The 57671-nt window shown below is 53.4% G+C and carries 59 protein-coding genes and 1 riboswitch (1 of these 60 running past the window's edge); of the genes, 11 read left to right on the forward strand and 48 right to left on the reverse strand.

What is annotated here, in order from left to right; all coding sequences use genetic code 11:
* Positions 1 to 494: 494 nt before the first annotated feature.
* From AC0YNW_RS18360 to AC0YNW_RS18370, 3 genes are all read right to left on the reverse strand, one after another.
* The gene (locus AC0YNW_RS18360) at positions 495 to 1148 is read right to left on the reverse strand and encodes a hypothetical protein (protein ID WP_475833180.1); all 654 of its coding nucleotides are present in this window, start codon (positions 1146 to 1148) and stop codon (positions 495 to 497) included.
* Between the two features lie 645 nt (positions 1149 to 1793).
* Positions 1794 to 1991: a cold-shock protein gene (locus tag AC0YNW_RS18365; RefSeq protein WP_119799235.1), complete on the reverse strand. Its 198-nt coding sequence runs from the start codon at positions 1989 to 1991 to the stop codon at positions 1794 to 1796.
* 97 nt (positions 1992 to 2088) lie between these two features.
* On the reverse strand, positions 2089 to 2796 hold the full coding sequence (locus AC0YNW_RS18370) for a class I SAM-dependent methyltransferase (RefSeq protein ID WP_475833181.1): 708 nt from the start codon (positions 2794 to 2796) through the stop codon (positions 2089 to 2091).
* A gap of 159 nt (positions 2797 to 2955) precedes the next feature.
* On the opposite strand from AC0YNW_RS18370, the gene AC0YNW_RS18375 reads away from it, so the two are divergent.
* The 3 genes from AC0YNW_RS18375 to pepF all read left to right on the forward strand — a co-directional run bounded on the left by AC0YNW_RS18375 (position 2956) and on the right by pepF (position 5506).
* Complete coding sequence (locus AC0YNW_RS18375; RefSeq protein WP_475833182.1) at positions 2956 to 3189, forward strand: hypothetical protein; 234 nt, start codon at positions 2956 to 2958, stop codon at positions 3187 to 3189.
* 121 nt (positions 3190 to 3310) lie between these two features.
* A complete protein-coding gene (locus AC0YNW_RS18380) occupies positions 3311 to 3502 on the forward strand; it encodes a hypothetical protein (protein ID WP_387476195.1) in 192 nt (63 codons plus the stop codon).
* A 198-nt stretch (positions 3503 to 3700) separates the two neighbouring features.
* Positions 3701 to 5506, forward strand: a complete 1806-nt coding sequence (pepF, locus tag AC0YNW_RS18385) for an oligoendopeptidase F (RefSeq protein WP_475833545.1) — start codon at positions 3701 to 3703, stop codon at positions 5504 to 5506.
* Between the two features lie 854 nt (positions 5507 to 6360).
* On the opposite strand, the gene AC0YNW_RS18390 is transcribed toward pepF, so the two are convergent.
* The 6 genes from AC0YNW_RS18390 to hemE form a co-directional block, all read right to left on the reverse strand.
* Positions 6361 to 7194: a DUF92 domain-containing protein gene (locus AC0YNW_RS18390; RefSeq protein ID WP_475833183.1), complete on the reverse strand. Its 834-nt coding sequence runs from the start codon at positions 7192 to 7194 to the stop codon at positions 6361 to 6363.
* Positions 7195 to 7209: 15 nt separating this feature from the next.
* Positions 7210 to 8010, reverse strand: a complete 801-nt coding sequence (locus AC0YNW_RS18395; protein ID WP_475833184.1) for a glycerophosphodiester phosphodiesterase — start codon at positions 8008 to 8010, stop codon at positions 7210 to 7212.
* 31 nt (positions 8011 to 8041) lie between these two features.
* Entirely contained in the window at positions 8042 to 9343 is a 1302-nt protein-coding gene (locus AC0YNW_RS18400) for a CapA family protein (protein WP_475833185.1), read from the reverse strand.
* A 115-nt stretch (positions 9344 to 9458) separates the two neighbouring features.
* The gene (hemY, locus tag AC0YNW_RS18405) at positions 9459 to 10880 is read right to left on the reverse strand and encodes a protoporphyrinogen oxidase (RefSeq protein WP_475833186.1); all 1422 of its coding nucleotides are present in this window, start codon (positions 10878 to 10880) and stop codon (positions 9459 to 9461) included.
* A 5-nt stretch (positions 10881 to 10885) separates the two neighbouring features.
* Positions 10886 to 11836, reverse strand: coding sequence for a ferrochelatase (hemH, locus tag AC0YNW_RS18410; protein WP_475833187.1), 951 nt, complete (start codon positions 11834 to 11836; stop codon positions 10886 to 10888).
* A complete protein-coding gene (gene hemE, locus AC0YNW_RS18415; RefSeq protein WP_387476183.1) occupies positions 11829 to 12899 on the reverse strand; it encodes a uroporphyrinogen decarboxylase in 1071 nt (356 codons plus the stop codon). The genes hemH and hemE overlap by 8 nt, the downstream gene beginning before the upstream one ends.
* 435 nt (positions 12900 to 13334) lie before the next feature.
* Between hemE and AC0YNW_RS18420 the strand changes: the two genes are divergently transcribed.
* A complete protein-coding gene (locus AC0YNW_RS18420) occupies positions 13335 to 14561 on the forward strand; it encodes an MFS transporter (RefSeq protein ID WP_387476181.1) in 1227 nt (408 codons plus the stop codon).
* A gap of 283 nt (positions 14562 to 14844) precedes the next feature.
* Here the strand turns inward: AC0YNW_RS18420 and AC0YNW_RS18425 are convergent, their stop codons facing one another.
* Positions 14845 to 15477: an O-methyltransferase gene (locus AC0YNW_RS18425; RefSeq protein WP_475833188.1), complete on the reverse strand. Its 633-nt coding sequence runs from the start codon at positions 15475 to 15477 to the stop codon at positions 14845 to 14847.
* 128 nt (positions 15478 to 15605) lie between these two features.
* On the opposite strand from AC0YNW_RS18425, the gene AC0YNW_RS18430 reads away from it, so the two are divergent.
* A complete protein-coding gene (locus tag AC0YNW_RS18430) occupies positions 15606 to 16751 on the forward strand; it encodes a THUMP domain-containing class I SAM-dependent RNA methyltransferase (protein WP_387476177.1) in 1146 nt (381 codons plus the stop codon).
* Positions 16748 to 18799, forward strand: a complete 2052-nt coding sequence (locus AC0YNW_RS18435) for an LTA synthase family protein (RefSeq protein WP_475833189.1) — start codon at positions 16748 to 16750, stop codon at positions 18797 to 18799. The genes AC0YNW_RS18430 and AC0YNW_RS18435 overlap by 4 nt, the downstream gene beginning before the upstream one ends.
* A gap of 166 nt (positions 18800 to 18965) precedes the next feature.
* Here AC0YNW_RS18435 and AC0YNW_RS18440 read toward each other — a convergent pair whose 3' ends face one another.
* From AC0YNW_RS18440 to AC0YNW_RS18570, 27 genes are all read right to left on the reverse strand, one after another.
* Positions 18966 to 20114 carry a GNAT family N-acetyltransferase gene (locus AC0YNW_RS18440; RefSeq protein ID WP_475833190.1) on the reverse strand — a complete coding sequence of 383 codons (1149 nt, stop codon included), beginning with the start codon at positions 20112 to 20114 and terminating at the stop codon, positions 18966 to 18968.
* A 186-nt stretch (positions 20115 to 20300) separates the two neighbouring features.
* Positions 20301 to 22052: an IlvD/Edd family dehydratase gene (locus AC0YNW_RS18445; RefSeq protein WP_475833191.1), complete on the reverse strand. Its 1752-nt coding sequence runs from the start codon at positions 22050 to 22052 to the stop codon at positions 20301 to 20303.
* A 29-nt stretch (positions 22053 to 22081) separates the two neighbouring features.
* Complete coding sequence (locus AC0YNW_RS18450) at positions 22082 to 22918, reverse strand: amidohydrolase family protein (RefSeq protein WP_475833192.1); 837 nt, start codon at positions 22916 to 22918, stop codon at positions 22082 to 22084.
* An 11-nt stretch (positions 22919 to 22929) separates the two neighbouring features.
* Positions 22930 to 23835, reverse strand: a complete 906-nt coding sequence (locus tag AC0YNW_RS18455) for a fumarylacetoacetate hydrolase family protein (RefSeq protein WP_475833193.1) — start codon at positions 23833 to 23835, stop codon at positions 22930 to 22932.
* 181 nt (positions 23836 to 24016) lie between these two features.
* Positions 24017 to 24787, reverse strand: a complete 771-nt coding sequence (locus AC0YNW_RS18460; protein ID WP_475833194.1) for an SDR family NAD(P)-dependent oxidoreductase — start codon at positions 24785 to 24787, stop codon at positions 24017 to 24019.
* A gap of 19 nt (positions 24788 to 24806) precedes the next feature.
* Positions 24807 to 25685, reverse strand: a complete 879-nt coding sequence (locus AC0YNW_RS18465) for an SMP-30/gluconolactonase/LRE family protein (RefSeq protein WP_475833195.1) — start codon at positions 25683 to 25685, stop codon at positions 24807 to 24809.
* A 75-nt stretch (positions 25686 to 25760) separates the two neighbouring features.
* Entirely contained in the window at positions 25761 to 26522 is a 762-nt protein-coding gene (locus tag AC0YNW_RS18470) for an SDR family NAD(P)-dependent oxidoreductase (RefSeq protein WP_475833196.1), read from the reverse strand.
* 27 nt (positions 26523 to 26549) lie between these two features.
* Positions 26550 to 27206 carry an RraA family protein gene (locus AC0YNW_RS18475; protein ID WP_475833197.1) on the reverse strand — a complete coding sequence of 219 codons (657 nt, stop codon included), beginning with the start codon at positions 27204 to 27206 and terminating at the stop codon, positions 26550 to 26552.
* 2 nt (positions 27207 to 27208) lie between these two features.
* The gene (locus tag AC0YNW_RS18480) at positions 27209 to 29284 is read right to left on the reverse strand and encodes a hypothetical protein (protein WP_475833198.1); all 2076 of its coding nucleotides are present in this window, start codon (positions 29282 to 29284) and stop codon (positions 27209 to 27211) included.
* Between the two features lie 78 nt (positions 29285 to 29362).
* On the reverse strand, positions 29363 to 30979 hold the full coding sequence (locus AC0YNW_RS18485) for an extracellular solute-binding protein (RefSeq protein ID WP_475833199.1): 1617 nt from the start codon (positions 30977 to 30979) through the stop codon (positions 29363 to 29365).
* Between the two features lie 138 nt (positions 30980 to 31117).
* Positions 31118 to 32005 carry a carbohydrate ABC transporter permease gene (locus tag AC0YNW_RS18490; protein ID WP_387476152.1) on the reverse strand — a complete coding sequence of 296 codons (888 nt, stop codon included), beginning with the start codon at positions 32003 to 32005 and terminating at the stop codon, positions 31118 to 31120.
* 24 nt (positions 32006 to 32029) lie between these two features.
* Positions 32030 to 32986 carry an ABC transporter permease gene (locus AC0YNW_RS18495; RefSeq protein WP_475833200.1) on the reverse strand — a complete coding sequence of 319 codons (957 nt, stop codon included), beginning with the start codon at positions 32984 to 32986 and terminating at the stop codon, positions 32030 to 32032.
* A gap of 20 nt (positions 32987 to 33006) precedes the next feature.
* Positions 33007 to 34002: a zinc-dependent alcohol dehydrogenase gene (locus AC0YNW_RS18500; protein ID WP_475833201.1), complete on the reverse strand. Its 996-nt coding sequence runs from the start codon at positions 34000 to 34002 to the stop codon at positions 33007 to 33009.
* Positions 34003 to 34225: 223 nt separating this feature from the next.
* On the reverse strand, positions 34226 to 35632 hold the full coding sequence (locus AC0YNW_RS18505) for an ABC transporter substrate-binding protein (RefSeq protein WP_475833202.1): 1407 nt from the start codon (positions 35630 to 35632) through the stop codon (positions 34226 to 34228).
* A 196-nt stretch (positions 35633 to 35828) separates the two neighbouring features.
* Complete coding sequence (locus AC0YNW_RS18510) at positions 35829 to 37208, reverse strand: PDZ domain-containing protein (protein WP_475833203.1); 1380 nt, start codon at positions 37206 to 37208, stop codon at positions 35829 to 35831.
* Positions 37209 to 37347: 139 nt separating this feature from the next.
* A complete protein-coding gene (locus AC0YNW_RS18515) occupies positions 37348 to 37653 on the reverse strand; it encodes a hypothetical protein (protein WP_475833204.1) in 306 nt (101 codons plus the stop codon).
* Positions 37613 to 38227, reverse strand: coding sequence for a DUF3990 domain-containing protein (locus AC0YNW_RS18520; RefSeq protein ID WP_387476140.1), 615 nt, complete (start codon positions 38225 to 38227; stop codon positions 37613 to 37615). The genes AC0YNW_RS18515 and AC0YNW_RS18520 overlap by 41 nt, the downstream gene beginning before the upstream one ends.
* A 94-nt stretch (positions 38228 to 38321) precedes the next feature.
* Positions 38322 to 38552: a YuzB family protein gene (locus AC0YNW_RS18525; RefSeq protein ID WP_475833205.1), complete on the reverse strand. Its 231-nt coding sequence runs from the start codon at positions 38550 to 38552 to the stop codon at positions 38322 to 38324.
* 52 nt (positions 38553 to 38604) lie between these two features.
* Positions 38605 to 38907: an iron-sulfur cluster assembly accessory protein gene (locus tag AC0YNW_RS18530; protein WP_475833206.1), complete on the reverse strand. Its 303-nt coding sequence runs from the start codon at positions 38905 to 38907 to the stop codon at positions 38605 to 38607.
* Positions 38908 to 38957: 50 nt separating this feature from the next.
* Positions 38958 to 39191, reverse strand: coding sequence for a hypothetical protein (locus AC0YNW_RS18535; RefSeq protein WP_387476134.1), 234 nt, complete (start codon positions 39189 to 39191; stop codon positions 38958 to 38960).
* A gap of 129 nt (positions 39192 to 39320) precedes the next feature.
* Positions 39321 to 40199 (reverse strand): M14 family metallopeptidase, encoded by an 879-nt coding sequence (locus AC0YNW_RS18540; RefSeq protein ID WP_475833207.1) that lies wholly within the window; start codon positions 40197 to 40199, stop codon positions 39321 to 39323.
* Positions 40200 to 40348: 149 nt separating this feature from the next.
* A complete protein-coding gene (gene racE / locus AC0YNW_RS18545) occupies positions 40349 to 41158 on the reverse strand; it encodes a glutamate racemase (protein ID WP_387476128.1) in 810 nt (269 codons plus the stop codon).
* 187 nt (positions 41159 to 41345) lie between these two features.
* Positions 41346 to 41735: a YtxH domain-containing protein gene (locus AC0YNW_RS18550; protein ID WP_475833208.1), complete on the reverse strand. Its 390-nt coding sequence runs from the start codon at positions 41733 to 41735 to the stop codon at positions 41346 to 41348.
* Between the two features lie 51 nt (positions 41736 to 41786).
* Positions 41787 to 42242 (reverse strand): DUF948 domain-containing protein, encoded by a 456-nt coding sequence (locus tag AC0YNW_RS18555; protein WP_475833209.1) that lies wholly within the window; start codon positions 42240 to 42242, stop codon positions 41787 to 41789.
* 265 nt (positions 42243 to 42507) lie between these two features.
* On the reverse strand, positions 42508 to 43173 hold the full coding sequence (locus AC0YNW_RS18560; protein WP_387476244.1) for a helix-turn-helix transcriptional regulator: 666 nt from the start codon (positions 43171 to 43173) through the stop codon (positions 42508 to 42510).
* 89 nt (positions 43174 to 43262) lie between these two features.
* On the reverse strand, positions 43263 to 43688 hold the full coding sequence (locus AC0YNW_RS18565; RefSeq protein WP_387476122.1) for a DUF86 domain-containing protein: 426 nt from the start codon (positions 43686 to 43688) through the stop codon (positions 43263 to 43265).
* Positions 43689 to 43838: 150 nt separating this feature from the next.
* Complete coding sequence (locus tag AC0YNW_RS18570; protein WP_475833210.1) at positions 43839 to 44126, reverse strand: Dabb family protein; 288 nt, start codon at positions 44124 to 44126, stop codon at positions 43839 to 43841.
* A 129-nt stretch (positions 44127 to 44255) separates the two neighbouring features.
* Between AC0YNW_RS18570 and AC0YNW_RS18575 the strand changes: the two genes are divergently transcribed.
* Positions 44256 to 44513, forward strand: coding sequence for a hypothetical protein (locus AC0YNW_RS18575; protein WP_475833211.1), 258 nt, complete (start codon positions 44256 to 44258; stop codon positions 44511 to 44513).
* Positions 44514 to 44576: 63 nt separating this feature from the next.
* On the opposite strand, the gene AC0YNW_RS18580 is transcribed toward AC0YNW_RS18575, so the two are convergent.
* From AC0YNW_RS18580 to AC0YNW_RS18625, 10 genes are all read right to left on the reverse strand, one after another.
* Entirely contained in the window at positions 44577 to 44960 is a 384-nt protein-coding gene (locus AC0YNW_RS18580; RefSeq protein WP_387476116.1) for a cupredoxin domain-containing protein, read from the reverse strand.
* A 145-nt stretch (positions 44961 to 45105) separates the two neighbouring features.
* A complete protein-coding gene (locus tag AC0YNW_RS18585; protein ID WP_475833212.1) occupies positions 45106 to 45507 on the reverse strand; it encodes a YhjD family protein in 402 nt (133 codons plus the stop codon).
* 144 nt (positions 45508 to 45651) lie between these two features.
* A complete protein-coding gene (locus AC0YNW_RS18590; protein ID WP_475833213.1) occupies positions 45652 to 46041 on the reverse strand; it encodes a phage holin family protein in 390 nt (129 codons plus the stop codon).
* A gap of 321 nt (positions 46042 to 46362) precedes the next feature.
* Positions 46363 to 47718, reverse strand: a complete 1356-nt coding sequence (locus AC0YNW_RS18595) for a hypothetical protein (RefSeq protein WP_387476110.1) — start codon at positions 47716 to 47718, stop codon at positions 46363 to 46365.
* A 95-nt stretch (positions 47719 to 47813) separates the two neighbouring features.
* Positions 47814 to 48395, reverse strand: coding sequence for an SLOG family protein (locus AC0YNW_RS18600; protein ID WP_475833214.1), 582 nt, complete (start codon positions 48393 to 48395; stop codon positions 47814 to 47816).
* Between the two features lie 251 nt (positions 48396 to 48646).
* Positions 48647 to 49150: a preQ(1) synthase gene (gene queF, locus AC0YNW_RS18605; protein WP_475833215.1), complete on the reverse strand. Its 504-nt coding sequence runs from the start codon at positions 49148 to 49150 to the stop codon at positions 48647 to 48649.
* A 72-nt stretch (positions 49151 to 49222) separates the two neighbouring features.
* A complete protein-coding gene (gene queE, locus AC0YNW_RS18610) occupies positions 49223 to 49954 on the reverse strand; it encodes a 7-carboxy-7-deazaguanine synthase QueE (RefSeq protein ID WP_475833216.1) in 732 nt (243 codons plus the stop codon).
* Complete coding sequence (queD, locus tag AC0YNW_RS18615; protein WP_475833546.1) at positions 49947 to 50393, reverse strand: 6-carboxytetrahydropterin synthase QueD; 447 nt, start codon at positions 50391 to 50393, stop codon at positions 49947 to 49949. Before queD ends, queE begins: the two co-directional genes overlap by 8 nt.
* Positions 50393 to 51061, reverse strand: coding sequence for a 7-cyano-7-deazaguanine synthase QueC (gene queC, locus AC0YNW_RS18620; protein ID WP_475833547.1), 669 nt, complete (start codon positions 51059 to 51061; stop codon positions 50393 to 50395). The genes queD and queC overlap by 1 nt, the downstream gene beginning before the upstream one ends.
* A 157-nt stretch (positions 51062 to 51218) precedes the next feature.
* Positions 51219 to 51262: riboswitch (PreQ1 riboswitch) on the reverse strand.
* 101 nt (positions 51263 to 51363) lie between these two features.
* Positions 51364 to 51882: a hypothetical protein gene (locus AC0YNW_RS18625; RefSeq protein ID WP_475833217.1), complete on the reverse strand. Its 519-nt coding sequence runs from the start codon at positions 51880 to 51882 to the stop codon at positions 51364 to 51366.
* 183 nt (positions 51883 to 52065) lie between these two features.
* Between AC0YNW_RS18625 and AC0YNW_RS18630 the strand changes: the two genes are divergently transcribed.
* Entirely contained in the window at positions 52066 to 52956 is an 891-nt protein-coding gene (locus AC0YNW_RS18630; protein WP_475833218.1) for a J domain-containing protein, read from the forward strand.
* A 91-nt stretch (positions 52957 to 53047) separates the two neighbouring features.
* On the opposite strand, the gene AC0YNW_RS18635 is transcribed toward AC0YNW_RS18630, so the two are convergent.
* Complete coding sequence (locus tag AC0YNW_RS18635) at positions 53048 to 53953, reverse strand: ArsR/SmtB family transcription factor (RefSeq protein ID WP_475833219.1); 906 nt, start codon at positions 53951 to 53953, stop codon at positions 53048 to 53050.
* 182 nt (positions 53954 to 54135) lie between these two features.
* Here AC0YNW_RS18635 and AC0YNW_RS18640 point away from each other — a divergent pair, with 182 nt between their 5' ends.
* The 3 genes from AC0YNW_RS18640 to AC0YNW_RS18650 all read left to right on the forward strand — a co-directional run.
* Positions 54136 to 55302 carry an iron-containing alcohol dehydrogenase gene (locus AC0YNW_RS18640; RefSeq protein ID WP_475833220.1) on the forward strand — a complete coding sequence of 389 codons (1167 nt, stop codon included), beginning with the start codon at positions 54136 to 54138 and terminating at the stop codon, positions 55300 to 55302.
* A gap of 32 nt (positions 55303 to 55334) precedes the next feature.
* A complete protein-coding gene (locus AC0YNW_RS18645; protein ID WP_475833221.1) occupies positions 55335 to 56159 on the forward strand; it encodes an aldo/keto reductase in 825 nt (274 codons plus the stop codon).
* 411 nt (positions 56160 to 56570) lie between these two features.
* A protein-coding gene (locus AC0YNW_RS18650; RefSeq protein ID WP_475833222.1) for a hypothetical protein crosses the window boundary here: on the forward strand, positions 56571 to 57671 show its 5' portion. Its footprint extends 1035 nt past the window's final position; 1101 of the gene's 2136 nt are visible here — the first part of the coding sequence; the start codon lies at positions 56571 to 56573; its stop codon lies off the right edge, out of view.

Consider the following 57671-nt stretch of genomic DNA (forward strand, 5'->3'; position numbering starts at 1 on the left):
TATGAACGACCTAATCCCTCGGAAACCCGCTTTGCCTTGCTTTTAGTCGGTTTGACCGACTTATTCTTGCCTTTTCGAGCGATGTCACCCTTTTAAGCCGATATGAACGACTTAATCACTCGGAAACCGCTTTGCCTTGCTTTTAGTCGGTTTGACCGACTTATTCCTGCCTTTTCGAGCGCTGTCTCCCTTTTAAGTCGATATGAACGACCTAATCCCTCGGAAATCCGCTTTGCCTTGCTTTTAGTCGGTTTGACCGACTTATTCCTGCTCACTCAGGCGCTAGCCCCTTTTAAGTTGGTCTTGCCGACTTAGCTCTCTATCCAAATTATATTTTCGCATCACATCAACTTGATCGCTGTTAAATTCCTCTCAATTTGGAGCCCGTTTTAGTCGAGTTTTAAACGCACACCCACGCCTACACTTAAAACAACCCTGCACATATTAACTATGCACACTACTTCTAACACGATAAAAGCAACCACAACTTGGCCCTAACGTATTTGCTGCAATGACCCCTCACTAAGCACATACTCATGATTTCTTTGACTTAATGGGCGCACTGGTTGTATGAGGCGTTTTTGCATCAGAGAAGCTACTGTTTTCATACTAAAATCACGTTTCTTCCCCAAACAGTCGCAAATATCGTTCAAGCGAAATGGTCGGTTCAATTGCGCGGCATACCGGATTATCTCACGCTCATAGAGTGTAAGTACTGCACTGCTGCTATATCTCCCAAGTAACTCATATACAAAACTTCTGCAAAAAACCGACTTTTTATCGAGCTCATCCCAACTAAACGGAACGTAGGCATACCCCTTCAACAACATGGATCGTACCCTGCTTTTTTCAAAATTAAACCGTTCTCTAGTTATCAACTCAACATGAGCACTATAACCATCGCACTCAAAAGCGATGCAATACGGTTGATAAAACACATCTATAAACATGGTTACTCCGTTTGGACTTCTCATCTCGTATTCAAGCTCGAAACCATCAAAGCTCCGAAAAATCGGCCAAATCACCTCTCTAAGCAGCTTGATCGTTCCCGTCAAATCCCGCTCCAGCATCTCCAGCCGTCTAGCACTCGCCTTGGTCCTTTGACTCTCCAGGAATACTTCAAACTGCTTTTCAAATAACGTACTCATCCACTATTTCCTCCCATTCTTAATCGATAACGCAAAAAATGCGCTGTCAGCCTCATACGAGACGAACAGCGCATTCTTTACGCGAGATGATTCACTTACTCGATTGTACCCCAGTCATGTTAAGTGTTCAATGCTGGATTATTGCATGAGACGCCCATCCTGCTAAGCATCCTGATTTCTACTCGCTGCCAATAAAAAGGATTGCGTCCGCTCACAGACGAATTACTCCATAAATACTTACGTAATCTGTTCGTCAGCAGCCATTAACTCAGCTCAATATCGAACATATGAACATCTTTTCAGCCACTGCAGCCTCACTAGCTCCTACACCAATTCAACTTTCAACTTCCTCTTAACAACTATGAAACTACCTGATCAACCAAGCGACCCTTCGCCCGACCGGGAAGACGGGGTCGGTTACTTATACCTCGTGTATATTCTAGAGCGGGGAGAAGAAAAGCTGGCCTTCTTCACGACTTCCATTGGCGATCATTACTACACCGACTCAAAGGAGCTTCGATCCCGCATGGAGGAATTATTTGTGCAACCAGCCGCCACCAGAGGAATATGACCTTCCTTCGTAAATAACAAAGGCTCCCTGAGCAGGGAGCCTTCTTCTACGTTTTAAGCTGTCGACCGATAAACCTATAGTTTATGGACGTTGGCCGCCTGAGCGCCGCGGTTTCCTTCAGTAATATCGAACTCGACCGCTTGGCCTTCCTCCAGTGATTTAAAGCCTTCGCTTTGAATCGCGGAGAAATGTACAAACACGTCTTCTCCGTCCTCCACTTGGATGAAACCGTAGCCTTTTTCTGCATTAAACCATTTAACTGTACCTTTCAACGTTCATGACCTCCTAAATGTTCAGCTGATTGCATCAGCGTGAGATCATTATACCGAGTCGAAATTCAAATTGCAATTTCAGTAAAAAATAGCGGATTTATGCGTTCATCACAATATTAAGCATACGATCGGAGCCCGGAATAAATGGCAATCCCGATGCGCGGATGTCTGGCGTTCCTCCAGCTTTCCGCACGGCTTCCATCAGTTCGTCCAACTTCTCGTACGGCTCCCATTTCAGCGACGTCAAAGGATATACCCGAATCGTACCGCCTGGCCTGCATACGCGCATTAGCTCGCGAATGGATGCTTCATGGAATGCATAGCCGAACTGCTCTGCGTACAAAAAGAGAAAATGGCTGCACAGCACCAGCGAAAAACAATTATCATCAAAAGGCAGCTCAGGCAACGATCCGCCGATATAGCGATGTCCCCCTTCAGCCGATGCCACATGTTCCTCGAATAGCTTTAACGACTTTACTCTGCCGCAGCGATGGTTGTCCAGCGAACCGTAATAGCTCCAGTCAAATCGATCCTTCAGTCCCTCCAGCTTGGCCGTAGACATCTCGATCTCATTGCGCGCCTCTTCTACCCATGCGCTCATATCTCCTGAATAACGGGGATCTACTGCCATCGCGTCGTACCCTTTCCTTCTGGCCTCAGCCGTAAAAGAAGAACCGCCGCTAGCAACATCAAGGATAGGTCCTGCCGCAAGCTCATGATCCGTCAACTGAAACATTGCCCGATATTCCTCGAATCCTCTGCACGTCATGGCGACGCCTACTTGCTCATAAAACGTTTTTGACATGTCCATCTCTCCTCGTCTCATCTCAACTCAACTCTTCTCATCTCTGCGCAAAACAGTGCTGGATTCATGCCAACTGGTCCGCTTTTATTGCTTAGCGGCTTCATAATGGCTATCATGGTAACTATACCATAATTAACACAAGTGAAGGTGGAAAATTTTATGTTTAAAAAACATCAAATCTACAAACAGGATAATTACAATATGCTGACCGTAGAGGTTCAAGGCAAGACACTAATCGTACGCGAAATTTCCGATCAATGGGGCGAGGAATGTCATACATTCGTCAGCCGTCCAGAGATGATGCATTGGGCTGGAAATCGATTCCGTGCGGAAAAGTTCGAAGGCAGGGAAGAAGAACTGAAAGCGATCATGGACGCTTTCCGCGAAGTATAAGCCGTCTCCGATTGTTAGCTTGCCTGCTTCCCCTGCAAAGAAAAGGAATATGAAGCAGCGGCAGCGAACATAACGGTACACCCGTACGCATAGAAACGTTTAGGAGGCAGTAAGAAATAACATGGATCCAATGACATCTTCTATCATCTTTATTATTGCGGCGTTTTCCCTTGGGGCCGTCATTGTCATGAAGCGGGATACGTTGCCGCCCAAGATGCGCCGCGGGTTGGCGCTTGTCTCCATTGCCATGATTGCGTTCGCTTTTTTCCTCATTGTGTACAGCTTGTTCACCATGGGTTCGGACGCCACTTAGTTTTCTCGCCAATTAGCATAACTTTCATCCCAGCAGGGCATAGTATGGGCAAACTGTGTCTTGCGAGGTGATCCTAACATGAAATGGCTGCCCCTGCTGCTTGCGCTATCCCTAACTCAAGGCGCAGCAGCCCAACCGGCAATTCCGCAGGAAGCCGGCGATAAGCAATCCATCCCATCTATCTCAAGGAGGAATACGATGAATCACGTACCGAAACGTTCTGAAACTGCGGTCGAATCCCGCTGGAAGCTGGAAGATTTGTTCGCCAATCAATCATCCTGGGATCAAGAATACGCCAAGGCTAAGGATTTGATCAAAAAAGCCGACCAGTTCCAAGGCAAGCTAAGCGATCCTGCTCAGCTTAAGGCATGTTTCGAGCTGGAAGACGAGCTATCCCTCCATGTCGAGCGGCTTTATGTGTATGCCAATATGCGCCATCACGAAGATACTGCCGAACCTGTCAACCAAGCTCTTTCTGACAAATCGAAAAAATTGAGTGTAGAGACAGGAGAAGCGTTGTCATTCGTAACGCCTGAGGTGCTAAGCCTCTCCGACAGCGAGCTGGATGCGATGATCAACAATGAATCGCTTGCCAAGTACCGCCACACGCTCGAAGAGATGAGACGGCAGAAAGCCCATATTTTGTCCAAAAACGAAGAAGCGCTTATGGCTCAGGTTGGCAATATCAGCTCTGCTCCCGGCACGATCTTCGGCATGCTGAACAATGCAGATTTGAAGTTCCCTAAAGTGAAAAACGAAGCCGGCGAAGAAGTTGAGCTGTCGCATGGCCGCTACATTCAGTTTCTGGAGAGCAAAAACCGCGATGTGCGCCGCGAAGCGTTCAAAGCGATGTACGATACATACGGCAAGCTGAAAAACACGATGGCTTCCACGCTGAATGCCAACGTCAACAAAAACGCATTTTACGCCAAGGCGCGCAAATACGACTCTGTGCTCGGGATGTCACTGTACGGCGACAACATTCCGAAGGAAGTGTATACGAATCTGATCGATACGATCCACAAGCATCTTCCGCTCATGCACCGTTATATGGAGCTTCGCAAAAAGCTGCTTGGGCTGGATGAGCTGCATATGTACGATTTGTTCGCTCCGCTTGTCGAGGAATTCGATATGGAGATCAGCTTCGAGGAAGCGAAGAAAACGATTAGTGAAAGCTTGAAGCCACTGGGTCAAGACTACTTGAACGTGTTGCAGGAAGGCTTTGACCAAGGCTGGATCGACGTGTATGAAAATGAAGGCAAGCGCAGCGGCGCTTACAGCTGGGGCGCATACGGCACGCATCCTTACGTGCTGCTGAACCATAAAGACAACCTGAACAGCATGTTCACGCTGACGCATGAGATGGGCCATGCCCTTCACTCGTACTACTCCGATACGAATCAGAACTATCGCGACGCGCAATATACGATCTTCTTGGCAGAGGTTGCTTCTACGCTGAATGAAGCGCTGCTGATGGATTATTTGCTCGGGAAATCAACGGATGCCAAGGAAAAAATGTACCTGCTTACCTACTACGCGGATCAATTCCGTACAACGGTGTTCCGCCAGACGATGTTTGCCGAGTTTGAGAAGATCGTCCATGAGCGCACAGAAGCGGGTGAATCGCTGACGCCTCAGGAATTGAGCAAGATCTACTATGATCTGAACAAGCTGTATTACGGCCCTGGCATGGTTGTGGATCAAGACATCGAGATGGAGTGGGCGCGTATCCCTCACTTCTACACCAGCTTCTATGTGTACAAATACGCGACCGGTTTCTCTGCGGCTACGAGCTTCTCGAAGCAGATTTTGGACGAAGGAGCGCCTGCTGTTGAACGTTACCTCGGCTTCCTGAAGAGCGGCGGCAGCGACTTCTCGATCAACATCTTGAAGAAAGCCGGCGTCGATATGTCCTCTCCTGAGCCGATCGAGCAAGCCATGAGCGTGTTCGAGCAGCTGATTGCACAGATGGAGCAGCTGACGAGCGATAGAGCGAAAAAATAACTAAGAACGTGGCTCAGGCTGCCTAATTAAAGGCGGCTGAGGCTTCGTACGATAAAGTAGGCCTTCACATTCGCATGCATGCGGATGTGAAGGTATTTTTTTTATAGAGGTTATGCGGGAAGGTTATGTGAAGGAGGTTATTTGGAGGTTGCAGACAACTTTAGGAGGTCAGGTGCTCGGTCAAGAAAAGAAAATCGGAGAGTATGAGTTGGTTAGAGTGGTTGTGGTGATTTCAGCGTTTGAATTAGGTGCCCGTCACATCGCGCACGTTCATTCATTCAACTTGTGAAAATGGAAATTAGCAGTGTCACACATCGTTGTTTTGCACTTTACTCGGCTTTGGTCAGTTTATGGTGCTGCATAACACTAATACCTCCAATTCGACGAATATGCGAATTTAGTTGTGTCACACATCGTTGTTTTGCACTTTACTCGGCTTTGGTCAGTTTATGGTGCTGCATAACGCTAATTCATCCAATTCGACGGAAATGTGAATTTAGTGGTGTCACGCAGCACTATTTCGCACCAGACTGCTGAATCAGTAAATTAGTGGTGCTGCACAATGCTAATTCATCCTATCCGACAAAAATGTGAATTTAGTGTTGTCATGCAATACTATTTCGCTCAAAACTCAGGAAGCGATCAGTTAGTGGTGCTATACAACGGTAATTCGTTACCGTTGGCGAGTATGCTGAAGCCAGCATCTTCATGACGCTATAGTATCGATTTGGCTCCATCATCACAATCCACATCAGTTTCCCCAGTTGGCTCTTCTCAACACCTTCGCCTATCAAAAAAAACGGCTTCTCCATGTCCGGCACATAAGCCTGTGCCAGCGGGAGAAGCCGCTTGTGTTAGAGGAGCTGGCCGATGGCGAAAGCCAGCAGGCCGGCGAGAAGTGACGACAGGAGGTTCACCCTGTCGTTGTCTAGCGCGGCGAAGCCGCGTATGTGCCGGGTCGGGCTGCCGCAATGGCTGACCCGCTCTGTCTCGCTGCCGCATACCTGGCAGCGGTACATAGCCTGGCCCGTCGCGCCTAGCAGCGAATCGGCGAAGGCGCCGGCCAGGCCAGCCGCGGCTGCTGCGGCGATCAATCCCGCCGCAGCGACGCCGGGCTGCGGGATAGCCAGCAGCAGCGCTGCCACGGCGCCGATGAATGCGGCGCCCCCAAGCGCTGCTGCGCTGCCGAGCGGCGTAATTCCGCCGCTCGTGCCGGTCGGAACCTGCTTGCCGCTCACGATCGATCGCGGCACAGAGCGGCTGAGCGCGCCGATCTCGGTCGCCCATGTATCGGCGTTGACCGAAGCCATGACGCCAATATAGGCGAGCAGCCAGCCGTCATGAGGGAATAAGGCATGCAGGACGCACAGCACGAGACCTGCACCGCCATTGGCCCAGACTTGTCCCGCATCGCGGCGCCCGCCTTTGGCATATTTCGCTTCTGCATCCCGCTTGGACCTCGTATGGCGCTTCCACTTGGACCAAAACGTAGACGAAATAAAAAATGCGATAAGTACACCGAACCAAACCGGTTCGCCGAAAGTGACAAAGCCTGTCCCCATCGCCATAGCCGACCAAGCTCCCGATCCCGACAAAGCGCGGGCGCGGTAGGCTGCTGCAGCAGCGAGACCGCTGCCCAGCAGACCGATAAGCAGCCTCAGCCACCATTCATCGATAAATCCGACCATGTGCATCCCTTCATTCTACTTATTCGGCTTGAACCTGAACCAATTCTTCGAGCTTTCCAGCATGCGTCTGCTCATAGGCTTAGAGCCGGATTCCGACACTACCTCCCGGTAGCGGTCCGGATAATTCGTACAGATCAGAAGGGCGGGATCAAGCGCCGCCACCTTGCGCATATTGCGTTTGTCATTAACCGTCCATGCCATCGTCTGGATGCCGGCTTCATTCAACAGCGCCATTCTGGCCGGATTCAGCTTCGTATAGCCGATCGATAAAAAATCCGACTTCAGCTCGCGCAGCTCATGAAGAAGCGTATTGCGCCAGCCGTCCAGAATGAGCCCGATTCGAACGTGATCCGACAGCTTGCGAAGCCGCTGAAGCGTTCCAAGATGGAAGGAAGTAAGTACGACGTCATCCATTCTTCCATGATCGTAGACGCGCTCCAGCACCTTCTCCTCGATATGAGGATAGCGGATGCCGTCCGTCTTCAGCTCGATATTCAGCTTGGCCCGGCCCGCCGACTCACGAAGCACGTCGTCCAGTGTAGGAATCGACTCTCCCTTGAACTTGGAAGAAAACCAGCTGCCGGCATCCAATGAGGCCAGCTCCGCTGCCGTCCAATCACGCACCTCTCCTCTTCCATTGGTCGTACGTCTCAGATTGTAATCATGGATGACGACAGGTACGGCATCTTTGCTTAACTGAACATCTAGCTCGATCCAGGCCACATCCGGGGCTTCCAGCGCCATTCGGAACGCAGCCATCGTATTTTCCGGCGCACGGCCGGACCAGCCCCGATGCGCTACGCACGGGTTATTCATGCAGTTCCCATCCTCTCTCCGTTATCCCATCTCATGGTGCCTTCGCCGCAGTCTCTTGTTGGATGACGGAGCCTTCGGAATCCAGTGTGACTCCGAACGAAATCGATGACAATCGCTCAAGCAGCTGCTGCTTTGCCTCACCTTCGAGAGGGGTAGGCTGCGACCCGATAACGTTCATCGGATTGAATTTCAGCGTGCATTCGCCCGCTTTGTTGCAGACGGCATCCAATACGCCTGTGTCTCCCTGCGGGCTTTTGGGATTGGTAGCATAGACGAAATTGCCCAGGCTGTACGCAATCCATTTGCCTTTATAATTCTCAAAGCCTTGCAGCACATGCGGATGGCTGCCAATGACGATGTCAGCCCCTGCGTCTATATATTCCCTGGCATAATTCCGATGAAGGTTTTTCGGCTTATCTGCCGCATCTTCTCCCCAATGCACCATTACGATGACGAGATCCGCGTCTTCCTTCGCGCTTGCGATCGCCGCCACTGTTCTTTTGGTCTCATAGGTCTCTGCGATGCCGGGGGTATTGCGATCCGCCTTCAGATGTGTGTACGGGATAACTCCGCTAACGCCAATATACGCAACTTTGAAGCCTCTCGCTTCCATCACGTATGGAGCGAACGCTTCCGCATCGTTATTGCCGACACCCATATACCCTATGCCAGCTTCTTGCAAATGCTTCATCGTATCATGCATGCCCTCCAGCCCCTGATCCAGCGCATGGTTATTCGCCAGGCTCAGCACATCGAATCCCGCATCGCGAAGAGGCGGCAGCGCCTCAGGCGAACCTTTATGCACATAGGGCGTTCCTTCGATCGGCGTTCCTCTTGTTGTTATCGGAAGCTCCAGATTGCCCGCCATAATGTCCGGCTCGCTTAGATATAGCAATACCTTTTGATAAGGGAAATCATAACCCTTCTCCAGCAAAATACGATTAATGTATTCACCCGGCATCATATCGCCTACGAACGACAAGCTGATAAGCTCGCTCATCTCCCCGGTGCCTCCCTCCGCTGGAGGGCTGGCATCAGGCTCTTCATTTGCTTCCTCATCCGTGGACACAGGATCATCGGGCAGATCAGTAGGTTCCGGACTGGCAGCCCCGTCATCTGGTCCGTCTGGATCATTCACAAGCGCTTGCTCTTCGCCGCCGCCCGGCCAGGAGAACCAATCCGGCAACCCTGCTTTCGAGCCCCAAGTCAATCCCAGAGCAGCCACGACAAGAAGGGTTCCAATTAACACAATTGATAAACTAAGCGTCCGTCGCCGCCGCTTTTCGCGCTGCGCTTTTTCTTTTTGGCGCGATTCTGATCTGGATAATGTCATAAAATGCTCCTTATTTGATAGATCTCTCTGCTAGATACTAGACTTCCTCATTATACCTTTTACCCGTGAGGAAGCGAAGAGAATCTGTCAAAAAAAGAGCATTCTAATTGCGAGATTAATTCGTTGCCGGGTACAGCTCGGCTGCTGCCTCTTTACCTTGGCGGATGCAATCCGGCAAGCCTACACCGTCGAAAGCGGCCCCCGTCACCCACACGCCGGGCAATTCCGACTTCAAGCGGCTGCGCAGCGACTGCATCTTCTCGATATGGCCGACCGGATATTGCGGCATCGAATGATTGAGTCTCGTAATTTCCGTAAACATCGGTTCTGCCGTAATGCCCATCGTCTCCCTAATATCCTTGCGCACCGCGGCAACCAGTTGATCATCCGGCAGCTTGACGCTTTCCTGATCTTCAGAATGGCCGACATAACAACGCAGCAGTACCTTGTCTTCCGGGCTGGTATGCAGCCACTTGCTCGACGTCCAAGTACAGGCCGTAATATGAAGCCCTTCCGAACGCGGCACAACAAAGCCGGAGCCGTCGAAGTCGAGACCAAATGTTTTTTTGTCAAAAGCCATCACGACGTTGGCTACCGACACATATCGGATGTCCTTCAACTCGGTGCACGCCACCAGCGGCTCCAGCAGTTTGGCAGCTGCAAAGGCAGGAGCCGTCACAATAATACGGTCCGTCTCCAGCTTCTCTCCGTCAGCCAGCGTCACCGTATATCCGCTCCCGGACTTAGCAAGCTCCGCCACTTTCACGCCAAGCCTGCGTTCCACTCCGCCAAGCTCCTGATCTAGCGCCCGAACAAGCGTGGACAACCCTTGCTTGAACGTCAGGAACGTCGTTCCTTGCGCTTTTCCCTTCGCAGCTGCAGCTGTAGCTTTCCTGTTATGCATCATGCCTTTTATCAAGCTGCCGTGCTTCCGCTCCGAGTCGCCGAACTGCGGAAAGGTGGCCCTAAGGCTCAACTTCTTCAAGTCTCCCGCATAAATGCCGGCCAGCAGCGGTTCGGCAATTCTCCGCATTACTTGCGTGCCGACGCGTCTTTCCAGAAATCCGCCCAGCGACTCGTCTCCATCCGCAGGCTTTGCAGGCATGAACAAGTCCATCACCGCTCTCAGCTTGCCGCCAAGCGACAGCAGACTGGTCTTCATGAAGGGACCGATCTCTGTCGGAATGCCCAGCACGAGTCCCGGCGGCATCGCGTGCAGTTTCCGGTTATGCATGATATAGGTCTTTTTGGCGGCGGGATTGGTTGCTGTCAGTTCATCTTCCAGACCAAGCTCCTTCGCCAGATCGATGATGGCTTGCTTGCGCGCAAGGAAGGAATCCGGTCCCTTCTCGATGACAAAGCCGTCACGTTGCAGCGTATTGATTTTTCCGCCAAGGACAGGAGCTTCATCTACGATCGTAAGATGAAGCTTCCGTCCTTGCCGCTCCGCTTCCCGCTGCAAATAAAAAGCGGAGCTCAGTCCGCTGATCCCCCCGCCAATAATGACAATTCGATCAATCGCTTCTGCACTCCGCATTCTATTCATTCCTTTCCGTTCTTGACCGAAGCCTCTTGTACCGACTCCGCTAATGTCTCCATATAAAGCGGATCACGATTCAGCATCGCTATGCGCTCCAGCTTAATGCCGATCTTCTCCGCCTCCGCTTTCGCTTCGATATCCAGATCATACAGCACCTCTAGATGATCCGATACGAAGCCGACAGGTGCCACAAGCACTGCTTCCACGCCTTCACCTGCGATCGTCGCCAGCGTCTCCAGAATATCAGGTCCGAGCCACGGATCACGAGTCCGGCCAGCGCTTTGCCATGTGAACTGCCAATCCTGTACGCCCGCAGCTTCAGCAACAACAGCGGATGTCTCCAGTAATTGCTTCTCGTACGGGTCGCCCAGCTCTCTGATCTTCTCCGGCAAGCTGTGCGCGCTGAACAGCACCTTCGTCTTCGCTTCGACGCCTGCTGTCTTCGCCAGTACGGACAATCCGTTCTCCACACGCTCGGTTAGCGCTTTGATCAGCTTCGGATGAAGGTGATACTGCTCGACAAAGGACATTTCGATGCCAAGCTCGTCCGCTTTCTCCTTTGCTCTCTTGATGTAGCTGCCTACGCTCATCGTTGAAAAATGAGGAGCGAGCACGATGCCCACAGCACGGCGAATGCCGTCCTTAGCCATCGCTTCCACACCATCCTCAATATAGGGACGGGCATGCTTTAGCCCTTGGTAACAAACATATTGTCCAGGCGCGGTTGTATCCAGCTTGTCCTGCAACCCGGCGACCTGGCCGTTTGTGTTCTCGCGGAGCGGGAATACGCCTCCGACGATCGCTTCATAACGATCCGTCAGTTCCTTCAGCTGTTCCTCTGTCGGCGGATGTCCGCGACGAATATGCGTGTAGTACGCTTCAACATCGTCCATCGATTCCGGCGTGCCGTAGGACATGACGAGTACACCGATTTTGTGTTCGCTGCTAGACATGGCGGGCCTCCCCTTTGCTCTGTGCCGCAATCGCTTTTTCGGAATATGAGTGGATAAACGCCGTCAATTCAGCCAGCTTCTCCAGCGACGCTTCCGGGAATAGTCCGTGGCCCAGATTGAAAATAAAGCCAGGCTCCTGAATGCCTTGATCAATGATCTCAGCTGCATATGACTCAATGACACTCATAGGCGCAGTTAGAATGGTAGGGTCCAGGTTGCCCTGCACCGCATATTGATGATTCAGTCTGCGGCGTCCTTCTTCTATCGATACGCGCCAGTCCAGACCGATCACGTTCGCCTCCACATTGTGAAGCTCTGGCAGCAGCTCGCCTGAGCTTACGCCCGGGAAGTAGATTTTCGGCTGCGGCAAATCGCTCAGCTCGTTGAAAATACGCTCAATCGTAGGCAGGACAAACTTGCGGAAGTCCGCTGGAGAAAGCGCGCCAACCCAGCTGTCGAATAGCTGGAACGCCTTGCCGCCGTTAGCCACATGGGCACGCAAATAAGCGATAACCATATCGCCAAGCTTCTGCATAAGCGAATGCCATACTTGCGGCTCGCTGTACATAAGCTCTTTTGTGCGAAGATAGTTTTTGGACGGACGCCCCTCGATCAGATAGCTAGCAATCGTAAACGGCGCTCCTGCAAACGTAATAAGAGGAACCTCCAACTCACGATCCAAAATGCGGATCGTCTCCAACACATGGCCCAGATCGCCTTCCACGTCAATCGGCTTCAGACGTTCTACATCAGCCGCGGAACGGATCGGATTATGAATGACTGGACCAATGTTCGCCACAATATCGAAATCGATGCCGATAGACGCAACCGGATTCATAATATCCGAATACAGAATAGCCGCATCTACGCCAAGCTTGCGCACCGGCATAAGCGTTACTTCGGCAGCCAACTCTGGCTGCTTGCATATTTCAAGCAAGGAATACTTCTCTTTGATTTTGCGATAATCGGGATCGTATCTCCCTGCTTGCCTCATGTACCATACTGGTACGCGATCCACAAGTTCCTTCCGGCTTGCCCGAATGAAACGGTCGTTATAAGACATTCCCGTTCCCCATTTCTATGTAGTTTCTTCTGCTTCTCATTATGCCCTTTTTCCCGAACCCTAACAACCGCTGTAGCTTTGGTTCCTATGACAATAGTATGACAATCAAGGAATAGTTGCATGAAAATTGCTTGAAATATCCTTCCCACGACGCTTGTTTGTCCCTATATATCACCAGCTTATCATGGTTAAATGTGCTTTCAAGATACCCATACATCTTATATCCTTCCACGCCAATAAGCTCCTCTCTTCATGCCCTCGCAACTCTTACTTACCTTCCTCCTCTCTCATTATCGTTTGGCTAAACAACGCTATTACCCTCCAAACATCGAGATTCCATTGGTCAAAATGTAAACCCGATCCATCTCAATTCAGCAAGCTAAGCCTCGCAACTATGCAACGATTAGAATGGAACGATTATGATATACTAACGCTATGGAACAGTGGAAAAAGAATCTAATTGTGCTGTGGTTCGGACAGTTTCTCGTCATGGGCGGCATGACGATGATCATTCCGTTTCTCACCCTCTATTTGCAATTCGAGCTTGGCCTCTCCGATCCTCATGAAATCGGGGTATGGGCAGGCTTTATATTTGCAGGCAACTTTGTTACCGCGTTTATTTTTCAGCCGATTTGGGGCAAGCTAGCCGACCGTTACGGACGCAAAATGATGCTGCTCCGCTCAGGCTTCGGCATGGCGATCGTCATGGTCATGATGGGTTTCGCCACGAGCCCGTGGCATCTTCTGCTGCTGCGCATGCTGAACGGCACGATATCCGGTTTTAATCCGGCATCGATCGCGCTGATCTCGGCAACGACACCGAAGGAACGTACAGGCTTTGCCATGGGCACAATCCAGTCCGGCGCAATGGCGGGCACTATTTTGGGTCCGTTAATGGGCGGACTGCTGGTCGACGCTGTAGGCTACCGGCCTATCTTTTATATAACGGGAGCACTTCTGTTTGCCGCTTCCTTATTGGCTCTGTTTGTCGTAAAAGAATCGTTCGACCTGGCAAAAGCCGCTACCCGCGTTCAAGCATCCGTAATAGACGGGCTTAAGCGAATCAGCCGCATTCCGCAGCTCATGTCGCTGTATGGCGTAACGTTCCTCATCCAGTTTGCCATGATGAGCCCGATGACGCTCATTCCCCTGTTCGTGCAGGAGCTGCACGGTTCACTGGAAAACATCGCGTTTCTCGCCGGATTCGTCGGTTCGGTAACCGGTCTGTCGAACATGCTCGCCTCGCCGCTGCTCGGCAAGCTGAGCGACCGCATCGGCGCGGAGCGGGTGCTGGCTGTGTCTCTAGTTGGCGCGGCGCTGGCCTTTATCCCCCAAGCGATGGCCGATTCCGTATTCATGCTGCTGCTGGCCAGATTTGGACTTGGGTTGTTTTTGGGCGGACTCATTCCTGCTGTTAATTCGCTTATCCGCGTCCATACGCCTGACGGTATGGAAAGCCGTGCCTACAGCTTTAACAGCAGCACGATGAGCCTTGGCAACATGATCGGACCGATTACCGGCGGTGCGCTCTCCGGCTATATCGGCATCCAAGGGTTGTTCGTCATGTCGGCCATCCTGATGCTGCTCAACGGCGTATGGGTCTGGTTCTCGCTGCTGAGCAAACGCTCGCCGAGACACGGCAGCGGTACTTCTTCGTCATGACTTCTTAGAAATTGGAGGTTTGCTAGCAAGCGGCGTTTGCCGCTTTTTTTATTTGGAAGCCGAGCTGCTTAGCAACATTTGCCGAGTGGCTCGGCTTTTTTCTGTCTCGGCAGACACTGGCGGGACTGTCTAAGCCGAGTTTCTCGGCATGCAGGCATCTCCAGCAGCTCCGCGGACTCCCCAAGCCGAATTTCTCGGCTTGCACGCACCTGCTGCAACCACACCAACAAAAACAGTCCAGAGAGCATCTATCGTCTCTGGACTGTTTCACTCACTGGGCGTGTTACCCCTTCACCCGCGCGATCGCAAGACCGTCGTAGCCTGGGAGGATTGTGCTTTCGAGGCGCGGGTCGGTGGCGATTCTTTCATTAAAGCTGCGTACCGCGAGCACAGCCGGGCCTTGCTTATCCATGTTCGTCGTTCTGCCGCGCAGCAATATGTTGTCGGCTACAATAACGGCACCCGGTCTTGCCAGCTCAATCGCGAAATCAAGATAGAGCGGATAGCCTTCTTTGTCGGCGTCGATAAAAAAGAAATCGAATGTGCGACCCTCTTCCTTCAGCCGAGCCAGACTCTCTTTGGCGTCGCCAGTCCGGTAATCCACGCGGGCTCCGTAACCCGCTTCCTCCAGATGGGCGCGTGCGACATCCGCATAATGAGGCAGCAGCTCCAGCGATAGCAGCGTCCCCCCATCGCCCAGCCCTCTCGCCAGGCATATTCCGCTATATCCGCCCAAAGCGCCTATTTCCAAAATATCTTTTGCCCCGGACATGCCAACCAGCATAGTTAGCAATCTTCCGTAGCCGTCCGCAACCGAGATATCCGGCATGCCATGCGCAGCGATTCCTTCTTTTACACGCTCCAGTTGATCATCTTTTCTATATAGTGAATCTATGTATTGTTCTTCAATAGACATTGCCGTAAGCTCCCCGTATGTTTGATTTGTAAATGCACGGCCGTTTGACCTATACTTAATTGTATGTTTTTATAGGAAACGTAGCAAGAAAAGAACCATTATAAACGTTACGGAAATGAGAGTGCAAGATGGAACAATTACAATTGATCGCCACTTCCCCGATGGGGCTTGAAGCCGTCGTCGCCAGAGAGTTGAAAGAACTCGGCTATCATGACCTTCAAGTGGAGAATGGACGCGTCAACTTCAAGGGCGGACCTGAGGACATATGCAGAACGAATCTATGGCTTCGTACCGCTGGCCGGATTCTTATTAATATGGGTACATTCAAAGCAACGACGTTCGACGAGCTGTTCGAAGGAACGAAAGCACTCGACTGGCCGGACTGGATTCCCGAAAATGGGGAATTCCCGGTAGAAGGACGTTCCCACAAATCCCAGCTGTCCAGCGTGCCTGCATGTCAGAAAATCGTCAAAAAAGCAGTTGTCGAAAAAATGAAGGATCGCTACGGCACAGAATGGTTCGATGAAAACGGCGGCAGATACGTCATTGAAGTATCCTTGCTCAATGACGAAGCGCTGTTGACGCTGGATACATCCGGCGCAGGTCTACATAAGCGTGGATACCGCCTTGTCTCCAACGAAGCTCCGATTCGTGAATCGATGGCGGCGGCACTTATTCTGCTAAGCCGCTGGCGTCCGGAGCGCCCGTTCTACGATCCATTCTGCGGATCGGGAACCTTCCTCGTGGAAGCAGCCATGATTGGCTGGAATATCGCTCCTGGCTTGCGCCGCAACTTCAACAGCGAGCGTTGGGACCGCATTCCGGCAGAGCTATGGAGCGCCGCGCGTGAAGAAGCGTTCGATGCAGTCAAAGACGACATTCCGCTTCAAATTGCAGGCTCTGATATCGATCCAAGATCGATTGAAATTTCCGAAACTGCGATCAAACGCGCAGGATTCGCAAAGGACATCCAAGTGAGCGTCCTCCCTGTCGCGAAGGCAAAGCCGAAGGGCGACTATGGCGTAATCATTACGAACCCTCCATACGGCGAGAGACTAGGCGACGACCTCGAAGCAGAGGCAGCTCTGCGCCAGTTCGGACTGATGACGCTTCATTATCCAACTTGGTCCGTATTCGCCATCAGTCCGTCCGATCAGGTCGAGCACTATATGGGTCGTCCAGCCGATAAGAAACGCAAGCTGTTCAACGGCCGGATTCAGACCGATTATTATCAGTTCTTCGGACCACTGCCTCCAAGGGAGAAGCGTCAATGATTCATCCAATGGCCGAAAGCATAGGGCCAAAAAGCAACAAATCTTGGATTCGCCGTGCGCTCGGCTTCACTCTGCGCGTGTTTGACCGCTGGGTAGCACTGGATTTGCTTCTTTTTGTTATCGCCATGGGGCTCAAAGTATATTGGTTCAACAAGCTGCTGTCTGTCCCCTACATGGATATGACGGATGCAGACAAAATCATCGAGACAGGTGCGATTCTGCTGGCCTCCTTCTGGGCGCTGCTTCTGCCAACGCGCGGAAGGCTGATCGCCTTGATTTCGCTTAACTTGATCCTCTCCTTCATTCTGTATGCCGATGTGATCTATTACCGCTACTTTCAGGATTTGATCACCGTGCCGGTGCTGCTTCAGCTCGGACAAGTAGAATCGCTTGGAGGAAGCATTCACACGCTGATGAAACCGGAAGACTTTCGGTTGTTTGCGGATGCTTTGATCATTATCTTATATGCTGTGTATGTGCTGTGGAAGGGTCGTACGGACTTAGCCAATCGCCTCTCCTCCATCACCCGTGCCATCCGATGGCGGAGAATCGGCATTCGAATCGCGTGCAGCGCGGCCGCATTTATGCTGGGCTTCTCGCTTTTTTTCACCAACTTAAATCATGCGACGGATACATGGGCCAAAGGGCTGTTCGAAAAAAACTGGTGGAATTTATCCATCTACAACGTTGCAGGCTCGCTTGGATTCCATGGATACGATGTGTATCGTTACGCCAAGCTGAACTGGTTCAATTCAGAGCCTGTTTCGGCGGAGCAGCGTTCAGATACGCAGCGCTTCATGGAAGAACGTGCAGCGGCCAGAGGCGAGCTTGAGCGAAGCGACAGTCTGTTCGGCGCCTATAAAGACAGCAATGTGCTTATGGTTCAAGTGGAATCGCTGCAGGCGTTCATGATTGGCCAATCTATTGGCGGCAAAGAAATTACGCCCGTCCTCAACGAGTTAATTAAAGAAAGCGCGTACTTCTCGAACTTCTACCACCAGACCGCTCAAGGACGCACATCCGACGCCGACTTCGCCGTCAATTGCTCCTTGCAGCCGATGAAAAGCGGTTCCGTCTTTATTCAGTACGCTTCGCATGAATACGCCTGCTTGCCGTCGCAGTTGAAAAACGAAGGGTACAGCGTCAATGTATTCCACCCTTATCAAGGCGGATTCTGGAACCGCAACGTCATGTACAATAAGATGAATTACGATCAATTCTACAGCATGAAGCATTACGAAATGGATGAGCGTCTGGGATGGTCGCTAGGAGACAAATCGTTTTACCGGCAATCGATGGATGTCATTGCGGAATTGCCCCAGCCATTCCATTCTTTCCTGATCTCACTCACTAGCCACCACCCGTATTCGCTTCCCGCTGCCGAGAAGCTGCTCGATACGGAGGAGCTGACCGGCACGATGATGGGCGACTATTTGCAGGTGGTCCACTATGCGGATGCGGCGCTGGGGGAGCTGATCGATCGTCTGAAATCCGAGGGGCTATGGGACAATACGATCTTCGTGCTTTACGGGGATCATGACAACTCCATTCAAAATTGGGATTGGTATACCCGCTTTATGAAGGACACCTCTAACGAGATGGAACGCGAGCAGCTGATCAAAAGCGTTCCTATGCTGATCCACCTTCCTGACGGCGCTCATGCGGGCACGTATGAAAAAGCCGGCGGTCAGTTGGATGTAACGCCGACTCTCATGCACTTGCTGGGTCTGTCGACATCCGAGCCCAAATGGCTGGGATCGCCTTTGCTGACCGAGCAGCAGGAGGAGACACGGATCGTAACGCAGCGGTACGGCTCCTGGACAGATGGTCACCACTATTACATTCCTTCGGCTGACGGCTTGTCTGCGAACGGAAAATGTTATACCGCAGATACCGGAGAACTACTCGACTCGGCAGCCTGCCTTCCGATGACGGAGTCGGCCCAGCTTGAGCTGATGATGTCGGATCGGGTCGTCATCGGCAACCTGCTTCGTACCTTCAAAAACAACGGTGCGGTCGAAGCGATCGCAGATCCTGCCAAGCCGTAATTTAGCAAAAGAGGTCAACCGAAACGATCCGGTTGACCTCTTTTTTCGGTTTTCGGGTTAGTGGCTATCCAAGCAGCTTCAGAGCCTACATGCTTCAAATCACAAGGCATTCACGCTTCCCGCGCTTCCGCACTTTAAACGGTTCGACCAACTTGCATGGGCAACCCTACACAAAATTCAAGCCGGCGGGATAAGGCGTCGGAATCGGCAGCAATCGCTTCAGTATTTCCCGTTGCACCTCTGTAATCGACGGTATGTCCCATGCAGTATCGAACAGCAGCGATATCCATTCGTTCTGATTCAACGTTAGCTCTGCTTGATCCACTTTCAGCCGGACAGCCGCCTCCTCTCCGGAGGGAACCGCCACATTCTGCACGGAAACCAGACTCGTCGCTTCCGCGTCGATTTCCACTAAGTAAGGTGTTATGCTCTTCCAAAAACGATCCGGGCTCACGATCCGTATCGTGCCGGACTGGGTGCCATCCGCGTATGGATAATGATCAAGCTTCTCTCTCCAAGCATGTTCATGCCAAGGAACAGTGACATCCAGTTCTTCGGCCATGCCGCTTCTAAGCGCATGAAGCAGTATTTGTTCCAAAGCGCCAGCGTCGCCCGCTCCTTCCACCATGAACGCAACCGCATCCGTAGCTTGCTTGCCTTTCACCGCCAGCACCGTATAGGCGATAATGCGATCTTGATGGACAGCTACGAGCAAGCGCTGTTCCAGCTTATAAATACCCGCAATCGCCTCTGCTTGCATTAGCATGCCTGTCTCGAAGAGACCGCGCTCATATCTGACGGCGCTCTCCTTGTATAAGCTGTGAATCTCGAAGCGATCACTCTCGATACCTTCACGGATATGAACGCCTTCCTCAGTCGGCGCAGCTATGGAAGCTATGCCTGCATGCAGCCGGTACCTTCGCGTCGAGCCAAAAGGCATACAGCCGTTGCGTGCATATAGCTTGCCCGCCCCTGATACATATAAGAGAGAAGCCCCGGATGCCTCCATATGCGCAAATACGCGATCCAGCAGCAAGCCGGCGTAGCCCTTACCTTGATGCTCCGGATCGGTACATACCGACCCTAAAGCAAACATCGGAACCTCCGCCTTGCCGATCCTCAGCAGATGAGGCACCAGTCCCATAAAGGCGACCAGCTTGCCGTCCACATATAGGCCCAGTGAGCTCTGGAAAGCTCCAGAGAAAATCGGCGGGAAGGCGTCCGCCATCGACGAATGCCCCGACTCTCTGAATATACGATTGGCTAGCGCCGCCGCTTCCTTGAGATCGGCTTTGTTCATTGCACGAATGTCCACATCATCGGCTCCTTCTTGTACAAGGTCGGTCTTGTTGGGTGTATCTTGTTGGGTGTATCTTGTTGGGTGTATCTTGTTGGATGTATCTTGTTGGATGTATCTTGCTGGATGTATCTTGCTACTTTACTTGCTCAAAAGCCATCACTTGCTGTCGCTAGATTGCCTTTTCATAAGACAACCTGCCAATCAAACGTTATCTCTTTCAACAGCCGCCTGACTCTTGTTAATACTGTCAGCTTCCTCGCGTAACAGCTCCTCACGAAGGTCCGGTGGCAGCAGGAAGTCGAAGTCGCAGCCCAGATGAGCTTGCAGCACCCGCTCGTGGAACAGCAGGCCGTAGCCACGGTCGTAATGCGGCTTCGGCGCCGACCAGCCGCTTCTTCTAATCGCGAGGTCTTCCTCGGCCACATGAAGCTGCAGCCGCTTCGCCTCAATGTCCAGCTCAATCTCATCGCCGGATTGCACAAGCGCCAGCGTTCCGCCGACTGCCGCCTCCGGCGAGACATGCACGATCAGCGCTCCGTAAGACGTGCCGCTGATCCGCGCATCCGATATACGAACCATATCCCGAATGCCTTGCTTCAGCAGCTTCGCCGGAATCGGAATCTGGCCGATCTCCGGCATAGCCGGCGCGCCTTTCGGTCCCGCATTTTTCAGCACCAGCACGCTGTTTTCGTCCACATCCAGGTTTGGATCGTCGATTCGCGCAGCGAGGTCCTCCGGGCTGTCAAAGACGACTGCTTTCCCCTTATGCTTCTTCAGATGCGGGGAGACGGCCGTCTGCTTGATCAAGGCGCCGTTTGGCGCCAGATTGCCCTTCAGCACGGCGATTCCGCCTTGCGAGTCCAGCGGCTCGACCATCGGACGAATGACATCCGGGTTCCAGGTACGCGGCTCTGTTGCCAGATTCTCCTTCATCGTCTTGCCCGTAACGGTCAGACAGTCTCCATGCAGGAGCGGCTCCAGCTCCTTCATCAAGGCCGGAACACCTCCCGCTTCGAAGTATTCCTCCATCTGATATTTGCCCGACGGGCGCAGATTCAAGAGGAACGGGGTCTGTGCGCTAATCCGGTCGAATGTCTCCAGCGGCAGCTTGAAGCCAAGCCGTCCAGCAATAGCTACCAGATGAATGATCGCATTCGTCGAGCCGCCGCTCGCCATCGTAATGCGGATAGCATTCTCCAGCGCGTCCATCGTCATAATGTCGCGCGGACGGATATTGCGGCGCACCAGTTCCACAATCTGTTTGCCAGTCGCTTCGGAGATATGTCTGCGGCGGCTGTCAGGGGCGGGAATAGCGGCGCAGCCGGGAAGCGCCATGCCGATGGCTTCCGCGATGGAAGCCATCGTGCTTGCCGTGCCCATGACCATGCAATGGCCGTCGCTGCGACAGACGGAATTCTCCGCTGTTGCCAGCTCCTCGTCGCTCAGGTTACCCGCCTTATGCTCCAGCGTAAAGCCGTAACAATCCGTGCAAGCGCCGAGGCTTCGGCCTTGCAAACGGCCGTTCAGCATCGGACCGCCCGTCAGGACGATAGCCGGGATGTTTGCGCTTGCCGCCGCCATCAGCTGGGCGGGAACCGTCTTGTCACAGCCGCCGATCAGCACGACGCCGTCGATCGGATGCGCCTTCATCATCTCTTCCGTATCCATCGCCATCAGGTTACGCAGCAGCATGGTCGTCGGCTTCACATACGGCTCGCCGATTGAGATCGTCGGGAATTCCATCGGCAAGCCGCCGACTTGCCAGACGCCTCGCTTCACGTAATCGACAAGCTCATTAAAGTGGGAATGGCATTTGTTCAGCTCGCTGAATGTATTGCAGATGCCGATGACAGGCTTGCGAAGATCGTCTTCGGTGTAGCCCATCGATTTGGTGAACGAGCGATGAATGAATCCCCATAAGTCCTTTTCGCCAAAATAGCTCTCACTCTTCACTGCCATTCTCCTCCTGTATGCTCCGTCTGTTAAAACCCAAGAATGGTCGGCGTATCGCGATGCAGAATCGATTCGATCGTCTCATCCGTTACGCGCGGCATCTTCGTCCCTTCTGCCGGTTCGTTGATGCGTTGCATCGCGTCGATCATCCGGTCCGGCGTAAAAAAAGGATAATCCGAGCCAAAAAGAATTTTTTGCACCGAGCCGTACTCCTGTGCCGATACAAGCGCATTATAGAACTGCCATGGCCTGCTGCCGAGCGCGGACACATCCATATATAAGTTCGGGTGCTTGCGGACAAGCGAGATGCATTCATCAATCCATGGATGGCCCATATGCGCTACAATCATTTTCAGCTTTGGAAAAGCTCTTGCAATGGGGTCCAGCATCGCCGGGCGCGAAGCATCCAGATAGCCCTCCGGCACAAAAGATGTGCCTTGATGCCATAGAATCGGCACGTCCAGCTCTTCGGCCTTCGCATAGAGGGGAAAATGCTCCTTCGCATCGGGATAAAAGTTTTGGTAGATGGGCCCCAGCTTAAGTCCTTTCAAGTTCAGCTCTCTGATGGCCGTCTCGAACTTGACGACAGCGTCCGGGTCGTTCGGATCAACGCTGGCGAACCCGAAGCGCCTTGTGCTGTCCTTGGCGCAATACTCCGCGACATATTCGTTCGGCACAACCAGGCCGGTGGCATAAGCCGCCATCGCCAGTACGATGGAGCCGCTGCAACCGGCAGTCGCTTCCTCATGCATCTCGGGTGTCGCCAATATTTCCATATCCGGTCCCCATGCGCGCTTGATGGCCGCTTCAGTGGGGCCGCTGCACATGCCGGGTCCGAACAGGTGAGTGTGGCTGTCGAAGATCATCGCCAACCCCCCTATTCGCTAACCATGCGATTCGTGATCGCACCCAGCTTTTCGATGGACACCGTAACGACATCTCCGTTCTGCAGGTAGACTCGCTTCTCCGGCGAGTATCCCAGCACGACGCCCTCCGGCGTTCCTGTGAGGATGATGTCGCCCGGCTTCAGCGTCATGCAATGGGAGACATAACTGATGATTTGCTTGCAGTTGAAGATCATATCCGAAGTGTTGGAGCTTTGGCGAAGCTCGCCATTCACCGTGCAGCTAATCGCAAGCGCATTGGGGTCGCCCACTTCATCCGCGGATACGAGGTAAGGGCCGATCGGCGAGAAGCCGTCGCAGGATTTGCCCGCCAGCCACTGGCTGGTGCGCATTTGCAAGTCGCGTGCCGACAAGTCGTTCGCCGTACAATAGCCGAATACATAATCCAGCGCTTCCTCTTCGCTTACATACTTGGCTGTGCGCCCGATGACAATGCCAAGCTCCGCTTCGTAATCCACCTCGCTCGACGTCCTCGGCAGCGGAACGTCGCTGCCATGTCCATTCAGCGTGTTGTTGAATTTGTTGAACAGAATCGGGTATGCCGGGATCGGCATGTTGGACTCCTCCGCATGCTTGCGGTAGTTGAGCCCGATGCAGATCAGCTTCTCGGGTTCGGTAACGCATGGACCGATGGATAGCTCCTCTTCGTGATTCAGATAGGCGCGGTATGGCTCAGGGCCCTCCGACTTCAATTGTGCGATGAACGCCTCTACCGCTTCACGGGCGCTGTCCCCGCCTGCAATCACTTCTCTGACAGTGGCTGGAATCGGCTCTCCGGAAGCGCTGCCCTGCACGGCTGCTGCCAAATCGAGCACGCCCTCTTCCGTTTTTACGCCTGTCCGGTATACTCCATCCTTCATAAAAGTCATCAGTTTCATCGTTGTACCCTCTCCTTTTCTGTTACGGTATGGTTGCGCTGCAAACGGGCTTGATATCTGAACCTCTATCTGACATGGAAAACATACATTCATTGCGATCATGCGAGGTGCCACGCCTGAAAGTCGAACGCTTGTTCTGTTATCAACAAGGGATGAGTGAGCCATCCGTTCTCTGCCGCAGCTATGCGTTTTTGCCGAAAACAAGCCCTCCATCCACATAAAACGGCGAACCCATGACAAAGCGCGATTCGTCAGAAGCGAGGAACAGCGCTGCATGGGCCACATCCTCGGGACGGCCGAGCTCGCCGCTCAGCTGTCTTCGCTTGATGGAAGCCTTCGCAGCTTCCGGGTCGGCGGAACGGCTCAAGTATCCCTCGACGAAAGGGGTCATGATCGTGCCTGGCAGCAGCGCGTTGACGCGTATGCCGTATGGCGCGTAATCAACCTGCATCGCTTTCGTGAGCGAGAGGACAGCGCCTTTGGAGGCCGTATATGCCGCTCTTGCGGATACGCCCATCTCGGCAATGCTGGATGACATATTAATAATCGAGCCTGACCGGCTCTCCATCATATAAGGCAAGACGGCAGCCGCCGTCATGTATACCCCGCGCACGTTAACGCGTATGACGCGGTCCCACGCATCCGGCTCCACTTCATGAAGCGCGCCGACATGGCTGATGCCCGCATTGTTGAACAGCACGTCGATTCGGCCATATGCCGCTACCGTCTTGGCCGCCAGCGCTTTCGCCGCCTCTTGCTCCGTCACATCGCATGTCACATGGATCGCCTTGCCGCCCAATGCTGTGATCTCATCCGCTGCTTGCTGCCCTCTCTCGCGATCCAGATCCGCAATGACAACAGCCGCCCCTTCCGAGGCGAAGAGCAGCGCCGAGCTTCGCCCGATGCCGGAGCCGGAGCCGGTAATAATCGCAACCTTGTCCCTCAAGCGCATAACCAGTACCTCCTTGTTGTTAAGGTCCGAATCGTCTGGAAGGCGTCCCCGTCACGCCCGGCTTCGCCATAAATACGCCGCCTGCATGGGGATATAAGGCATGCTCGTCTTCCGACAAGACGACTCTCGCCGTCGTGATATATAATTCATCAAGGCGTTCGCCGCCGAATACGCAGGATGTGACGTAAAGGGCCGGCACTTCGATCTCCGCCAGCCGCTTGCCGGTATCGGGATCAAAGCGCGATACTTTGCCGCCTCCCCAATGCGCAATCCAGAGCATGCCCTCGTTGTCTATCGTCATGCCGTCGGGATAACCTTCCTTCGACGGCCATTCGATCACCGTCTCGCGCCCGCTAATTTCGCCTGTGCCGCTATTGTAACGGAATCGGTCTACCGCAAGCTTTAACGTATCGATATAATACATGCATCCCTTGCTCTCATCCCAAGCCAAGCCGTTGGAGCAGCCCACTTCCGTTACGACGCGCGCAGGCTCTCCGCCTCGCTCCAGCCGGTAGAGACTTCCTTGATTCTTGGCGTAGCCTGTGCTCATCGTGCCTGCCCAGAGCCTGCCGGCAGGATCGCATTTAGCATCGTTGAACCGGTTATCCGGCATCTCCGCTTCGATGAGCGCAATGACATGCAGCGCTCCCGAATCGGGGTAATAGTTGTAAATGCCGTCTTCCAGCGTCACGATAAGCGAACCATCCACGGCTGGTATTACGGCGCTTACCCGCTTGTCAAAGCGGTGCATCCGATGATTGCGGGAGACTGTGTCGTACACATGCAGTGCTCTCCCGTCAATATCTACAAAATATAATTGATTGGTTTCAGCGTCCCAGTGCGGTCCTTCACCTAATGCAGCCCGGGCATCAAGCACCAAATTTACGATTGTCGTCATCGCTTCCATCCCCCTGCTCATGCTGTCCGCTGCTTGCCGGCCAACCGGACAAGGTTGATAGTCGGCGCGGCTACCTCACAATTCGCTGCCGTTCGCCAAATGTCCTCCATCCACCCGCAGCGTTGTTCCTGTAATATAGGAAGCTTCGTCCGATGCGAGGAACAGAAAAGCATTCGCAATCTCCGTCACGCTGCCTCCGCGCTTCATGGGAGTATGCTCCGAATACGCCGGCAAGCTGTTCTCTTCGCGCAGCTTGCGATCGAGCGGCGTATCGACGAAGCCCGGCGCGACCGCGTTGACGCGGATGCCATAACTGGCAAGCTCCACCGCCATGGATTCCGTCAGCAAGACGACCGCCGCCTTCGACGCATTGTAATGGGCCAGCTCGCCGCTGGCGGACAGTCCGTTCTTGGAGCTCATATTGAGGATGGCGCCTCCCGTCCCCTGCCTCGCCATGCAATCCGCAGCCAGCTGTCCCAGACGGAAGACGGCTCGTACATTGACGTCAAATACGGCTTCCCATCGCTCCATGGAGATCCCCATGAACGGCTCGCGGAAGGCGATGCCGGCGTTATTGACCAGAATATCAATCCCGCCGAATCGGCCGAACGCGGATGCCGCCGCATGCTCCAGCTCCGGAAGGCTGCGCAGGTCGCAGACCTCTGCAACTGCGCGTCCCCCATACGAAGCTAAGCTTTGAAGCGCTGTCTCCAATTCACCGCCGTCCCGGTCAATCAGCACGACGCTTGCGCCTTCTTGCAGGAAGCGCTCGGCGATCGCGAGGCCGATGCCGCGCGCCGCGCCTGTCACAACCGCTCTTTTCTCTTGCAGCCTCATGCCGGTTCGCTCCTTCATCCGTGCGCCTTACAGCACGCCGTATTTGTCATACACTTCGCGCAGCGTACGGCCCTCCAGCAGCTCGTCACGCGTATGATTCTCGCGTGTTACCTTATCCATTGCGCGCTTGAACACGTCATCCACCAAGGCCTGCGGGATTACAACTACGCCGTCACGGTCTCCGAAGATAACGTCGCCCGGATGCACCATCACGCCGCCGCACAACACCGGAATATCATAGTCGATCACCAGGCCTCTGCCCTGCGAGTCGACCGGCTTCGTGCCGGTTGCGAATACCGGGAAGCCCAGCTCTTCGATTTTTTTCGTATCGCGGATGAGGCCGTCCACGATCGCGCCTCTTGCGCCGCGCATCTTCGAAGCGGTGGATAACAGCTCGCCCCATAGCCCGTTCTGCTTCGACTCGTTCGTACAGCCGATAACCACTTCGTTCGGCTTCACGCTGTCTACCGCTTCGATTTCTTTCGCATACGGGTCCTCCGGCACATAGTGCACGTCCACAGACAGAATCGTTTTCGCCCGGCCTGCCACTACCCAATCGTTAACGATCGGATTAATATTTTCACGCATAACTTGATTGCGGTAGCCCAGCTCATCCAGCGTGTCGGAGATCACCGCTGCGTATAACAAAGATTCCATTTGCTCAAATAGTTGTTGATCGTTCATGTTCAATACCCTCCAGTTGTGATGTTCATATTATGATGTGCGTGCTGAACGCCATTTCGTTCGGCTGGCATGACCTCACGGCTGACATTCAGCTCGATATTATCCTTGTGCAGCATATAGCCGCCTGCCTCGAAAGCAGCGTCGGGGCAATGAAACCGGCCGCCATCAAAGGTTACGCCGCTTGCCAGATACGCATGGGACGCGCCGTCCAGTTGGACATGCGCCGTCTCACTGTCGGCTGCCCGGCTTATGTAGCCCATCAGCCGCCACTCCGTCGATCCTTGTGTCTCGCCACTCGCTTCCCGTCTCAAAAAGACCTTGCCAGCATTAGTGCCGCTTAAGCGCGCGCCGCCTGCCACCTCGACTCGCTTCGCTCCTTCGCCAACCATCGCGACGCCGGTATTGTCCATGCTACCGCCTGTAAAGCTGAAGCCGGAACCAGCTACGGTTACCGCATCGGATTGCTCGCTTGCTCCCTGCCATTCGCAATCGCGGAAGCTCAGCTCGCCCCCGCCCTCGAAGCGGTTCCCGTGGAGGCCGAGAAAGCGGCATCGTACGAATTGAAGCTTGCCGTCTACCCCCTCATGCGAGAGCCTTCGTCCCTTCGTGACGGTGAAGGAGCTGTTCTCCGCCACATTCGGTCTTGCGGAGCGATCTGATACTTGCACGAATCGGACCATCGCCTCCGCTGTGCAGTTCTTCATCTGGACGCCGTCCGCATTCAGCCAGAACGAGCCCGTGTTAGCCGAATTTTCTACTCCGTCTCGCCTAAAGACATGCACGTCCTCCAGCGTCAGATCCGTCACCTTCCGATGGGCGATGAACCAAGAGCCGACATGCTGCTTCACCGTAATCCGCTTGGCGCTCTCGCCCCAGGTCGGTCCGCTGTTGGCAAAGGACATCAGTCCGGAGTTGCCTACATACGTCAGGTCATGCTCATATTGCCCATGCGTCACGAACGCGCCCAGATCGTCGCCGTCGGCATGGCAGTTCTCCACGTAGCCATAAGCGGAGCCTGTAAAGTCGTTCAAGTGTCTGCCATTGCTCGTGAGGCAATCTCTGACCACCCCATACAAGCAGTAGATTTGCTGAGTTAAATACCCCGTGCCTCCAATCAGCACTTCGACGGGATTGGTCAGCTTGCACCGCTCCGTCACATAGTGGGAGCAGTAGCGCCGCATGACGACTGGCCAGAATGTGCGGTAAGCGTCAATGTCCGACACATGGCATTCCGACGCGAACTCGTAAGCTACGGGATGAGAGCCCGCAGCCATTGTCGTCCCTGCCCCGTGGAATTTCATGCTGCGGACGGATGCCCCGACAACTGGCTCCACCTTGCGGTAGCTGATCTCCCGTCCAGGCTCCAGCTTCCAGCCGTTTTTATAATCGAAGCGCACGCGGCCATCATCCATGACCTCGGTTACCCGCAGCATCTTCTCCAGCTCGCGCTCCGCCCCGCCACTGAGACGATCGCAGCGAACGATCCACCAATCTCCGGCCGTGAATGCTTCCGAATCGGCAACCGGGAATCTCTCATCCATCTCCGCAAGCGGCTCCGTCAGCCGAATCGTCTGCTCCACATCGGTAAGCTTGCCTCTAAACAATAGCAGCGCGGCAAAAGGATCATTGTCAGGCGCATCCTCCATGCCATCCGTATAGGCCGAGAAGCCCCCAAAATTCAGCTCAATGCCGCTTCGGCTGAACTCATGGCGCCTGATAAAGCGCAAATCCGAGCCTGCCTCGATCCGGCGGATGGAAGGATCGTTCACCATGGCGTCCAGAGCGTCGTCCGCAGCCCGATCGGCATCGAAATGTCCGAACCAGCTGAAGCGCCCTACTCCGTCATGTCCCACCAGCCACCGTCCTTCGCCTCCGGCCTCAGGCGCGTGGACGGTTCCGCCGTTATCCGCGACCTTGCATGCTGGCGACCAATAAACCAGCTTGGCCCCCGCGTCTCCCGCCTCTTCATACCCTTCAACCCAGACGGAACCTCCCGGTATCCGGCTTTCCTCCGGCAACGCCTTCAGCGCCTTGACCGTCGGTACCCGGATCATGAATGCTCCGGCATTGTTGTCCATGATGAAGCCTCCTTCTAACTTGTGCGGATAGAGAGAGGAGAGCCTGCATATCGCGACTCTCCACCCTCCTCTATTCGATTAGTTGTTGTCCGCCTTGAACGTAACGGACTGTCCTCTTGCCTCTGTAACTTGCTCAGCGTAGAATTCAAAGATTTCTTTGCCGCCGTATTTGGTCATCAGCTCTTCGCGGTACTTCGGCCAGTTGGACGCATCCTTCTCGTCATAGATAATCTTCACTTGAAGCTCGTTCATTCTGGCGCGCAATGCGCCGAGATCCATGCCTTCCTTGACGACCATGCTAGTGCCTACGGATGGAACGATCTTATAGGAAGTAATTGTGTCTACAATCGCGCGGTCGCGGTCAGTTACGTTTGGATCGGCTACGACAACACCAAATTCCTCCGGACCAGAGATTGGCGTGAACCAGTTGTAGACGGACAGGAAGTTCCCATTGTCTGTAATATTGGATTTGATCGCGTCTTGATTCAGCGTAATGGTCGAGCCGTCACGCGTATATTCTGAACCGTCGCGGCCGTAGTGCGTAAGCAGGAAACCTTCCTCTCCTGCAAGCCAATCCAGAATTTCCACGGAACGATTGATCGCCTCTTCCGATGATTTGGAGCTTAGCAGGAACGGATTGCCTGGCACCGGATCGATATATGTGCCTGTGTCCGCGAACGGATCAAACGGCATCCAGTTAGCATCAGCGTTGCCTGTTACTTCTTTTGTTTTCATCTGCAAGCCTTCAGGGTTTTGATCGAAGGCCAGATTTTTGCCGAAGCCAAGAATGATGCCCACTTTGCCTTGAACGGCTTTTTCGATTTGCTGGCCGTTTTTGTTCAGCAGCCAGTCTGGATCTACGACGCCGGAGCCGATCAGCGCTTTTGTATCTTCCAGCACCTGCTGCATTTTCAGATCGGTACGGGTATCGATAAATTCATCGCCTACAATGTTGAAGTCGCCGAACAAGCCGTTTTTGACGTAGGTGGGGAATTCAAGCGACATGTTCGTGCCGTTGCCGAAAGCGGTAAAGCCGTAAGTATCCCTTTTGCCGTTGCCGTCCGGATCGTCGTTTGTGAATGCCTGCATCACGTTCAGCATATCGTCATACGATTTTGGCATTGGCAGTCCGAGCTTATCCAGCCAGTCTTGACGGATATAGTAGGAACGGTAGAAATATTTTTCAAAGGGAATCGGCGCTCTAGCAAACTGGCCTTGTACCTGATACTTCGGAAGCGCGTCTTCGCTTACCCAATACTTGAAGTAGTTCGGCATATTCTCAGGCGTGACAATGCCTGTCATATCGCGCGCAATGCCGTCCTTGATGTACTGGTTGGAGGAAATGCCGTCGATGAAAAACACATCCGGGATGTCGCTCGACGCCACCATGGAATTCAGCTTGTTCTGATAGTCCTGGCCGAACGGCATATAGTTGATTTTCAGGTCGACGTTGAACTTCTCATCGATTGCGGCTTTCACAAAGTCTTGGTCGCCCTTCGGAAGAATCGCATCGGCCGAAGCGGTTACGAACCAGTTCAGCTTGATCTTCTCCCGTGTCGGCTCCGATGTCTCGCCCCCGGCATTCGAGGATGGCTGCGAGGACGGCTCCTGATTCGACTTGTTGTTGCCGCTGCATGCTGTCAGTGTAAGGATGATTGCCATAAGCACCAATAATAGCGATTTGGTTCCTTTCATGTTGCATGACCTCCTAAAGTATGAGTTAGGTTTCAAGGTTTCTGCTCTTTCCTTACTGCGGCATTGCTCTTCTCTCTCTAATAGAAGCTAGCGCGTAGGCGCCCGGACATTCCCCCTTCATCTGCTTCCCTGTTGTGATTACCCCTTGACAGCTCCAAGCAGCATCCCTTTAATGAAATATTTTTGTAGAAAAGGATACACGATAAGGACCGGAACAATCGCGACGACAACCGTCGCCATCTTGATCGATTCGGGAGGCAGCGCGCTCAATTGCGTCTGCGGCACGGCCAGCTCCTGGCTGACGCTCGGCGTAATAATCATGTTCCGCAGCACAACCTGAAGCGGGTAGAGATCCCGGTCATTCAGGTACATAATGCCGCCGAAATAAGCGTTCCAATGATTGACGCCATAGAACAAGCCCAGCGTCGCCATTATCGGCATCGACAGCGGAAGCACGATGGACATCAAGGTCCGCGCGTCGCCGCAGCCGTCTACCTTGGCCGCCTCTTCTATCTCCGGCGGCAGCGATTCAAAGTAGGTTTTCATAATCAGCAGGTTAAAGGTCGAGACCAAACCCGGGATAATAAGCGCCCATAGCGTATTCATCAGGCCAACCGCCTTGACGGTCAGGAAGGTCGGAATCAAGCCGCCCGAGAACAGCATTGTGAAGATCAGCGCAAGCAGGACGGGATTCCTTCCCGGCAAAAATTTCTTTGAAAGCGGATACGCAAGTAGCGTCGTAACAAGCAGGTTCAGCACCGTACCGCACACGGTAATGAATACGGTAATTTGCAAGGCGCGCGGCACTACTCCGCTGCTGAATATGGCTTGGAAAGCGTCAAATGTAATTGTTTTCGGTATAAGCAGGAATCCGCCGTTTTTGAGCACTTCCGTATAAGGTGTAATCGAGACGACAAATACGTAGTAAATCGGGAACAAGGTCGCAATACCGAATAGTGCAAGCACCAGGTAGATAATTCCGTCCGCCACACGGTCAGACAGCGATTTTTTGAACAGGAACGGCATGCTCCACCACCTCCAGCCATTTCATTACCATATTCCCGATCCTCCGAAGCGCTTGGCCAGCTTGTTCGCCAGGATGACGAGCACAAACCCAATGATGGATTTGAAGACGCCAACCGCTGCAGGAACGCTGAAATCAAGCTGCTCGATACCCCTTCGGAAAATCCAGGTATCCAATATATCTCCGACATCGTAAACGCGTACATTCAAGAAAATGTAAACTTGCTCAAAACCTGCATCGAGGATATTCCCCAGCCGCAGAATAATCAGCAGGATGAAGACATCCCGCACGCCCGGCAGCGTAATATGCCACATCTGTCGCCAGCGCCCCGCCCCGTCAATGGCAGCGGATTCATACAACTCGTTGTTAATGCCCGCCAGCGCGGCCAAATAAATGATGGCCCCGTAGCCCGTGCTCTTCCATATATCCGTGCTCAGCAGCAGCGTCCGGAACCATTCCGAGCTTGTGAGGACATCGATTGGCGTCCAGCCCAGATCGCGGATGAAGTTCGTAATCAAGCCTGAGCCTGGTGCAAAGAAAGAAAATACAATGCCGTATACGATAATCCACGACAAGAAGTGAGGACCGTATGTGAGCGTCTGAATCCATTTTTTGAACCAGCGCACCCGAATCTCGTTCAGCATCAGCGCCAGAATCAAATCAGGAAACATATTGAACACGATCCGGTAGACGCTCAGGATAATCGTGTTCTTCATCAGGACAAGAAAGTCCGGTGATGAGAAGACCGTTCTGAAATTGTCAAAGCCTACCCAGGGGCTCCCCCATACGCCCTTCATCAGGTTGTAGTCCTGGAAAGCGACGACCAGCCCGAACATCGGCACGTAATGGAAGACGAGGTAGTACAGCAGACCCGGCACCATGAACAGATAGAGCCACCGGTAGCGAAGGAACGTCTTGATCCACTTCGGGCGCGATCCTTCCGGCCGCTTAGCCGCCTTGGCGGTACTCGCCATCTCTCGCATAAGCGCTTTCACTCCTCCCGTTAGTCATGGAATCGAACGACGATTCCCAGCATCTTGTTCGGCTCGCGCTCGTATCGTTCATAAAGCTCTGGGAGAGCTTCGAAGGAAACTTCGTCCGTAATTAAGGAAGCGATATCAATTCTTTTCTCGTCGATCATCCGCAAGAAGTCCCCGATGTTGCGTCCCTCTGTCCATCTGATATAACCGATTGGATAATCGAATCCAAGCTGCTCATAATCGGCTTCGTAGCGCCCTGGGCCGCCCGCCCGCGAGATGTGAACGCTTGCTTCCTTCGCGAACAGCAAGTCCCGGTCGAAGTCGCAGCCCGTATCGCCGACGACGATAATCTTGCCCCGGTCCCGGAGCCAGCCGATAGCCGTATCGATATGGCTATGGCTGCGGTTGCTGGCGCATACGAGCACGGCATCCGCGCCTTTTCCGCCGATGGTAGCCGTCTTAAGCGCTGCGCCAATCTCGTCCGCGCTACCATATGCATACCTGATTCCCGCATCCAGCAGCTTCTCTCTGCGTTCGGCAATCGGGTCGAGGCCAATGACGCGGAAGTTCGACGCATGGGCGATCGCCGCGATAATTTGTCCCAGAATGCCGACGCCTTGCACAACGACAGATTCGCCGAAGGTCAAATCCGCTTGCCGAAGGGCATGGATCGCGATCGCTCCGATTCCAGAGAAGGCTGCTTCCTGCATGGACACGCCATCCGGAATTCTCACAGCCAGATGCTTCGGCGAGAGCATCACTTCCCGGTGAGCAGGCGTGCCGTAGCAAGCTACCCGGTCTCCCGGCTTGACATGCGTGACGCCTTCTCCTACTTGAATGACGACCCCAGCTGCGCTGTAGCCCAGCGCTGCTTCCGGATTCGTCCGGATCATCAGGAGCTCTGTGCCGATGCTGACGGAGGAATATTGAATTTTTACTTTGACGTACTGCGGCCTGATCTCCGGCTCAGGAAGATCGACTACGACCGCAGTGCCATTTCGGCTCTTAATCGCTCGCATAGATGCATTCCGCTCCATTCTGATTTACTAGTGATTGATATTTACCAATAATTTCATTCTAAAATACATCACTGATGTACTTCTGATGTATTGATTATAATCCCGGTTTTATGAAACCGTCAACAACTATTTTTCTGAATACTCTAGAAGTTGAAAGCGCGTTCAATCGAGACAACAAAAAGAACCGCCCAAGCTTGTATGCTTGGACGGTTCCAGGATTGTATTATCGTTCGGGCATGCCAGCAGGCTGTCCGCTCTTGCGATTCTCCGATCCCAGCTCCAGCAGCTTGCCGCTAAGCTCGGTGGCGTCGATCATATTCGACCAGTATTCCTTCAGCCATTTGGTAATCTTCCTGAGGTCCTTCATCCGTATGCCCAGATCGCTGTGATACGCGAAGGAAGGCTGCAGCTCCCTGAACATGGCATACCTGGACGGCAGCCTGAGCGCGCCGCCTGCCAAGCGGCTGGCAGACTCCTTGCGTGCCGGTATACTCATCGTCTTGTCGCGGATCATGCCCTGCGCTTCCTCCGAAGAGAGGAAGTCGACAAAGCGGCGGGCAGCCTCCTTCACCTTGGACTGCTTCACGACCGACATCCCGATCGACAGCAGCAGCGTGCGCTGAGGGTCCCCTCTGCGCAGGACAGGCAGCGGACAGATGTCGTAGTCCATCGTCGAATGGGCGAATTCATTGAGATTGAAATACGTGCACAGGATAATGGACACCTGCCCCTCAACGAACAGCTGAATCGTCTCGTCATTGCCGTGCGCCCAATAATTCGGGAAGATGGAACGGTTCTCAATGAGGCGGTTCAGTGTTGACAAGCCGTCAAGCAGCCCTTCAGCACTCTCGCTCCCTCTGTTCCTCCCTGCGCCTTGCAGCAGGAAGACCGAATAGCGGTTCTCGGAGGTCGGCAGGAAGTAGATGCCCGGCTTCCCGCGCGATTCCGACAGCTTCGCCGCCGCATCCATCAGATCCTGCCAGGTCCAATAGCTGTCCGGAGCGTCGATGCCGGCCCCCGCGAAGTGCTCCTTGTTGTAGCACAAGACAACCGGCGAGAAGGAAACCGGCTTCGCAAACAGCATTCCGTCATGCAGGAAGGCTTCCTCCGCGATGCGGTACAGCCGCTCGTCGGACGCCTGCGGCTCCAGCAGCGACGTAAGCCCTTCCTCCGTCCACTCCTGGAACTGCGGACTGTTGAAGGCCACAACATCAAGCAGGCCGTTCGCCATCATCTCTTCGGCGGATTGTGAATAACTGATATGGTTAAGCGATATGCGGCGCACATGAATACCCGGATTGCGCTTCGAGAACGCTGCAATAAGGTCGTCCATCATGAAATCCGTCGTCAGGCTGATGGGGCAGCCGAAGTTGATCGTAATGGTCTCCTTCGCCCTCGGCGTCACCATGCTGCCGACCCGGTCAATCTTGACGATCAGCCCTTCCTCGACGAGCTGCTCCAGCCCCTTCCGTATCGACTTGTTGCTCAGCTCGAATTGCTTCGCAAGCGCGCTCTCGGCAGGCAGGTACGTGCCTTCTTCCCTAATTCCGTTCACAATTTCCGTGCGAATGACATTAACGAAATGATCCAGCCGCTCCTGAAAGGATGATCGTTCTAATTTATGACTCATGTATATTTCTCCTATTGGTTCAAACATAGACATCAGATTCATTGTTAACTATTTTACATGGGATGTCAACTCTATCAGACGAATATCCCCCTTATAGTACGTGTTCAAAAAGTCGGGTATTCAGCACCGAGGCTGGTCGTTCGCCAGACGGCGAACTGCTCGCCCGTGCATTCGTGAACAACCCCTCATTAGGCGATCATTTCCCTTGGGCTTCATTTTTATGCTCCTTCAGCCATTCCAGCACTTCATCGATGCTGCTTACCGCAACAATTCTCAGGTCAGGCGCCGCGCTTCTGGCTGCTTGCTCTCCCTCTATAGGCACAAAAAACACATCGGCATCCGTCCGGCTTACCGCATAAGCCTTCTGAGGGATGCCTCCCACCATGCCTATCGATCCATCCGTCTCAATTGTACCCGTTCCAGCCACCTGCAGACCGCCCGTCACGCCGCCCTCAACCAGCTGATCGATAAAAGCAAGCGTAAGCATCGCGCCATGCGAAGGTCCGCCGAGATGAGCGATATACTCATGGAAGTTAATGGATCTAGGCGTGTCGAGCTTGGGCTCCGTCTGTACGGATACGCCGAATACTGCCCGCGACGCGTCTTGCTCCGATGGAACGGTACGGACTGTGACGGAGACGGGCGCGCCCGCTCTTCTGACTGTTAAGTTCACTTTATCGCCGGGCCTCACGGTTTCTGTCATATACGAGATCATTTCCTCGACCTTACGAATCTCATGCCCGTTCACGGCGTCTACGATATCTCCTGCATGCAGAATGCCGTCTGCCGGGCTGTCCTTCACAATGGCAACAATGCGAACACCATCCGGAACAACCCCTTTGCCGATGCCGGCCTTCTGCATGGCAATTGCCGCAGCAACGCGGTTGGCATCGGTTTTCATGGCGATTACCTGCGCATACGTCTCTGACAGTGGCGGCTCGTCCTTCGGAATCGGCAAGAAGTCATATTGCGGGAATAACCAGCCATACAGCCTGTCCGCCAATACCGCTGGCCGGTCGAATACGAGCACTCCCTCAATCTCCCCGCCCTCGGCTCCTCCCTGAACATGCGCGTAACGGTTCATATCCAGCGTCATGCCTGGATAGGTCACGCTGTAGCCTGTCGGCACAAGCAGGATGCCAAGAATCAATGCCATTGCCGCTATCGAAAAGACCGTTCGCCAAGGCGCACGCCCTCGCTCCATGCGACCGCTAGCCAGCATATCGATGATGACAAGAACAGCAGCAGCCGTCAAGGCCGCCAGCAGCGCTGTCATCGATGCCCTGGCGAATAGCAAGCCCGCCAGCGCCAGATTAACGGCTATAATAGCAACCCTTAAGCTCCGAATCGTTAGCCTCGGAGATAATCGTAGCATCAGGCCCGCCCCCAGCGCCCACATCAGCGGAATAACAGCCAGTACATAATAGAGCCAATTGATCATTTCAATCCACAATACGCCCCCTCCTGTGCGGAGCGGAGCTGGTATCCATATCAGTTCTGCCGCAATCAAGCTGCAGATTGCGATTATAAATCCAGCATAATAAAGCCGTCTGCCTGCATGGTAACCCTTCTTCACCCTAAAGCCTCCCAGTCACAATGGTTTCCTTTGCTTGTCCCTTCACAAAAAAAGACAAGCGGACGCGTAGATAGCTGCCGCACGTCCCCTTGTCTTCCCTTATGTCCGCACCCGTGTACCGGCAGCAGCGAAGCTGCTTCTACTTGCTCTGCAAGTAGTGGCGGCTTTGCTCTTCTCCGATGCCGCGGTCCATTGCCTCGCCTTGCTCGATGTCCACGATGCGTTGTATCCACATGGAAGGCGTATGTCCGGCGCGCTTGGCCCGATCGATTAGCGCCGCATAATGGGTGCACGGCTCATATCCGCCTAATCTGCGAATCACCTTGATGTATTCGACAACCAGCTCGCGGGCGGCTAACGGTTCGTAGCCCCACCCTTGCACCAGTGCCTCGGCTATGCCCCGCTCATACGCGCTTAATCTCACTCTCGTCCCTGGCGTCGCCATACAACCACCTTCCTCTCGTATATATATAATAACCCAATAAGACAACATGTGACTCCCATCGCTCGGAACCGAATACGACCTGGTTGCCCAGCTTCAAGGCGTCCAGCTTGCGCCCCTTCTGAGATCGGGTAATCTGATCGTAGAACCATTGATCGTCTTTCTTTAATTGTACGCCTTTATGTACGATTTTTCCAGTGTCATTGTCCGCCATCGGGCCAATAATGATATCTGGATGTACGGCGCACGGATCTTCGCCTTTCGCATTCTGTTTCCTGTGACTGTAGACGAATGAAGCCCAAGCAGGAGAGTCCGACAGGAACAGGAGCGGCTCGATCTCGGCAGGAATACTGGACAGCTCAACGACCAGTACACAAGGCTTGCCGCCATCCCAGGCTTCCTTTGCCGTCTTATGTGCCCATCTTCTTGCCTGGGCGATGGAAATCGTCGTATAGAAGCCTTCCCCGAAGTCTTTGCCCGGCCGCCAATAGGCCGATTGAAGCAGCTTGCTGCGGAATGACTCTACGGTAGAGCCTGTGGTTCCGTGATATAGCAGCTGTGGTGTCTTAATATCCATTCTATGCTCCTTCCCTGTTCATTGCGATCCATATAAAAACCCAACAGCATCTAAGTTGTTGGGTTCATCGTTGGTTTGTTGTATGGAATAAATATTATGACTTCAAATACGTCAGCGCCTTCTCGATCGCTTCATCCTCTGTTGCACCCTTCACATACCGTCCGTTAATAAATACGAAGGCATAGCGGGCGCAAGGCCCGCAGTAGGATTTGCAAGTCACTTGGCTGATCTCCGCCTCGGGAGCAAGCTTCTGCAGCTTGGCAAGCGTGGTCTTCATCTTCATATGCTTGCACTTTTCACATACTTTAATATCATTGGTAGCCATTATGATTTATCGTCCCATTCCTCATCGCCTGCAAAGCGGTGCTTCATGATGCTTAATGATCTCCGTGGTTGCCCTTGGACGGATTCGTAATCGCGAAGCCCTCTTCCGGCACGTAGAAGTAGTCTATGCGGATACCGTCGAGAAAATCATTGTCCTTCTCCAAAATCACATCGATATCCTTGTCCGTCGATACAACTACGTCCTTATCCGTGGGCGTGTCGACTCCCATGCCGTAATGTGCGTGGTCGCCATGCGAATGCGTCACATAGACGCGCAGCAGCTTGTCTTTATTCTCTTCCTTCTCCAGCTCAAGCTTTATCATCTTCGCCGCATTGCGGGAAATTTTGCATTTCATGCCTACCCAGCTCCTCTGCGTTGCCCATGCGGCAACTAGTTCTTCATTCATTACTCTATATTATACTTCGTCCCCATTCTCCGGGCAAACCATTCTGCAACAATCATCGTAAAAGCAATATCGTCAATCGGAATGAACGGCATTACATCCGGAACGATCCAATAGACAATTACGGGCACAAGGAACAGCAGCTTGTCCCGAATAAGCACATCCTTTGATTTCAGCAATCGGAAAATAAGGGCAAAAGTTCTTTGCCAATGCTTAAGCGACAGTAGCTTGCGCATAATCTCTTCCACCCCTGTGAATCCCGATTTTACAGCATTATATCATAGCTTTCCCCTTTTCTCCTATGGGCCGTTCCATGTCCATCTGCCAACTCATGGAACGGCCTCTCGCTTGCGCCCTCCGTCTCGCTACAGTCTTAGCGACTCCAGCAGCAGCGGCCTAAGCTCCGCGTAGATCGTGTCGAACGCGCTGGCCGGGAGCGGGTTCTCCCCGTAGCCGGCCTCTACTGTAAAGCCGGGACGGCGGTAGCGGTGAATGAACCAGTCCTTGTAGCCCGCATCACTGCCGCTCAGCTTGATGGGCTCATAGCCGCTCGCGGCTCCGAGACGGCCCGCCAAGGCCTCAGCATGAGGCGGCTCGAAGTCCCGGTAGTTCCAGTAGATCTCTCTTCCTTGGGTATGAAGCGCTACAACGGTGTGAAACCCGAGGCGTTCCGTCAGCTCCGCCAGCGCCGCCGCCTCCGGCTCGCAGAGCGGATGAGCTCCAGGGTAATCCCGGGGGGCCGGGGACACCACAGCCCTGCGCTTGCATTCCTCCTCCCAGTAGGCAGGGAATTGATCGTTCAAATCCACCCCGCGAATATTCGCTTTCCAGCCGCTGAAGTCCTCAAGCCCTCCGTTCCACGCCATCAGTGTCCGATAATGCGGATGGGAATGGTGGAATCGCCCCTGGACGAGCTCTACCCCGTCCGGGTTCACCATCGGCGCCGCCCATAGCGTCACGGTATCCAGCAACGCCCCTACATCCTCTCCGCCCAGACGTTCTTCCTTAGAATAAGCGCCGGAGAGCTCCGTCATGAATCGCATCAATAATGCCGACGTGATCCACTCATTCGCATGGCAGGAGGCATTCACATGTATCAGCCGCGAGCCGCGGCCGCAGCATAGCGCTACAAGAGGGCGACCGAACACGCTTTGTCCATATTGATATACACCTACACACGGGTTAATGGCCTTTAAGCTCTGAATCTCTCGCATCATATCATCGAAGCCATAATCTGCATTCACGAACGCTTTCCCCTCCGCTCTCGCCAGGATGGTTTTATTCATCCTATGCGCGAAGAAGCCCGTCCTATCATTGAACGGCGCCAATGAAAAAGCCGGCTCCTTCCGGAGACGGCTGTTCGTTTCTTTATTGGCGCGTGATGCGCCCTGCTCTATACGATATTCGGAATTTGCCAGACAACCGGCGTCAGCTCAATCTGCTCGCCGAGCCATTGCTGCGCAATCAGCTTGAACATGCCGGGATCCCCGCTGCAGAAAAATTGGTGCACGGGCACCTGATCGTTCCGGGCCAGCTTGCGCTTGTCTTGCAGAATCGTACTGATCTCTCTTGCCGTCTCATCGGCGGAGCTGATCAGATTCACTTCGCTCCCCATCACCTCGGAGATCGTCTCCGTCAGGAACGGGTAATGCGTGCATCCCAGGATAAGCGTATCAATCGGATACGTGCGCATATGGGAAATTGAATCCCTTACGACGTCATACGTCTCGATCGAGCGGAAGTTGCCCTGCTCTACCAGCGGCACGAACTTCGGACATGCCTCGCTGACGACTTGCACATGAGGCGACAGCTCGCGCAGCGCTTGCTCGTACGCACCGCTCTTGATCGTGCCTTCCGTGCCGATGACGCCTACGCAGCCGGTCTTGGTTCTGCCGATAGCAGCACGGGCGCCGGGATTAATAACACCTACGACCGGAATGGCGACTCTGGCGCGAATGTCCGCCAGCGCCACCGCTGTAGCGGTATTGCAGGCAATGACAATCATTTTCGGATGAAACTGTATCAAATAATCCACGATTTCTCTAGTAAAGCGCATTACTTCTTCAGGGGTTCTCGGTCCATACGGGGTACGCGCCGTATCTCCGAAATAAATGATCTTCTCGCGCGGCAATTGGCGCATCACTTCCTTAACAACCGTAAGGCCGCCCACGCCGGAATCTAGTATCGCTATCGGTTGCTGCACAAACACACCGCTTTCTTAAACAAGATGATGGAATCCGATTTCGAGACAGAATAGCATATGAATTCGACATCGAAAACGTACCTACATCTTAACGCAAATAGGGACAAGGTTCAAGAAGCTCTGGATACGGCAAAGAGCCAAGCGCTTGCCGCCTGCGCCGGCTCTTCGTTATGTGCTATCCATGGTGTTACAGCTGCTTGGAAGATGCTTCCTCTGCCACTAAAGCTTCTGCGGCAGCCTCAATCGTTTCTTCTGCGAACTCCTCGGTCGAGATGCCCGATACCGTCGCAATTGTGGCTGAATCCGCAGGCTTGCGTATACCTTTTACACTGCTTACGACATTGCCCGCAATCGTGGAAGCCTGATCGCCAATTTCCCGCACAATGCGGCCTGTCGTCTCGCCGACTTTATTCGCTGCTTTGATCGTCGAGTCGCCTACCTTCTGAGCTCCCGCGGAAATATCCTGGCGCAGCTCCTTGCCTGCTTTCGGCGCGAACAGCAAAGCAGTAATGGACCCGATAACCCCTCCGGCTATCGCACCCAGCAAAAATCCTTTAGTGTCTTTACGTGTTGACATCGATAATCGCTCCCTTCGTCATTAGAGTACCCTTCGTCTCGGCTTGTTGATTCAGCCATTCGAGCGGGAATCTTGATTGCCATCCGCTTTGCTTCTCGACTGCCACAGCTGCCAGGCCGTCAGCCCAAGCTCCGCCCACTGCGCCGCCTCATCCAGATGGCGGCTAGCCGCAATGCGCTCCGCATGCTTGACGGCTGACGCGGACAGGGTCGTTGTGACGCGCTCGACAGCCGATGACGTTCGCTCGACCGTGCCGCTTACTTGACGAACCGCCTGCACCAATCCCCCTGCCGCTTCCAAGCTTCGCTGCACGCCTTTGGCTGTCTGCTCCACAGGCTGAAGCACCGCCCCAATTTCCGTCGAAAGCCTGTGCAGATCGGCCTGCATCGCTTCCACTGACGCTTGTGCTTGCCCAAGCCTGCGCAGCAACATCCGAAGCCCAATCAACAATCCCGCTACCAAAGCTACGAATGCTGCCGCAGCTACCGCCGCACTCCATTCTGCCATGTCGAACGCCTCCTCTCCAGCCGCCATTGCAGCCCCGACCTCTTGCCCCCGGAGCCTTGCGGACTAGACGAATGCCTACTTCGTAATGACAGTATAAGCAGCATGGGCTCGTCTTGACACAACGCCATGCTTAATTCTGTATGAAGGGTTGCCGACTGCCAGACACCGCTTCCTTTAAAGTCCCTTGAATACTCCGTACAACAAAAAAAGCCTGGCTGCTCAGCCAAGCTTTGTCCCTATTGTCATACTATGGTCTAATCGCGAATCACGGGCTCACCTTGCCGTCAATCGCATAGCTGCACCGGCTTCCGCCTTTCGCCAGACATTCCGTACGCTCCACCGGCACCTCCAGCAAGCTGCGGAACAAAGCGAGCTCACAATTGCATGCCTGCTCATATTTGCCCGCAACGCCCGTTATCGGACAATTGTATTCGTGCAGCGTGAAGCGATGCTCGCTGTCTCTTTCTACCTGAGCCATATAACCGCCTTCATTCTGAATGACAGCCAGTGCTTGCACACGCTCCTCCAAGCCCAATCCTTGCATCCGGGGCAAGAAGCGGTCGCGCAGCTTGCGCATTCTCCCCTCGAACATGCGGTCGATCAACAGGGCCGTCTCAGGATCTTCATCCAGCTCCGTTAGCAAATCCAGTGCTAGCGCATGGTAGTTCTTGGGGAACAATTCATCCGCGACAGCCGTCAGCTCGAACTTATGCAGCGGCCTGCCCACCTGCTGGCGAATCGCTACCGTCTGAACGCTGCCCGCGCCCTCCAGCTCGTACATATGCCGCCTGATCGCCATCTCGGTCAGCTTCAATTCTGAAGCAAGCTCACTTGCGCTCATCCTGCCTCGTGTCTTCATCAGCAGAAGAATGCGCTCCCGGGTCGAAGAAGCGGACTTCGGTTCGCGCCCGCCTTGCCTGTCGCTATCCATTCGTTTCACGACTCCACCTCCGCCCATTCGATCTGCCCGTTTCCGGACATCGCTGCCGATTTGCTCTCCAATCCTTCTGGTCCTTGAAGCTATACGCTCAGCTCTTGCTTCAAATAACGCTCTACGGAATCCCGGAACGCCGTTAACTGTGCCGACAGCTGCGTGGTAAAAGGATGCAGCTCGCTGCGCGGCCAAGCATAATAATCCTGTACAAGCGGCTTACGAAGCTTCACGAGCTCCGTCAGCACGGCTTGAAGCTCGGCAGAGAATACACCTTCTCCGCCCGTAATTTCAATAATATCCTCGTAGCTGCTCGCATCCCTCATCAAGAAACCGTCGATCAGATAACTGCCTACGTCCGTTACGGTCTCGATGGCAAGATGAAGCGCGCGCTCCTGTGCCATTCCTTGCAGCAAGTCGCCTCTCCAGTCGGATGCCAGCGCGCTCAGCGCTTCCGCCAGCTCCGGTATCGCATCCAGACGAACGGCGATCTGCTCCTGATTTACGTAATACATCGCATTCCCTGCTTTCGGTTAACTTCTATTTCTTGCGTTTTGCTCTCCGTTTCAGCCAAGCGACCATAATAATGCTGCTAAAAATGATGACCAGCAAATAAGTCAGCATTTCGTATACGTCTCTCATCTCCTGCATATCTTGGATACCCCTTAGCTCTCAAAGTCAACGCTTACGGAAGCTTCGCGTACTTGCGTCATATGCTCGATTACTTTTTTGTGTACGGGATGCACCTGATAAACCTCCAGGGCAGCCATGGATTCGAATTTTGTAATAAGGGCGATGTCGTACGAACGCTCCGAGTGCAGCACGTCAATACCAACTTCAATATGCTTCAGCTCGTCGATCTTGCCTTCCATATCGTGAAGCACCTGTGCCGTGCGCTCCACGCTCTCTGCGCTGTTATCCTTTAGTTTGAAGAAAACGATATGTGTAATCATGATCATAGCCTCCTGGAATCATCGTCTATTGGGTTACCCTGCGCCTTCGGCATGAGTTTCGTCCTTTTGTCACATAATAACCTATGGAATCGTATTACGGCAATCTTTAGTTAAAGGAGATCAATCCCTATGCGCTATACGGTTACGATTATCGCTACCCTGATCGCCGTTGCGATCTGCGCTTTCAATTACACGGGTTATGACCCGCATAACATGGTTTTCTTTATGCTTAGCATTCCGGCATGGTTCGCCGACTTTTTCGTCGATATTCATGAAGTAAGCGTCCTGCTGATGTACGTGCTTACGATTATCAGTTGGGCCGTCATCGGCTACATCGCAGACGTCTTCATCGCACGCGATCGCAGAAAAAGACGCTCGGCCGCTTAGAGTCCCCGGAACAAGAGCGTAATGGAAAAGGAGCCTCTCGGCTCCTTTTCTTCATGCTTTCTCTTACGCTGCTTCGACGATAAGCTTCGCTTTCATCGTTGTATGTCCGGCGCCGCAAGGAACCGAACAATATATCTCGTACTCGCCCGGTTCAGTGAATTCCAGCTCCGTCTCCGGCGTATCGTTATCCAGTGCTACTTTCAATTCGTCAATATGAATGCCGTGAACGCCGCTCTTGTTCGTCAGCTTCATAATAACCTTGTCTCCAACTTTCGCCGTGAATACTTCCTTGTTGAACGTAAAATCGCTGTATGCCTCAATTGTCATACGCGATACGCCTTCTGGCAATTCTTCTTCAACCGGCTTCTCAGGCATGTTGAATGTAAGAAGATAAATGCCCAGCACGGCTGCCGCTGTGAAGACGACGAACATAATCCATTTGTGCATTGCTACGTGCTCCCCTTTGCGATCATAATGTCTACCTCTTATATTACATAAGATCGTCCGAAGTTCTCAACCTTAAACTGCGCAAAGTGGAAAAGTTTTTTTTCTTTTTGACAAAACATTGAACAATTTGGACATCATTTGGACATCATTTAGACAAATATTGCTTCAATGTACGCTCCGACTCCGCCTTGACGAAACCCCAAAGCATATAAAACTCATGGTGATAGCCGCGGCAAACGTATTTCGCAAGAAGCCCATCCTTCTCCTGCTTCTCTTCATAAATCTTGATTCCGCGGCTGCGGAACTGCCTGCGCAAGTCCGCCAAATCCAGCAGCACCCGATCCTGAATGCCGCGAAGGAACGATTCGTAGAAGCGCGGCAGCTTCATGCCTGACGAATCGACAACCCGTATATCATGATCCAATACGCGCGTTACAATACCAAGCAACACGCAGCGCTTCACAAGCGCAAGCTCGTCTTCGGTCTGAATCGGCGGCGTTGCCGCAGGTGCGGCTCCCCCGCCCACCTCTATTCCGTTAGCGGCCATAGCCACCCCTCCATCACATTGCTTTCAATATACCAGAACACCTGTTCTTATTATATGCGAACCACGCAATTCCATGCAAGCGGAAATAACCTCCGCCGCTTTCCCCTGGAGGTTATTGGAAGTTTCCGATTGCCGGCCCTTCTCTTACTTTTCCTTCAACACCGCAATTAGCTTGCGAATTTTCTCCGGCAGCGGCAATCCCATTCTTCCGTAATTTTCCGTAATCGATATTAATTCGTTCGCAATATAAAAATAGATCGCGGCTCCCATCGTCACGTTGCTCGTTTCCAGCAATATATCCACACGGTGGGCAAGCAGAATGACAAGCAGCATCAATCCTTTGCGGGCGAGCCCCCAAGCTCCGAACGCGCTGTTCAATCCTTTGCCTTCCTTGATCGACGCGGCGACGCCGCTTACGTAATCCATCCCCATCGCAACAACAAGAACGGTAAGCGACTCCACCCAGCCTCCAAACGCAAACGTAATAATAGACCCCACTATGCCAGTTAGGGAACAAGTCCAGATCAACGGCATGTCCTGCACCTCTTTTCCTATCCATGATGAGATACTATATGCGGCATGTCTTTCCCCTGTCCGTTGACTTGTCCCTGTTGCCAAAAATCAGGCGCACGTGGAGAAGCATGAGCGCATGGGGAACAAAACACTTTGGGCTAATGCGCAAAAAAACGGCTGTCCAAATCGGACAACCGTTCATCCCCGCGAAACTCTATATAGAAGAAACATGCCGCTCATAACCTGTCTGGTTGCAAATTCCCCTTACAAATGCAAAAAAAGAGCTATGAATGTCTGTGCGACTTCATAGCTCTTGATCCATTGCTTATTGCTGCCTTAACGCTAAGTGGATTCACCGTGCAGATAGTTGAAGAAAGGGACGTCGACCCAGAACCGGTAAGGTGTAATGACAGCATCCGGATCAATGGCCTTTAAGCCCTTCACTACCGCTTCGGAGTTCTCATTCAGAGAGAACGGATGCACCGTGTACGGGCCCTCCGGATCGGTGATGAGGTTGTTCGTAATTACTTCATAGTCAGCGATCTCAGTTGCGGAATAATACAGCGGCTGCCACCATGAAGCGGCTATAAGTCCAGTCTGGTCAGCTTCATTTTTCTTGGCATAAGCGAGAATGATTGCCTGGAACGCTTCTTTATCCTTCTTCGTTGCGAATTCGAACTCCAGGTCATATTCCTTGGCATAGGCAATATAATTGCCATTCGCAATCTTCACAACGTTCGGGCCAGGATCCCCCCACTCCAGCAGATGGACGAAGGCCGATGTCTTCGGCTCGAACTGCACTTTCGCATCCAGTCCTTCGCTGCGCAGCAGGCCGATCAACTGGATCGCATGCTTCAGATCGGAATGTCCGTACGTAAGCGCCAACTCGTCTACAAAATTGGATTCAAAACGTGAATCCTTCACGTTGTAGCCGGTAATAAGCTCTTGCTCCAGCGCGGTATTAACCAGCTTCTGCAGCTTCGGCGCCTGGATGATGTCCGAAGTCGCATACGCCTGATTAAGCTTGGCGATAATGTCGGCATCGCTAATATAACCGATGTAATTTTTGTACAGGCCTTTCGTCTCCAGCACCTTGCCCAACAGCACGTTCGCAAACGCCTGGTCCGCTGTCGCTTTAGGGGAGAAGCCTTGGCGGTACTCCGCAGGAATGAAGCCCGTATCGACCGCAGCCGCCAGTTCTTGGGCCACATGCTTGCCAAGGCCCGCAGCGGAGATGCCAAGCTGGTCAAGCGCTTTGTCTACTTTCGCAGACGGATATGTATAAGCAAGCTCCTTCAAATCCGCGGCTCTAACCGCAATGGAGACGGCTACGGCATTCGTCAGCGGCAGCTCGCCGCCGATAGCAGGCCCTTGCAGAATTCCTTTGCCGTACAGTGCAGCAGCAGCGTCATACAGATCATCCGAAGGGGACACATCGGCGAACACGGCTTTGTCTTTTGGCGCGTCGATGTTCAACACATCGGCTACAGCCTCGATAAAGTTTCCTTTGCTTAGCTTGGCTTCCAGGCGGACATCGAATTTGTCCTCCAGGAACAGCTTGTATTCGGCAGCCCCGTCCAAGGCATGCTGGGATGCCGTCGATGGCGCGGCATGCGAAGCGGTTGCCGTGAACAGAATGGCGAACGCTGCCAGCAGCGCGACTGTCCATTGGCCGAATCTTACTCTAGTTGTGGTCATGGGTATTGCCTCCTTATAAAAGTTGTTTATAATCCCTATATAACCTATCGGAATTAATGTCATTGGTGAATTATAGCAACCTCTTAAGGACACTGTCAACCCTCTTCTTCGTGAAATGGCTCCTCCATCTCACGATAGCTGTCCTCGTCCGCGATACTCTGGATATCGTCGGAGGTAATGGAGATGTATTGGTAGCCGTCGGCATGCACTTTTTTCATCGCCTTTTCCTTCATAAACCGCGGACTGCCTTCTCCCGCTTCCTCATCATAGACCAGGATGATCCCGTCCGTCTTGCGCAGCAGCAGCTCGTCCCTCGCCGTAAACTGCCAGACACCCTCATAAGGCCCCTTCGAGATCGAGGCGCAATAATCGACGCCGGGCAGGAGGCTCTGGTAATACGTTTTTTTGTCCTCCTTCCAGCCTTCCTCCGGATTGGCATAGGCTGTAATAATGGACAGCTTGAGCTTCGGGTATTGGCGCTTTAGTGCGATGACCGCTTCGCAAGCCCATAGATCTACGCCGTATTGCCCCGGCGTGATGACCCATTCCAGTCCTTCCTCCGCCAGCGGGCGCAGCTTGCCGACAATCGCCTGCTGGATGTACTTGATGCCTTTATGCTTCTGACTGAATATATTCAGCTCATGCGCGCGGTAGCCGGTGATGAGCACATTTTTCATCGATAACAACGCCTTTGCGAATTAATAGAGTTGCAGCGCACAGCTCAGCGTATAAACCTCACGCAGACAACTCTTACATCGTAGCACAAACTGTCCCGTCACGCGGCACTTCTTTCCAGAGAAGCTCCGAGCATTAGCACGTCGCTATTCCAAGCCAAAACAAAAAACGCCCCGTCCGTTCGGAGAGCTGAGCAGCCTCCAGACGGACGGGGCGTCTGCTTGGATACAACCGTGCCGCCAATTGCGGCCTGTTAGCGGTTGTCCACCTTTTCAGGGTACATATCATGGTTCATTAGACGATGCTCGGCGATCGCCTCATACTTCGTGCCAGGGCGGCCCCAGTTGCAATACGGGTCGATCGAGATGCCGCCGCGCGGCGTGAACTTGCCCCATACCTCGATATAGCGCGGATTCATCAGCGCAATCAAATCATTCATCATAATGTTCATGCAGTCTTCATGGAAATCACCGTGATTGCGGAAGCTGAACAGATACAGCTTCAGCGATTTGCTCTCCACCATTTTCACATCGGGAATATAGGAGATATAGATCGTCGCAAAGTCCGGCTGGCCTGTAATCGGACACAGGCTCGTAAATTCGGGACAGTTGAATTTGACGAAATAATCGCGGCCCGGATGCTTGTTATCGAAGGATTCCAGCACCTCCGGCGCGTAGTTGAACGGGTACTTCGTTCCCTGATTGCCCAGATGCGTAATGCCTCCCTGCATCAGCTCTTCTTGGTTTCTGCCTTCCATGTGAAGCTCACTTCCTTTTCTATAATAAACGTTGCTGACGATGATCCGCTCAACATGACTCATTCGCCGCCGCTATACGCCTTTTTTGTTGCCCCATACCCAGGTATGAAGCTGCGGCAGCACATGCACGCCCCGCCATTCATCGTCCGCCATCGCAAGCCCGATCAGCCATTCATACCGCTCTACGAGATACGGCAGCATCAAGCGAGGTTCTGTCTCCGTCAAATTGCCGTTGCCGGCCTGGAGATAGAACGGCACATCCGCATATCGCTTGTGCACTGACTTCGCGTACACCAGATCCGTTTCATCGAATACAACGACCTTCAGGCAAAAGTCTCTCTCCTGCTCCAGCAGCCTCTCCACGATGTCGTCCAGAACGGCCCAATCCGTCGACATGCCGGAGCTTGGCGGCTTGGGCGACAGCGTCAGATCGTCAATATCGGCGAACCAAGGCTGCCACCGGCTGCCCTGCGTCTCCAGCGCTGCTTGGATGCCCCGCTCATGCAAGTCTCCGATCAATTCTCCAAGCTGCGGAAGCAGCGCGGGATTGCCGCCGGATATCGTCACATGGTCGAAGGAAGAACCCCCGACCCGCTCCAGCTCCTCGATCACCTCGCTCGCGGACAGCAGCCGAATCTCATCCTTGCCGGTGCCGTCCCATGTGAACGCGGAGTCGCACCAGGCGCACTGGTAGTCGCAGCCTGCTGTGCGGACGAACATCGTTTTGCGGCCGATGACCATGCCCTCTCCCTGTACCGTTGGCCCGAACACTTCCATGACCGGAATGCGTCTTGGACTACTCATGGGAAGCCGCCTTTCGCTTCGGACGGTAGATGCAATAGCTCGTAGGCGTCTCTCTCAAATAAACCTGGAGGCACGCCGGCTTGTTCGGCATGTCGTCGAGATAGCGCTGCACCAGCTCCCAGATCGTCCGGGCGACCACCTCCGTCGTCGGGAAGCGGTCCGGATTCGCGGCGTCGAAGCTTTCCGAATCGTCATTCAGCAGCGTATGATCGAACCGGCCGTGAATCAGCCCCTTAATTGTGGCGAAATTCACGAGAAAGCCGGATTCATCCAGCTCGTCTCCGGCAACGGTCACATTGGCGTAATACGTATGGCCATGAATCCGCTGGCACTTGCCCGCCGCTTCGGACGGCACAAAGTGGGCAGCGTCAAATTGAAAATCCTTATTCAGCTCATAGTGATAATCATGGGGCACAGACGGGTACATTTGCTGGAGCATCATATTCCCGCTCCCCCAGCACCGCGCGATGCCACATATTCCTCTAACCCTCTTTCGCGGAGCTGGCAAGCCGGACACTCACCGCAACCGTCGGCTTTGATGCCGTTGTAGCAGGTGAGCGTGCGCTCCCTAACAAAGTCGAACGCTCCCAGCTCGTCGGCGAGCGCCCACGTCTCCGCTTTATTCAGCCACATCAGCGGCGTATCGATAACAAAGTTATAATCCATGGACAAGTTAAGCGTCACGTTAAGAGACTTGATGAATACGTCACGGCAGTCGGGATAGCCGCTGAAGTCTGTCTCGCATACGCCGGTGACGATATGCCTCGCACCAATGCCCTTGGCCAGCACCGCTGCGAACGACAGGAACAGCAAATTGCGTCCGTCGACGAAGGTCGTCGGCAGCTCCCCGTCCTTCTGCTCAATATCGATTTCATCCCGGGTCAGCGCATTGGGCGCAAGCTGGTTCAGCAAGGACATATCCAGCACATGATGCTTGACCCCAAGCTCCCCCGCAATCTCTGCCGCACAATCGAGCTCCAGCTTATGTCGCTGCCCGTAGTTAAAGGTGACCGCCTCTACTTCGGCGAACCTCTCCAATGCCCAGAACAGGCAAGTCGTACTGTCTTGCCCGCCGCTGAATACCACAACGGCCTTTTCATTCTTCAACATGTTGTCTCCTCCCAAATTAGAGAAGGCGGAACTCCTCACCGGCCCCGACCGGAACCGGCGCATAGAAAAAAGAAACGGCGCCTCGGGTCCCTAAGCAGGAACGCGAATGCGCCGAACACAAAAACGACGATGCCCAAACAGAGGGCTACCGCTTTTCGTTTTAGTTTTTTATAGAGGGAGTTCGCGAACCTCTCCCGGCGCCACCCAAGCCTGCTGGCCTCGCTGCTGAGCCGGATTTTCTCTTCAATTGTTCACTCGTACTATAGCATAGTCGCTGGGGGATGCAAATAGCAATTATTTCACGCCAGCGCCGCAAGCGTGCGAACGGCATGCTCGATCAGCTCCGGAATATCCTCCATCTGCTCCTCGCCGATCCGTCGGCTGAAGCGGAGCTCTACCCGGTTGCGGTAACGTTCGCTATTCTCACCGAATACCCGGCTGAGCGTCTGGACGGGAACCTTCTCCGGCATCCAAATATCGGCGATACACCGTTCAATCTCCCGGCAGCGCGCCTCGAGGCCATCCGCCTCCACCTCGGTATGAAACAGGATAACGAGGCTGCAAGCGGCCTTTTCCCCCTGCAGCTCCAGTATCTCTGCCGACAGGTCGCGCAGCGACGTATCCAGCACCAGCTCGGCCGTTACGCCGTCTCCGCTCCCCGCAAGCCGGAAGGACACCGAGAACTCACGGGACATGACCGCCATGTCGAGTACATCCTTGCGGCCTGTAATATCAATGATCCGATCCAGGTTATCCAGATCGTACAATTCATTCTCGAAAGCGACCTTCAAATTATCGAATATGGTCGGGTCAAACATGCTGTATTCACCTCTTTATTTCATCCTGATTCAAGAAAATAGGGTCCCTTAATCAGGGACTTCCTTCTATTGTACCATGCCTCGCAAAATTACAGGCGTTCCAAGTTTGCGTTGGGCTTCCCTTTTTCCGTATACTTGTATATAGCAGATTGCTAGATCTCCTAATTCAATAGAGGTGACAGAGTGGACGATTTGAAGCAAGCTTACAAGGCAATGGGACTTAAGGAGCATGCATCCAAAGAAGAAGTGGAAAAACGCTATTCGACGCTAGTCAGGCGGGAGAAGACGCGGTCCAAGTCGGGAGACCCGGCCGGAGACGAGGAGTTTCGGCAGGTGACGGCCGCATACCGGCTCATCCTGGCCCGTGAGGACGAGAAGTACACGCAAGAGTTCAATGAAAAAGAATACGGCAAATACAAAAACATGGCGGGCAAAGCGCAAAAGCTGGATCACTTCTGGCGGTATTATAAGATTCATACGCTAGGCGCCATCGCACTGATCGGGGTTATTATCTATGGCATTATGAGCTATATCGATCATAAGGAGCATGAAAGATATTTGGCCAGCCTGCCGCCAATGGACCTGCAAGTGACGTTTATGGGCACCTTCATGGAAGAAAGCGGACAAGAAAAGGATCTTGTAATGAACGCATTAATGAAGCCGTTTCCAGAGTGGAAGAGATTGGAATACTCCACCATCTTCATCCCGCAGGACGAAATGAACCGGTATGCGTATTTGCAGAAGGCGCTCGTAACGCTTATGTCCGAGATTCCCGATCTATATTTGATGGACAAATATATGTTCGAGTGGCTTGGGCCGCAGGGGGCGCTCTTGCCGCTTGACGACCGCCCTGAGCTGGCCGCTTACGCGGACGGGGCGGCTGCCCTTGAACTGAAGACGGAGGATGACCCGGAAGGCTCTGTCTATGGCCTGGATTTGAGCAAGTCGGACTTGTTCAAGGATTTGCCAATGATGAAGATCGAGCTGATCGCCGGCGTCCGCGCCAACGCGGAGCGTCCTGACAACGCCGTGAAGTTTATTGAGCATTATGCGAAGACCATTCCCTCGCCGTAAGGGATACAACAAAGGGCAAGTCCATGACAGCAGCTGTGCTGCAATATGGACTTGCCCTTCTTCTATTCGTCAGTCCATTCCATGCAACGGACTACAGGCATCTCAGCGTGACTTCAATATCCTGATTGTAATTGCCGAAGTCTTTGCCGAACAGCGTTACGCCTCCGCAATTTTTCGCCGAAGCGCTGCAGGCGATCCGGAACAAAATCTCCTTGTCATAGGACAGGGACAACCCGTCGATCGTCACATCGGACACCTTCACGCCATCGATGAACGAGCCTTGGCGTGTCACGCGGATCGTCTTCATTAGCCCGTAATGGATGTTTTTGTACCACCAAGCCGGCGTATAGACCCCTCTTGCACCACCAAAGTCCCCAGGATATGTCCAAGTACCCACTTCCGTCCCGTTCACTGAAAATACGATGTCAGAGGGCAGATGGTTGACCGTGCAAGGCGTTTCCGAGCAAATCTCCAGCGAAATTTCCAGCGAATCCGGCTTTTCATTGCTGACCATATAATTAGGAATGCGATACTCCACGTACCCCGATCCGAACCAGATAACCCGTGCATGCACATGCTCCGGGTCAGCGAAATACCGGGGATCGTCGCACATACCGATCATCCTGTCGGCGGCGGCAAGTCCGCAAGTCGGCTTGACCTCGTAGGAAGCATAGGTGCCGACCGGCAAGGAGACGAAGTATCGGTTTTTATCCTCCGGCTTGGGCGCGCCCTTGAACAACAAGGTTGCCTGGCTAAGCTGCAAATAACATAGCTTCTGCATTCCCCGCTTGCCAGCTATGCTTTCGCTTCGGACGATGCCCGCCTCCTCCAGCATATGTATATGCCTGGTCACGATCGGAGACTTTATGTCTAGCGCTTCCGACAAGCTCTTGATGTTCATGGGCCTCTCGCCCAGCAGCTCGATCATTCGGACGCGTGTAGGAGAGGAGAAGCATTCCAAAAATCCCATGTTGCGGCTGCTCACTTCAATATCCATCCTGCAAAACCCTTTCCCTGTCATTACTCCATTTGCAGCTTCATTATATAACTTAAAAGTTAATCTAACAATAGAAGCCGTACAACTTGACAGCCCACACTCTATTCAATAAAATGAATCCCGAAAGGCCGTATTTTTCAGTTTAGTTAACCTAAAAGTTAATATTTAAAAGGAGGCGCGCTATGAATCCATTTCAATTTTACAACCCTACCCGCATCGTATTCGGTGAAGGGGCAGCCGATCAAATCGGAGAGCTGACCTCATCCTATGGACAGAAAGCCCTTCTCGTATACGGCGGAGGCAGCATCAAGAGCACTGGCTTGTACGAGCGCGCAGTCAAGCAATTAAAGGATGCCGGCGTTGCGATCTTCGAGCTCGCAGGCGTCGAGCCGAACCCGCGGCTGACTACGGTGAAGAAAGGCATACATATCTGCCGGGAGCACGGGATCGATATCATTCTGGCGATTGGCGGCGGCAGCGTCATCGACGCATCCAAGGCCATTGCGGCGGGCGCGCTGTATGACGGCGATGTATGGGATTTCTTCACGCACAAAGCTTCGATCCAGCAAGCGCTTCCCATTGGCACGGTCCTGACCCTTGCGGCTACCGGCTCGGAGATGAATGGCAATACCGTCATTTCCAACTGGGAAGAGAAGCTGAAGCGTGGAAGCGGCAGCCCTCATCTGTATCCGAAGTTTTCGATCCTTGATCCGACGCTGACCTACACTGTGCCTCGCAATCATACCGTGTACGGCTCGGTCGATATTATGTCGCATGTATTCGAGCAGTACTTCAGCAAAACAACCAATACGCCGCTGCAAGAAAGATTCTGCGAATCTATCCTGCAGACGGTGATCGAGAATGTAGAGCCCGCCACCGCCAATCCGGCGGACGCTGCCGCAAGAGCCAACCTCATGTGGTGCGGGACTATGGCGCTGAACGGCGGACAGATCAGCCTTGGCATGGCCAATGACTGGGCCTCACACGGCATCGAGCATGAAGTGAGCGCCATCTACGATATTCCCCATGGCGCCGGCCTTGCCATCATCTTCCCAAACTGGATGCGTTATGTGTACCAGGAGCGGATCGACCGATTCGTTCAGTATGCGGTCCGCGTATGGGGCGTTGACCCTGCCGGCAAATCGGACGACGAGATCGCCCTAGCGGGCATCCAGGCTACTCGCGACTTCTTCACGCGCATCGGCGCGGAATCCAAGCTCGCGGACTTCGGCATCGGTGAGGATCAGCTCGATCGGATGGCTGAGGAAGCGGTTCGTTACGGCGATATCGGCTCGTTTAAGCGTCTCGGCAGGAACGATGTTCGTGAAATTTTGCGCATGTCCCTATAATGAATCCCTATTAACGAGAGGAGCACTCCATCATGACAAAAGCGTTGACAGAAAGCTATACCTTAAGCAATGGCGTTGACATGCCGAAGTTCGGCCTCGGCGTATGGAAAGTAGCGGATGACGTAGCCGCATCTACCGTACAAGCGGCAATTGAAGCGGGTTACCGCAGCATCGATACGGCGGCAGCCTACCAGAACGAAGTCGGCACAGGCGCCGGCGTTCGCGCCAGCGGCGTAGCGCGCGATCAATTGTTCGTCACGACCAAGATCTGGAATGCCGAGCAAGGCTATGATACGACGCTCGCAGCGTTCCAAGCCAGCCTGGACAAGCTGCAGATGGACTATGTCGATCTCATTCTTATTCACTGGCCAGTGAAAGGCAAATACAAGGATACTTGGAGAGCGCTTGAGAAAATATACAGTGAAGGCAAAGCCCGCGCTATCGGCGTAAGCAACTTCCAGATCCATCATCTGGAGGACCTTATTGAATCGAGCGAAGTCGTTCCAATGGTCAACCAAGTGGAATACCACCCGCTACTGACGCAAGTCGACCTCCATGCGTTCTGCCAGGAGCATAACATCCGTCTTACGGCGTGGAGCCCGCTCATGCAAGGCAACCTGGATCTGCCGCTGCTCGCCGAGATCGGGGCAAAATACGGCAAGTCCCCTGCACAGGTTGTATTGCGCTGGGATCTCCAGCAAGGTGTCGTGACGATTCCGAAAACGACAACGCCTTCCCGCCTGGTCGAGAACGCAGACATCTTCGACTTCGCATTGACCGAAGAGGAAGTCGCGCAAATCTCGGCGCTGAACAACAACCAGCGCTTTGGTCCGGACCCTGACAATTTCAATTTCTAATAATCTTCGTTACCAAGCGGCGCCGAAGCATGATGCTTCGGCGCTGTTGCTGTATTCCCACAGGAATGCCGGAAGGACTACCGTCTGATTCCGGGTCCAAATTTCCGGCTTTGCGCAAGCATAGATGAATATAGTAACCTAGTAGGAATAGATATCATATAGAAGAAGATTTTATCCTCTTATTCTATTGTCGGATGAGCCGTTCAGGGAAGAAGCAGAAATCAGAAGGAATCACGCCTGCTTATGTACCGAATAGTGCTAAAGTCCCCACCCATTCCGCAAGTCATGCCTTTTCATCATCAATGAAACGATTATCCTGTAAATAATTCACAGAACGTCCTTGTTGTTCAAAGGAAAAGTGCAAACGTTTGTCGAATGTTTGCTAGAGCAATTCGCGAAGGAGGAGCGCTGGTGGATATAAAGTCAAAAGCCCGTATCTCGGGCCTGTTGGAATCCCCCGAATGGACAAAAGAGATGGAGGCCTATCGTACGATATTGGAGCGGGAGACCCATCAGCCCCTGCCGAACGAAATGTTCCTCGATTATGCCAAGCAGCTCTCCGACAAGGAGAAGCTGACGATGGCGCTAACATTGGAATTCCCCTTTGCCAGGCGCGAACTTCGCAAGTGGCCGGATATGCTGTTCGTGAAGCTGCTTCGGACCTATGTGCAGCAAGCTCCCGGCAATATCGCCCTGAAGCGCCGGATGATGTTGACTGTGCTTCAGAAGCTGCCTTACAAACAGGATGAAGATTGGCCCCCGCTTGCCGCCCTGCTCGACGAGCAAGAGAAGCGGCTGGAGACCGAGGGATTTTGGTCCCACTACTGGACACTCTATTTCCACCCCGGCAAATCGGAGGAGCATGATCTCTGGCTTCTGGAAATGAAAAAGCTGGAGGAGCGCTGGCTGCAGACCGGTGATGCCGATCTGTTGGGGGAGCTGCCGACGGAAGCGGAAGCTCCCGAAGAGGAGCATACGGACCATGCAAAGCTGGATAAGAAAATCAAAATACTCGGTGATTTATATAAAAAAGAAAGCTCGACGCGGCAGAGACTGGAGCATGACCTCGTCCAGAAGAACAAGCTGATCAGGATGAAGTCGAAGGAAATGGAGCTGTTGGAGGAGGAAATCGAGCGCTTGAGAGATGAAGCGGAGCAAGCTGCTGACATGATTATCCAGCAGCAGAGCACCCAGACGGAGCGAGATCGCCACTGGAAGCAAGAGCAGGCGGATTGGCTGGAGGAACGCCACCATTTCATGGAGCAGATTCGCGCGCTGAACCAGCAGAATAAGCGTCTGGAGCGCACCATCGAGGATCAGAAGAAAGATCTCGATTATCAGGAGAAGGACAAGGCGAATTTGAAGCAGGCCATATCCGATGTGCGGAACCAGCTGACCAGCCCGGAATCCATCGCAAAGCTGCTGTCTCACAGCATCGAGATGGAGCTTGCCTCGGTCGCACAGTCCATACCGGCGTCGCGCAATGATGATTCGCGGCATACCGCCCTCGCC

Source organism: Paenibacillus sp. J31R120 (genome assembly GCF_056269225.1).

Coding starts and splice junctions, on each gene's coding strand:
- AC0YNW_RS18360 (WP_475833180.1), bottom strand. CDS start 1,148: ATGAGTACGTTATTTGAAAAGCAGTTTGAAGTATTCCTGGAGAGTCAA.
- AC0YNW_RS18370 (WP_475833181.1), bottom strand. CDS start 2,796: ATGTCAAAAACGTTTTATGAGCAAGTAGGCGTCGCCATGACGTGCAGA.
- AC0YNW_RS18375 (WP_475833182.1), top strand. CDS start 2,956: ATGTTTAAAAAACATCAAATCTACAAACAGGATAATTACAATATGCTG.
- AC0YNW_RS18380 (WP_387476195.1), top strand. CDS start 3,311: ATGGATCCAATGACATCTTCTATCATCTTTATTATTGCGGCGTTTTCC.
- pepF (WP_475833545.1), top strand. CDS start 3,701: ATGAATCACGTACCGAAACGTTCTGAAACTGCGGTCGAATCCCGCTGG.
- AC0YNW_RS18390 (WP_475833183.1), bottom strand. CDS start 7,194: ATGGTCGGATTTATCGATGAATGGTGGCTGAGGCTGCTTATCGGTCTG.
- AC0YNW_RS18395 (WP_475833184.1), bottom strand. CDS start 8,010: ATGAATAACCCGTGCGTAGCGCATCGGGGCTGGTCCGGCCGTGCGCCG.
- AC0YNW_RS18400 (WP_475833185.1), bottom strand. CDS start 9,343: ATGACATTATCCAGATCAGAATCGCGCCAAAAAGAAAAAGCGCAGCGC.
- hemY (WP_475833186.1), bottom strand. CDS start 10,880: ATGCGGAGTGCAGAAGCGATTGATCGAATTGTCATTATTGGCGGGGGG.
- hemH (WP_475833187.1), bottom strand. CDS start 11,836: ATGTCTAGCAGCGAACACAAAATCGGTGTACTCGTCATGTCCTACGGC.
- hemE (WP_387476183.1), bottom strand. CDS start 12,899: ATGTCTTATAACGACCGTTTCATTCGGGCAAGCCGGAAGGAACTTGTG.
- AC0YNW_RS18420 (WP_387476181.1), top strand. CDS start 13,335: ATGGAACAGTGGAAAAAGAATCTAATTGTGCTGTGGTTCGGACAGTTT.
- AC0YNW_RS18425 (WP_475833188.1), bottom strand. CDS start 15,477: ATGTCTATTGAAGAACAATACATAGATTCACTATATAGAAAAGATGAT.
- AC0YNW_RS18430 (WP_387476177.1), top strand. CDS start 15,606: ATGGAACAATTACAATTGATCGCCACTTCCCCGATGGGGCTTGAAGCC.
- AC0YNW_RS18435 (WP_475833189.1), top strand. CDS start 16,748: ATGATTCATCCAATGGCCGAAAGCATAGGGCCAAAAAGCAACAAATCT.
- AC0YNW_RS18450 (WP_475833192.1), bottom strand. CDS start 22,918: ATGATCTTCGACAGCCACACTCACCTGTTCGGACCCGGCATGTGCAGC.
- AC0YNW_RS18455 (WP_475833193.1), bottom strand. CDS start 23,835: ATGAAACTGATGACTTTTATGAAGGATGGAGTATACCGGACAGGCGTA.
- AC0YNW_RS18460 (WP_475833194.1), bottom strand. CDS start 24,787: ATGCGCTTGAGGGACAAGGTTGCGATTATTACCGGCTCCGGCTCCGGC.
- AC0YNW_RS18465 (WP_475833195.1), bottom strand. CDS start 25,685: ATGACGACAATCGTAAATTTGGTGCTTGATGCCCGGGCTGCATTAGGT.
- AC0YNW_RS18470 (WP_475833196.1), bottom strand. CDS start 26,522: ATGAGGCTGCAAGAGAAAAGAGCGGTTGTGACAGGCGCGGCGCGCGGC.
- AC0YNW_RS18475 (WP_475833197.1), bottom strand. CDS start 27,206: ATGAACGATCAACAACTATTTGAGCAAATGGAATCTTTGTTATACGCA.
- AC0YNW_RS18480 (WP_475833198.1), bottom strand. CDS start 29,284: ATGGACAACAATGCCGGAGCATTCATGATCCGGGTACCGACGGTCAAG.
- AC0YNW_RS18485 (WP_475833199.1), bottom strand. CDS start 30,979: ATGAAAGGAACCAAATCGCTATTATTGGTGCTTATGGCAATCATCCTT.
- AC0YNW_RS18490 (WP_387476152.1), bottom strand. CDS start 32,005: ATGCCGTTCCTGTTCAAAAAATCGCTGTCTGACCGTGTGGCGGACGGA.
- AC0YNW_RS18495 (WP_475833200.1), bottom strand. CDS start 32,986: ATGCGAGAGATGGCGAGTACCGCCAAGGCGGCTAAGCGGCCGGAAGGA.
- AC0YNW_RS18500 (WP_475833201.1), bottom strand. CDS start 34,002: ATGCGAGCGATTAAGAGCCGAAATGGCACTGCGGTCGTAGTCGATCTT.
- AC0YNW_RS18505 (WP_475833202.1), bottom strand. CDS start 35,632: ATGAGTCATAAATTAGAACGATCATCCTTTCAGGAGCGGCTGGATCAT.
- AC0YNW_RS18515 (WP_475833204.1), bottom strand. CDS start 37,653: ATGGCGACGCCAGGGACGAGAGTGAGATTAAGCGCGTATGAGCGGGGC.
- AC0YNW_RS18520 (WP_387476140.1), bottom strand. CDS start 38,227: ATGGATATTAAGACACCACAGCTGCTATATCACGGAACCACAGGCTCT.
- AC0YNW_RS18525 (WP_475833205.1), bottom strand. CDS start 38,552: ATGGCTACCAATGATATTAAAGTATGTGAAAAGTGCAAGCATATGAAG.
- AC0YNW_RS18530 (WP_475833206.1), bottom strand. CDS start 38,907: ATGAAATGCAAAATTTCCCGCAATGCGGCGAAGATGATAAAGCTTGAG.
- AC0YNW_RS18535 (WP_387476134.1), bottom strand. CDS start 39,191: ATGCGCAAGCTACTGTCGCTTAAGCATTGGCAAAGAACTTTTGCCCTT.
- AC0YNW_RS18550 (WP_475833208.1), bottom strand. CDS start 41,735: ATGTCAACACGTAAAGACACTAAAGGATTTTTGCTGGGTGCGATAGCC.
- AC0YNW_RS18555 (WP_475833209.1), bottom strand. CDS start 42,242: ATGGCAGAATGGAGTGCGGCGGTAGCTGCGGCAGCATTCGTAGCTTTG.
- AC0YNW_RS18560 (WP_387476244.1), bottom strand. CDS start 43,173: ATGGATAGCGACAGGCAAGGCGGGCGCGAACCGAAGTCCGCTTCTTCG.
- AC0YNW_RS18565 (WP_387476122.1), bottom strand. CDS start 43,688: ATGTATTACGTAAATCAGGAGCAGATCGCCGTTCGTCTGGATGCGATA.
- AC0YNW_RS18570 (WP_475833210.1), bottom strand. CDS start 44,126: ATGATTACACATATCGTTTTCTTCAAACTAAAGGATAACAGCGCAGAG.
- AC0YNW_RS18575 (WP_475833211.1), top strand. CDS start 44,256: ATGCGCTATACGGTTACGATTATCGCTACCCTGATCGCCGTTGCGATC.
- AC0YNW_RS18580 (WP_387476116.1), bottom strand. CDS start 44,960: ATGCACAAATGGATTATGTTCGTCGTCTTCACAGCGGCAGCCGTGCTG.
- AC0YNW_RS18585 (WP_475833212.1), bottom strand. CDS start 45,507: ATGGCCGCTAACGGAATAGAGGTGGGCGGGGGAGCCGCACCTGCGGCA.
- AC0YNW_RS18590 (WP_475833213.1), bottom strand. CDS start 46,041: ATGCCGTTGATCTGGACTTGTTCCCTAACTGGCATAGTGGGGTCTATT.
- AC0YNW_RS18595 (WP_387476110.1), bottom strand. CDS start 47,718: ATGACCACAACTAGAGTAAGATTCGGCCAATGGACAGTCGCGCTGCTG.
- AC0YNW_RS18600 (WP_475833214.1), bottom strand. CDS start 48,395: ATGAAAAATGTGCTCATCACCGGCTACCGCGCGCATGAGCTGAATATA.
- queF (WP_475833215.1), bottom strand. CDS start 49,150: ATGGAAGGCAGAAACCAAGAAGAGCTGATGCAGGGAGGCATTACGCAT.
- queE (WP_475833216.1), bottom strand. CDS start 49,954: ATGAGTAGTCCAAGACGCATTCCGGTCATGGAAGTGTTCGGGCCAACG.
- queD (WP_475833546.1), bottom strand. CDS start 50,393: ATGCTCCAGCAAATGTACCCGTCTGTGCCCCATGATTATCACTATGAG.
- AC0YNW_RS18625 (WP_475833217.1), bottom strand. CDS start 51,882: ATGTTTGACCCGACCATATTCGATAATTTGAAGGTCGCTTTCGAGAAT.
- AC0YNW_RS18635 (WP_475833219.1), bottom strand. CDS start 53,953: ATGGATATTGAAGTGAGCAGCCGCAACATGGGATTTTTGGAATGCTTC.
- AC0YNW_RS18640 (WP_475833220.1), top strand. CDS start 54,136: ATGAATCCATTTCAATTTTACAACCCTACCCGCATCGTATTCGGTGAA.
- AC0YNW_RS18645 (WP_475833221.1), top strand. CDS start 55,335: ATGACAAAAGCGTTGACAGAAAGCTATACCTTAAGCAATGGCGTTGAC.